This window comes from Acinetobacter sp. TYF_19, from assembly GCF_043105125.1.
In the GTDB taxonomy this organism is placed as follows: Bacteria; Pseudomonadota; Gammaproteobacteria; order Pseudomonadales; family Moraxellaceae; genus Acinetobacter; species Acinetobacter johnsonii.
Map to the genome: position 1 here is coordinate 57,672 of NZ_JBICLH010000088.1, position 57,671 is coordinate 115,342.

Consider the following 57,671-nt stretch of genomic DNA (forward strand, 5'->3'; position numbering starts at 1 on the left):
CCAGTTGACTTGATTCAGCTGCTGCGTTGCTCGCTCAAGTCGTTCTTGACTGCCATCCAAATTAATCAAATAAGTAACAACTTTCATGATGGACTCTTAAAAGCAATAGATTTAGGTAAATAGTCTTTAAATTTCAAATTCAAAGCTGATGATATTTTTTGAAATTGTTTCTCTTCAAATTGATCTAAACTTTGGATACAACCAAATTTAACATTAGAATTATTCAAATTTTTTAAAAATAATTCAATTGATGTTTCATTTTTCAAATATGCAATTTCGATATCATTAAAAAGCTCAGCTTGTTTGTACTTAATTTTTAAATGATTATTGAGCCCTACAGGTAAAAACTGTAAGGCACTACGAAAACGATAGGAAATTTGCTTTTCTAAAACAGATGGATGGGCTTCAAAGTATTTTTGAAATAATATTTTATCTAAAACATGTGGTCGATGATGAATCTCAAAATAGCGGCTCATCCCACACAACTCCGCACTCAACATCTGAGCAACCGTATATTTAGGCGCTAAGGGTTTAGCAAAATATTTATTCAACCCTTTACGTATATTAAATTTAGTTTTAACTAATAAATTATTAGACCAGTGCCCATAAATCTTAATATAATCATCGAGCAAGAAATCACTGATTTTAGATGGTGCATTAAAGAAAAAATCGTCATTTAAATAAATGAAATATTGCGATAAATTTGGAATATTCCAAAGCATCGTTTCAATTGTAAGTGAATTGAAAGTAGGTAAATACTGTTGGTAATTTCTAAATATTTCTTGATGATCAACCACTTGAATTTGACCAGAGCGACATAGCCCCTGCGCTTCAAACTCCCCAACAAAACTCGGCTGTTGGTGATCAGTTATAATGTAAATCGTTCCACAATACGGAACATATTTCAGAATTGAAGCAATCGAAAAATAGATTTCATCATTATGGGCAAATCGAGTGTCTTCCGCTGCACCTTTTACAACATTTTCAGGTTGAAATTGTTGACGTTTCAATCGATGATTTTCATCACTTCCATCAACCCAAGCAATAACAAAATCTAGTTTTTTCATAATTTTCTAATCAAAAGTAAACCAACATTGGGTTTTTAATGCCAAGCCTCTTTAATCCAATCTGATGGCAAGACGTAACGATACCACTTGCCACCACCACCATTTACTGCATCAGGTGGATTAATTTCCCCATGGAAAACAATAATTTTTGCACCTTCGGGTTTTACGGGTGCTTTAAAGTACGCCAAAGGTATTTTTTGCAAGCAATGATACTTATAACTTTTACACCAACTGTCAGGCCAGTAAGAGAGCTTTTTCTCTTGATCGACATACCAAGACAAATAAGCTTGCTCATTGCGGAACTTTTGACGAATTTCATCAAAATGCTCACGAAAATATGGCATCAATCCTGGAAAAGCACCCAACTTAAAACGGTAAACTGAACTATTCCCCGTAATACGCCAAGGACGCTTCCAGTCATGAATAATCAGAAAATCCCCAGAATGGGTAAAGAAACTATCGATGTTATCAACAATCACGACATCCAAGTCTAAAAAGAGCGCATTGCCTTTTAAACCATAAAGATCTGGCTCAAACGTAGACAATTTATTCCAGCCACGTTCAGGGCTTCCCTCTGGAAGTGCTAATGGAGGAATAGGAAAACACTGTACAGCAGGATCAATGCCATCGGTACGGTCAGTTAAACACACCATTTTAAAGTCAATAGTAGTGTGGCGTTTTACCATGTTATACAAGCGATTAACGTAGTCCGAACCATATTTGGTTCCCCACTTCATACACAGCACAATATTCTGATTTTGTTGCTCTGTCGTATTTAAAACGTCATCATTTTCATGTACAGACATGCTTGAAATTACCGATCTACATAGTACTTCGCATCATAACATAGTCTAGGTTTGATTGAAGATTAGAGCCATAAAATCCCCAGTAATTACACGGTAACTAAACTGAAATGTATTGTTCATTTACGTGACATCTTGCTCCTGCACCGTATTATAAAATAATTCAGAATCAACAGAATGAAAATTACAGTGGTCGGTTTAGGCTATGTTGGACTCTCTAATGCTTTGATCTTAGCGCAACAGCACTGTGTCACTGCATTTGATATCGATGAAAATCGTATTCATCAGTTAAATCAAAAAATCTCCCCAATTCAAGATAAAGACATCTCATTATTCCTAGAAAATGACAACATTCATTTTAAAGCAACATCAAATAAAATAGACAGTTACATCAATGCTGAGGTTATTCTCATTGCAACACCCACCAATTACGACCCCATCACCAATCAATTTGATACTTCAAGTGTGGAGCAAGTCATTCACGACATCCAACTCACTAACCCGCTTGCGACCATCATCATTAAATCAACAGTGCCTGTCGGCTTTACACAAAGAATGCGACAGCGATTTAACACAAACAATATTATTTTTTCACCTGAATTCTTACGTGAAGGCAAAGCACTTCAGGATAATCTTTATCCTTCTCGAATTATTATAGGAGAGCAATCGGAACGTGCTGAAACATTAGCACAACTCTTTCTTAATAGTGCTATTAAAAAAGACTGCCCTGTACTATTTACTCATTCGACTGAAGCAGAGGCTATCAAATTATTTGCCAATACTTATCTCGCCATGCGTGTTGCTTATTTCAATGAACTTGACACCTATGCTCAAGTTTTTGATTTAAATACTCGTCAAATTATTGATGGCGTGTGTCTTGATCCGCGTATTGGAAAGTTTTACAACAACCCTTCTTTTGGCTATGGCGGATATTGCCTTCCTAAAGACACTAAACAACTTTTAGCAAATTATGAGCAAGTCCCAAGTAACTTAATTCAAGCAGTTGTAGATGCAAATAGAACCCGCAAGGATTTCATTGCTGAAACGATTATTCATAAAAATCCCAAAGTGGTTGGCATCTACCGTTTGGTCATGAAATCAGGATCTGATAATTTCCGCTCATCCGCAATTTTAGGGATTATGCGCCGAATTAAGGCGCAAGGCATCAAGGTGATTATTTACGAGCCAAATATTTCAGAAAAAAAATTTGCTAATAGTAAAGTTATTCGCGATCTAAAAAAATTTAAGCAAGTAGCTGACTTAATTATTAGCAATCGTCAAACATCAGAACTAAATGACGTCCAAAATAAACTCTACACTCGAGATATTTTCGGTATCGATGACTAAACTGAAGACCAACAAAAAAGGGCTCCGAAGAGCCCTTTTCCACCTAATTACTTATTTTACATAAGTTAACCAGTGTGCGTATTTCGGGTCTTTACCCTTAACCGCATTAAAGAATGTGGTTTGAATTTGTTCAGTAATAGGACCACGCGTACCTGAACCGATTTCACGGTCATCATATTCACGAATAGGCGTCACTTCTGCAGCTGTACCTGTAAAGAATGCTTCATCTGCAATATAGAATTCATCGCGTGTAATACGACGCTCAACCACATCATAGCCCAAGTCTTTTGCGATGGTAATAATGGTTTGACGTGTAATACCATCAAGCGCACCACCCGCGATATCTGGCGTATGTAAAACACCATCTTTCACCAAGAAGACGTTTTCGCCAGAACCTTGGCATACATAACCTTGAGGATCGAGCAACATTGCTTCATCATAACCTGAATGCGCCACCTCTTGGTGAGCCAAAATCGACAAGGTATAGTTACCTGACGCTTTTGCTTTACACATCGTCACGTTTGGATGATGGTGAGTAAATGATGAGGTCTTCACACGAATACCTTTCGCCATTGCTTCGTCACCAAGGTACGCACCCCAGCTCCACGCAGCAACCACCGCATGAATCGTATTGTCTGTTGCAGCAATACCTAATTTTTCAGAACCAATAAAAATAATTGGACGCAAGTAGCAAGACGCTAATTTATTTTCACGAACCACATCAATTTGAGCTTGCTCTAGTGTTGCTTGATCAAATGGGACTTTCATTTGATAAATTTTTGCAGAGTTCAATAAACGCTTAGTGTGTTCTTTTAAACGGAAAATAGCCGTGCCATTCGGTGTTTCATAGGCACGGACACCTTCAAACACACCCATGCTGTAGTGCAAGGTATGTGTTAGTACGTGAGTTTTTGCCTCACGCCAGTCAACCAATTGTCCATCTTGCCAAATAAAACCATCACGATCAGCCAAATTCATGACACACACTCCAAATTTATATACACAGTCATGTTACCCAATGCTCACGATTGAGCTTGGATCAATTAATCTTTGCCATAATTTGCAAACGATCACTCGGGTATCGCGCCAGTCCGCAGCATTTACTTGCATGGATTGATTCGCAAGGGCTAAACGGTGGCTCTCGGCTCGTTCACTGAGATAAGCTTGAATCAATGCAGTCGCATCGTCACTGGATAAGCAACTGGCTTTTGCGGCATCTTCAAGGATTCGTACATTGTCGGAATAATGGGCAAGATCTGGATGAGATCCACTCCATGCCAACACAGCATACTGTGCCATAAATTCGATATCGACGATACCACCTGCGTCTTGTTTTAAATGAAAAATTCCATCTTTTTGTTGTTCTTTAGAAGAACCCAAATGGTCTTTCATTTTTTGACGCATCTTCAGCACTTCTGCGCGTACATTTTCTTCATCTCGTGGCTGCGTCAAAATCCGACAGCGCAATGCTTCAAACTTATCACGCAAACTTGGCTCACCCGCAATCGAACGAGCACGCACCAATGCTTGATGCTCCCAGACCCATGCATTTTTCAACTGATATTGCTCAAAGGCTTTTAAACTGGTGACCAACACCCCCGCTTCACCCGATGGGCGTAAGCGTGTATCGATTTCATAAACCCGACCATCGAGGGTCTGCGTGGTCATCAACGACATAAATTTCTGTGCAACACGCATTGCAAACTCGAATCCACTGATTGACTTCAACCCATCAGTATCGGCTTGCTCATCCATATAATGAATAAAGACCAGATCTAAGTCCGAGCCATAACCCAGCTCAATCCCACCAACTTTGCCATAACCTACAACAGCAAATGCCAAATGATCGATCGAACAGCGCTGTCCTTCAACATCGAGCGGATAACCATGCTTTTTTGCCGTCATTTGATAGGCTAAATTTAAAGTTGTACTGACCGAAACTTCTGCAATATCGGTCAAAGCATCGGATACTTTCATCAACGGACTTTCAGCCAAAACATCACTAGCCGCAACTGCCAAAACATTGGATTTTTTAAATAGGCGCAGCACACGCATCAAATCCTCAACGTCATCAAGCTCAATGCGAAGCAACTGTTGACGCAACGAATCTTCCAAATCTTGACGGCGCGGCAGTTCAAAGTCCATGGACAAAAATTCATCCAAGAGCACTGGATAATGGGTCAATTCTTCACAAATCCATGGACTTACGGTTGCCATTTTCACCAAGCGCTGTAACGCCCCTTTACTCTCAATCAACATGACCAAATATACGGTGCGCCGCATCACAGACTCGACCAAAGGCATGAGGCGAAGCAACGCGGCTTGCGGCTTATCTGACTGTAAAATCGCTTCAATCAAATGCGGCCAAAACATTTTTAAACGCTGCACCGCTTTTGCAGGCAGTTTTTTCAGCGCATGACCATTCCAAAATTCATGAATGAGGTTTTTTGCATTCGCATCCAACACCTCATTTAAACGCGCTTCTAACTGACTAAAGCTTTCTACGAAAGGGTCATGTTCTTTTTCTTTAATTAAATGCTCAAACTGGTAAATGACTTTGGCGCGCTTTTGGTTTAAGTGCTCAATAAATGCATCCCAACTGACAAAACCCAAGGTGTCAATCATCCTTTGTCTAAGTTCTGGTTCCGATGGCAAAGACTGGGTTTGTTGATCATTTAGAGCTTGAATTGCATGTTCTACACGGCGCAGAAATAAGTAGGCATCTTCCAGCTCACTGACTGCTTGCCCATCCAATAAACCCACTTCACCCAAATGATGTAAGCTGACTAAACATTGACGGTCTTGTAATTCTAACTTTGCCCCACCATAAATTAGCTGAAACACCTGTACAATAAATTCGACTTCACGGATACCGCCCGCACCTAACTTAATATCATCTTCGATATTACGGCGTAATACTTCACGCTCAATCATGGCTTTCATTTCGCGCATGGCTTCAAAAGCGGTGTAATCGACATACTTACGGAACACGAAAGGACGAGTCATGTCCAACAACTCATCCCCCTCTTTGCCCCCCGTCACAATCCGCGCCTTAATCCACGCATAGCGCTCCCACTCGCGCCCATGCTGGCTTAAATACTTCTCCAGCGCAGCATGACTAATGGCCAGTGCAGAACCATCGCCCCAAGGACGTAAGCGCATATCCACACGGAATACAAAACCATCAGCCGTGATATGGTCCAACAAGTAAATGAGTTTCTGACCCCACAAAATGCAAAACTGTTGTACGTCGATGCATTTACGACCATCAGTTTCACCTTGCTCATCAAAAGCAAAAATCAAGTCGATATCACTGGACAGGTTCAACTCTTGTGCGCCAAGCTTCCCCATCGCAACCACAATTAAATCTTGAATTTTATGGTTATAGCCCACAGGCTGACCATGTTTAGCCACCAATGGCGCTAAGGCAAACGCTTTTGCCACACAAATGGCTGCATCGGCAAAATCAGATAACTCACGCGTTAGCGTCATCACATCGATCAATTGATTGGCATCCTGCCAAATCCAGCGAAACATTAAACGCGCACGTAAAATTCGGATGGTGCTCATCCACGTGATTTCATCACTGATGTCTTTTAAGGTGTTTTGAACGACATCGAAAATTTGTTCGGTGGTCAATGGCTGAGAAAATTGATCAATTGCATAATCTTGTTCAAGATAAACCTGATGTATAGATAGGACTTGTTCCGCATATTGACTTGCGCGCAATGTCTTTTGCAATTGCTCAGCATTCATGATCGACTCTTTCGGATTGTTTTGGTTATTTATAACAGCAGATCATGAGATTAGGCGAATTATTTTATAAGAAAAGTATGATTATTCACTAAATTCTTGTTGGGATGCCTCGAGTGACAATGCTTGATGTGCGCTGTTCGAACGGGGCAGGCTGACGATAAAAGTTGAACCGACACCTTCTTTCGATGTGACTGAAATTTCACCTTTATTCAAATCAACAAAACGCTTACACAACACCAGACCTAGCCCCGTACCTTTCTCCCCAGCTGTCCCCTTAAAACTAACAGTTAGTTTCGGTTCAAACAAAGATTCGATTTGCCCCAAGGTCATACCTAGACCCGTATCTTGAATGTAGATATCGATAAAATCATCACGCTGTTTGGCATCAATCGTCACAACACCTTCGCCATGCATATGGGTAAATTTCAGCGCATTTGAGACCAAGTTTTGGATCACTGAGGTCACCATATTGATATCTGCAAAAATTTTTAAATCATCGGGGACACGGTCAATCAGTTGAATATTTTTATTGATAGCCAACGCATGCAACACATCAAAAACGATTTGAGAGGACTGCTTAAGCTTGTAATGGATGGGGTGATAAACAAAGCGCCCACCCTCTGCCATCGCCCAATTCAGTAGGCTCTCTAACAAGCTATAAGCCGATTGCGCGGTATCATGCAGATAATCTGCAATGCTTTGCACACCAGACTCATCCAAACTTTTGCGCTCTTCAGCCAACACTTCCGAGAAACCAATTAAGCCATGAAAAGGCGCCCTTAAGTCATGTGCAATAATTTGGAAAAATTTGGTTTTACTGACATTCATAGCCACTTGTTGTTCATACAACTCTTTGAGCTCGGCATTTTCCATACGCAAATGCAGCAGATTAAGAAACCCAGAGGCCAGTTCATAGACATTTTCTACAGCATCTTGCGTAAAAGCTTCCAACTGCTCATCAAAGAAAATCACTTGCCCTACAGATTTATCCGATGCCTTTAAATCCAATGCGATGATACGGCGATGCTCAAAGCCTAGAGCACTCACCTGCTGAGAAAGATGATGATAATGGCGATGTAAGGTATCAATCGTGCTATCCCCTTCAAAATGAGTAGCAAAATTGGCTGCAGCGGGTAACTGAAAAGCATTGAATGCGTGTTTGCCCGCATACCAACTATAAGGTTCATTGCTAAACGTTAAAATTGCGGCATGTGCACCTAAAATTTTTCGCGCAAATTTGAGAAAGCTCTTAATTTTATTGTCATTACTGTTCACGCCCAACAATAAAGATAAGTGACAAGCACTTAACTGTTCTGTATCAGACCCGATATCTAGCAATTGAATACCCATTTCTGCCTCATCTTTGTGATTTTCGGCACAAACCTATTATTTACTTGTATTTATTAGCAAATTTTCAACATTAAAACAATATAAAAATACAACAATACAAGCGTGGCATTTAACAAAAAAATTAATTATTTCAGAATTTTATCTTGTGACTACTTTCTCTTTTTGAAAACTCGTTATTTATCAGAAGGATTAAAACAAAATTTTGAGTTCATCATATGAAGACATAATTAAGCAAACCCACACCAAACATTCAATTGCTCTAAGCCATCTGTAATGTTTTATGGTGATTTGATTCAAATCTTAAATTTCAGGCAATAAAAAACCCAAGACTGAATATGCTTGGGTTTTTTAATATCTTGGTCCCGAGGGTCGGACTCGAACCGACACGTCATCTCTGACAGCGGATTTTGAGTCCGCCGCGTCTACCAATTTCACCACCTCGGGAAGGTGTTGATGCGTATATTAAACTTTTTGAAAAACTTGTCAACGTAAGTTGGTGATGACTGGCTATTTTTAAGTCATATTTGATTTTTTAGCTTTATATTTGTGCAATTTCAGCGTTTTTCTGCAAAAACGCATATACTAAGCGCAATTTTGACCTCCCTTATTTTGACGCTGCTTTCCCATCATGCAACTTTCTGATTTTAATTTCGACCTCCCTGATGAACTCATTGCCCGTTATCCTTTAGACACACGCAGTGCTTCTCGACTATTACACCTCGATGCTCAAGGTCAGCATCATGACTTTCAATTCACCGACATTTTAGATTTGCTCGATGCAGGTGATTTACTGGTCTTAAATGACACCAAAGTGATGAAAGCACGCCTCAAAGGCAAACGTGCCAGCGGTGGAGCTGTCGAGGTTCTGGTAGAACGCATGCAAGATGGATTTATTGCACACTGCCACATCAAAGCTAGTAACACACCCAAAGCAGGCGCTGAGCTCTTTATTGGCCCAGATGCCGTTAAAGTCACGGTACTAGGTCGTCATGAAAATTTATTTATTGTGGAGTTTTCCCAGCCAATTTTAACGGTGCTGGATTTATACGGACAACTTCCGATCCCTCCCTACTTCAACCGTGAAGCTGAAGCCATTGATACCGAGCGTTATCAAACAGTATTTAATGATCCAACCAAGTTAGCCAGTGTCGCTGCACCTACCGCAAGCTTACACTTCGACCAAAAGCTGTTGGATCAACTTGAAGCCAAAGGTATTCAGAAAACTTTTGTCACTTTACACGTGGGTGCTGGTACCTTTATGCCTGTACGTACCGATGACATTGCCAATCACATTATGCATAGTGAATGGTGTGATGTTCCTGAGCATTCAGTTGAGCTTATTCGTCAAACCAAAGCGCGTGGTAATAAAGTCATTTCTGTCGGAACGACAGCGACACGTGCGGTTGAAAGTGCAGCGCAGGCACATGATGGTGAACTGAAAGCTTGGACTGGAGACACCCAAATTTTTATCTACCCAGGTTATGAGTTCAAAGTGGTGGATCGTCTTATCACCAACTTCCATCTGCCTGAATCGACCCTCTTGATGTTGGTTTCAGCGCTGTCAAATCGTGATAATATTTTGGCAGCTTATCAACATGCGGTAGCCAACCAGTATCGCTTCTTTAGTTATGGCGATGCCATGTTAGTTGACCAACTTCAACCCAAATAAGAACCTCACATGCCTATCGATACGATCAAACATTCCATTCATATTCGACGTAAAAAGAATAAAATTGTGTTTGATAATATCGACAGGCTTTGGGACATCGGCCGAGGGGCAGATTCCGTACAAGATATTCTTGACCGACTGCACCCTTGGAACGCCCCGATTACTCTGAAATTTGAAAATGTGCTGCCTATTCTACTTGGAATAGTCGGCATTTTTTTTATTTTGCCAGTGTTCTTTGCCGGAGAGCACATTTGGACCTTATTCAGCTTTTTATTCGGCTTAGGCTGTCTGCTTTGGGCCTATTTAAGTTATGAGCAAGATGATCCGCTTGAAGAGATCACCGACTATCTCGAAAAACAAATTATTCATAAAAAATACCAGCTCAACGAGTTTAGCCCTCCGCAGCATATTGGCGTGGCCCTACAACCTGCATTTTTTATTGCCCATCTCAAACAGCTGTTTCCAATTTTTAATCAAGGCACCATCAGCAATGATATCCCTTATTACGCCAGTACCACTTGGCAGGATGAAGCAGGACAACAACATCAGGTTTTGCTGTTTCAATACCACTTTGTCGATGAAATTCGCGTGCGTGATAAAGATGGCAATGAGTTAAAAGTTAAAGAAGTGCATAAAGACTTATGGGGATGTTTTGTCTTTGAGGTACCCACGCAAGGACTCGCGATTACCGCATACAATAAAAAATTCTATTACCCTTATAGTTTTCCATGGCATAGCAGTGATATTCAGATTAACCAAAAACTCAAATTTTTTGGTACTGACCAAATGCAGATGGCCAAACTTCTCTCCCCTGCATTTGTACTGCGTACTGCCGATTTTTTCCGTTCACGTGAAGGCGATTTACTTTTTCATCCTGAAAAAAATATCTTGTGCTATATCAGCCCACAGAACCTGTTTGAAATATCCAGCAAAGCAAAAAAAATCAATGACATTTCGACATTACGTGGACACTTACGCACTTTTAAATTACCTTATCTAGAGCGCTTAGAATCTGATCTAACACAATTTTTAAAATAATGACATTTTGCCATTTGAGGAGTGTATGGGGCTATTGATTTTCTTCTTGATTATTATTGCAATCGTGTTTGGCGTGATCGTCATTCGCAATAATATTGTGCGACACCACAATGCAACCATTCGCGCATGGTCGGATGTAGCAACCTATGAGCGTCAAAAAATAAAAATTCTAGATGGTTTAGAGCCACTGGTCGAACAATACTCCAACTTTGAAAAAGGCACCTTGGAAAAAGTTACTGAGCTCCGTCAGAACATTCTCAACCTGAACTTAAACAATACAGATGTCAATCAGCTACAGCGTATCGAAGCATTAAACCAAGAGCTGATGCGTAGCCTCAATGTTGTGGTTGAAAACTACCCTGAACTCAAAGCCAATGATATTTATCTAAAGATGATGAATGAAATTGAAGAGCAAAACGAAAATGTCGGTGCTGCGATCAGCATCTTTAACCGCAATGTCGAACTGTTTAACAACCACATTCAAATCTTTCCCAACAACATTGTAAACACCATGACTGTCGGTAAAAAAGCTGTGCGTCCATTCCGTGACGCTGCTGCGCTGCAAAATTTTGATTACCGCCCCAATTTCAACTAAAAGATCGCTTTTACACAAATAACACATCTAAGGCACTCAAAATGAGTGTCTTTTTTAATATCTACATTTACTTCACTTCTGGCACCTATCGCTTGCTATGCCACGGCAATTCATCTCTCACTCTCCCCAACATACTCAAATCAAAACCGTTGTCACCGCACACAATTTCGTACAGAAGAGCTTTGCGTTAAAAGTGTTACAACACTGGTGTTTATTTGCATAATCAAGGAAAATAGCCTCCTTTTAGCGGCGAACTGTTTTTTCGCTCTTGCACTGCAAGCAGAGCAGTGCTTTGCTCTTGTTCAGGATATTTTATGAAGTTTGAAAAATTAGGTCAGTCGGGTCGCGCCCGTCGTGGTCGTTTAACTTTAGAGCACGGTGTGGTTGAAACCCCAGTGTTCATGCCTGTCGGTACTTATGGTACGGTTAAAGGCATGCTCCCGCGTGATATTGAAGACATCAAAGCGCAAATTATTTTAGGTAACACCTTCCATCTTTACCTACGCCCTGGCCTTGAAGTGATTAAAGAGCACGGCGGTCTGCATAAATTCATGAAGTGGGATAAGCCCATTCTGACCGATTCTGGCGGCTTCCAAGTCTTCAGTTTGGGCGCGATGCGTAAAATTAAAGAAGATGGCGTAACGTTCCGCTCTCCAATTGACGGTTCTAAAGTATTTTTGTCTCCTGAAATCTCAATGGAAATCCAACATACATTGAACTCAGACATCGTGATGATTTTTGACGAATGTACGCCTTATCCTGCAACGCATGAAGAAGCGCAAAAGTCGCTACAATTGTCATTGCGTTGGGCAAAGCGTTGTAAGACTCAGCATCATGATGTGCTTGAAAATAAAAATGCGCTATTCGGCATTATTCAAGGCGGTATGTATGAAGACTTACGTGATGAGTCTTTAAAAGGCTTGCTTGAAGTGGGTTTTGACGGTTATGCGATTGGTGGTCTGTCCGTCGGTGAACCGAAAGAAGAAATGATTAAAGTGCTGGATTACCTTCCAGAAAAAATGCCAGCAGACAAACCGCGCTACCTAATGGGCGTGGGTAAACCTGAAGACATCGTAGAAGGCATCCGCCGTGGCGTCGATATGTTTGACTGTGTCATGCCTACACGTAATGCCCGAAATGGACATTATTTTGTGACCGACGGTTTAGTGCGAATCCGTAACAGTAAATACCGTCATGATCAAAGTCCGCTTGATCCACACTGTGACTGTTATACCTGTACAAACTTTACTCGCGCGTACTTATTCCATTTGGAAAAATGTGGCGAGATGCTAGGTTCAATGCTCGGTACTATTCATAACTTACGTTACTACCAACGCTTTACTCAAGACATTCGTGATGCATTGGATAATGATCGCTTTGATGCCTTTGTTGAAGATTTTTATGCACGTCGTGGTTTAGAAGTTCCACCTTGCCCCCAAGATTAATTGTTGTGAGCATTTGCGCTTGGTAAAAAGACAAGGTAAATTGCAGAACAAGTCTATTTATGATCAATTCGTTGGTCACCGTTTTTTTAGTTTAGGAATTTGAAATGAGCCTTTTTATTTCTACAGCTCACGCAGCGGGTGAAGCTGCACAACAACCAAGTATGGTCGCAAACTTATTGATGATTGCTGTTTTTATTGCAATCTTCTATTTCTTAATTTGGCGCCCTCAAGCAAAACGTGCCAAAGAGCACCGCTCTTTGGTTGAAAGTCTTGGCGTAGGCAGCGAAGTGGTATTTGCTGGTGGCTTAATGGGTAAAATCACTAAACTCGAAGGTGACTTTGCAGTGGTTGAACTGAGCCGCGGTGTAGACGTAAAAATTCAACGCGCAAGTGTGATTTCAGTTCTTCCTGAAGGCACATTAAATAACCTTTAATCAAAAAAATTAGTCGTGCATCCGCACGACTTTTTTCATTTTAAGAAGAAAACAAATGCGTTACCCAGCATGGAAATATCTACTGATTCTCGTGGTTTTGACGATCAGTACATTATATGCCCTGCCTAGTTTGTATCCGGATGAGCCTGCGGTTCAAATTTCTGGTGCCAAAGCTGGTACCCAAATTGACCAAAGCATCGTACAAAAAGCAGAGCAGATTTTAAAATCTGAAAGTATCTCAAGCCATGACAACAGTTTTAGCAATAATGCTGCACTGTTACGTCTTGACTCTAGCGAAGCACAATTAAAAGCCAAAGAAGCGTTACGTCGTGGCCTTGGTGATGACTATGTTGTCGCGTTAAACTTGGCGCCAACCACGCCAGAGTGGCTACAAAAAATTGGTGCAAAACCAATGAAGCTCGGTCTGGACTTACGTGGTGGTGTTCACTTCTTATTAGAAGTGGATATGGATAAAGCGATTGCTCAGCGCATGGAAACCTCTGCGACTGATTTACGTCGTCAGTTCCGTGACAACAAAATTAAATTTAACAGCCTTGCATTAAACAACAACACCATTACCGTTCAGTTCGCCAACAACGATGATCGCACTGCGGCTCAAGACTACTTACGTAGCAATGGTAATGAGTTTAATCAGCAAGCGGTCGCAACTGCGACAGGTTCAACCTTACGTTTAACCTATACCGATGTTCGCCGCCAAGAAATTCAATCTTATGCAGTGAACCAAAACTTAACTACTTTACGTAACCGTATTAACGAGTTAGGTGTGGCAGAAGCCTTGGTACAAACACAAGGTAGTAACCGCATCGTGGTTGAGCTTCCAGGTGTTCAAGACACTGCTGAAGCAAAACGTGTCTTGGGTCGTACAGCAAACCTAGAGTTCCGTTTGGTCTCTGACCAAAATGACCAAGTGATTGACCCTTATACGGGCAAGAGCAATGGTCAACCGCTTCCACCAGGAACCGAACTTTTTGCATATCAGTCTTTAGACAGCGGACGTGAATTACTTTTAAACCGTAACCGTATTTTAACGGGTGAACGTGTTCAAAACGCATCAAGTGGCTTTAGCCAAGACACTGGCGGTGCTGAGGTAAACATTACCTTAGACACAGCAGGTGGCAAACTGATGGCCGATGCAACCCGTAATGCGGTGGGTAAGCGTATGGCTGTGTTGTTCATTGAAAATAAACAACGTATTAGCTATATCACCGATCCTGCGACTGGTGCGCAAACCGAAGTCCGTACACCCTATGCAGAGTCTGTCGTGATTAATGCTGCAACTATTCAAGCAGTCCTCGGCTCTCAATTCCGTATTACGGGTCTAGATTCACCTCAAGAAGCGTCTGAACTTGCACTAATGCTACGTGCTGGTGCACTTGCTGCGCCAATGTACTTTGTTGAAGAACGTGTAGTGGGGCCAAGCCTCGGTCAAGAAAACATTGATAAAGGTGTGCTATCAACTCAAATCGGCTTCTTACTAGTCGCGATCTGGATGGTGGTGTTCTTCCGTCTCTTTGGCTTAATTGCTAACTTTGCCTTGGTCTTCAACTTAGCCATGATTCTAACCGTCATGTCTTGGATTGGTGCTTCCCTCACCCTGCCGGGTATTGCGGGTATCGTGATTACCATTGGTATGGCGGTCGATGCCAACGTCTTGATCTGTGAGCGAATACGTGAAGAAATGAAGTGGGGAGCATCACCCAAACAAGCCATTGTGGCGGGTTATGACCGTGCTTATAACACCATTTTCGACTCAAACTTAACCACGTTCTTGGTTGCGTTTATCCTATTTGCTATCGGTACAGGCCCAATTAAAGGCTTCGCTGTGACCTTAATGATCGGTATTATCTGCTCTATGTTTACTGCTATTACAGTAACACGTGCGATTGTACAGCTCATTTATGGCAAAAAACGTAACTTGAAAAAGTTGAGCATATAAGGAGATCGATGATGACTGATGTGACTCAACAAGATTCAAAAAAATACGGCCGTCCAGATGATGAACGTGTGATTGATTTTATGAAGATTGCGCTGCCTGCAGCTATTCTTTCTATTGTCTTAACCATCGGCAGCCTATTCTTTATTTTCACCAAGGGTCTTAACTTAGGTTTGGACTTTACTGGTGGTATTTCTGCCGAATTGAACTATAGCAAACCCGTGAAGTCGGCCGATGTCTCTGCTGCACTGACCAAAGCTGGCTTTCATGACCCTGTGGTACAAACCATTGGTTCAGATCGTGATTTGATTGTGCGTATGCCTGTACAAGAAGACACAGCCGCAGAAGACTTAACCAAAAGCATTACCCAAGCTGTACAGCTACCGGGTAACTCTGCTTCAGTTAACAAAGTTGATGTGGTGGGTGGACAAGTCGGGAATGAACTCTACATTCGCTCAGCGGGTGCTGTGGCTTTAGCGTTACTGCTGATGTTGGTCTACGTAACGATTCGCTTTGAATTCAAACTGGCGATGGGTGCTGTACTGTCTTTGTTCCATGACGTGGTGGTCACCATCGGTATTTTTGCCATGATGCAGTGGCCATTTGACTTAACTGTATTGGCTGCAATTCTGGCTCTGATTGGTTTCTCATTGAATGACAACATTGTCGTTTCGGATCGTATTCGTGAAAACTTCCGTAAGATTCGTGGCGCTTCGCCTTTAGAGATCGTCAACATCGCTTTAACTGAGACCCTACGTCGTACCATTCACACCTCAATGACTTTATTGTTGGTGGTGATCTCGATGATGATCCTCGGTGGTGATGGCCTTAAATGGTTCTCCGTTGCAATGTTTGTGGGCGTCTTTGTGGGTACCTACTCTTCAATCTACATCGGTACAGCTTTTGCTTTATGGCGTGGCTTAAACCGTCAAGACTTCATTGTTCAAGTGAAGCCTGAGTTTGAAGAAGAAAATGAAATTCCATAAATGCACACCATAGTGTGAAAAAGAAAGCCTCTCAATCGAGAGGCTTTTTTATGTCGGTGAGAAGGTGTTGTACCAGCTCAATCTGAGGCAACGCATAGCCACGGCAGGACTGTTCTGCCCGCCAAGCCACGGTCAACATCACATCTCCCAACTCAAAATTTTGATAGGCAAAACTCCCAATCAGCGGATGACTACACATGCCGCCATTATGCGTTGGATGTGCTTGAGTGTTCAGTTCATTTAAGTTTAAACGAATGCCTAAACCCGAGGCTTTAAGCACCGCTTCTTTGGTGGTCCAGACCTTAAACCAGTATGCTTTGTCCTGATCAAACTCGTGCCACACGCGAAGTTCCTCTACGTGAAAAGCATGTTTAGCCAAAGCCTCAAAGCGTACTTTTCGGCTTAATTCTTCCACGTCCACGCCTAAATCTTGCATCCACTCACTGGTAGCTAAAGCATAGTAATCTTGGCTGTGACTATGATTAAAATGAAAGGAAGGCTGATCAAGCAAATAAGGTTTACCTGTCTCACTCAACGCAATGGAGTGATCATCCACAATCATCTGCCGTTGTTCGGATAAGCATTGATTGCGATATTGATAAATGGCTTGTTTTCGCTGTGCAATTTGCTCAACACGTGACAGGTTGTGATCCACCAGCACAATGTCCTCAATCTTTTTCAGCTCAACACGTATTGTCCTTGCCACTTTGCCTTCCTATCATAGTTTCATTCATCATAAAATAAAAAAGCCCAAAGATCACTTTGGGCTTTTCAGCATCAAAACCTTAATGCCTGATTAGCGTTTGAATTTCTTCTCAGCTTTCTTAAATTTCTGAACATAACGACGCTTACGCGCTGCTGTACGTTCATCCACCTGTGATTTACGTCCTTCAAATGGGTTTTCAGAGGTTTTAAACTCAATACGTACTGGCGTACCTTCAAGTTTGTACACTTTACGGAATACGTTTTCTAAATAACGACGATAATCCGCAGGCGTTTTATCAACTTTGTTACCATGCACCACAATCGTAGGTGGATTTTGTCCACCCATATGGGCATAACGCATTTTAATACGGCGACCACCGACCATTGGCGGTTGGTGCGCATCCGTAGCATCACTTAAAATTTGTGTGATTTTTGCAGGAGAAACTTTCAAATGTGACGAATCATAAGCACGGTGAATCGATGGATATAGATCCCCCACACCCGTACCATGCAATGCAGAAATCAAATGCACTTTCGCCCAAGGAATAAAGTCAAAGCGACGATCAACATCCAACTTACATTGTTTGCGATCATACTCAGACATATTGTCCCATTTGTTAATCGCGATCACCATCGCACGGCCCGCTTCAAGCGCGTAACCAATCAAATGTAGATCTTGCTCAACCACACCTTCACGTGCATCAAGAACAACCACAATGACATGGGCATCTTTAATCGCCTGTAGCGTTTTCACAATTGAGAACTTCTCAATCATTTCATCGACTTTACCTTTACGGCGCACACCCGCAGTATCGATTAAGGTGTACTGACGGCCATCACGTTCATACGGGATATAGATCGAGTCGCGGGTTGTCCCCGGTTGGTCAAATGCAACTACACGCTCTTCACCCAACAAACGGTTCACTAGCGTCGATTTACCAACGTTTGGACGACCAATAATCGCTAAACGTAAGCCAGTGTTTTTGTCGTGCTCATCTGCATCTTCATCTTCAGGCACACTTGAAAGCACATCTTCAAGCATTTGCTGTACACCACGACCATGGCTCGCAGCCACTTGCATAGGTTCGCCCATACCCAACTTGTAAAATTCAACAAGTGCAGCTTCGGCATGTACACCATCAACTTTATTCGCTACAAGGTAAACTTTCTTACCAAGTGTACGCAGCTCACGCGCAATTTGCTCATCCGATGCGAGCAGGCCTGCGCGTGCATCGACTACGAAGACAATAATATCGGCTTCATTAATGGCTGTTTTAGACTGTTCCGCCATGTAAGAGTCGATACCGCCTTCATTTTCGCCAATACCACCAGTATCAACCACAATGAAAGACTTATTTTGAAATACAGCATCACCATATTTACGGTCACGAGTCAGACCGGCAAAGTCAGCAACAAGCGCGTCTCGGCTTTTGGTGATCTGGTTAAATAGCGTTGATTTTCCGACGTTCGGACGACCAATGAGCGCAATTACGGGTTTCATAGATTAACCTTTATTCAAGATCAGCCAGTGAGACTGGTCTGAACATCAGAAACTGGAAGAAAATTAGGTGAAAAACCTGAATAAAAACTCGGGGTTTTGACTAAGCAAACACCCCGAGGAATTTAAAAAAATACGAATTTCGACTAGTTTAACATAAGTCGAACAGAATTAACGATTCTGCCAAATGCTTAATGCACCCTTTCGTGTCGCAACATAGAGCTGATCATCAATCACACGTAAAGTACGCACTTCTCCAGACGTCTTCGCACGACCGATCAACTCACCTGTCGCAGGGTTCAGCATATGCAATACACCATCTAGATCACCGACAATCAAGTCTTGGCCCAACATCACTGGATTACTCAATTGGCGGTTCAGCAAGCTGTCATTTTCCCAAAGCTTTTGACCCGTGCTAATTTCATAAGCCACTAACTTGCCGTCAGTTTGTGCCACGAATACACCATTACCCACCACTTCAGGGCGCTGCGTACTACTCGAATCTTCACTCCACACCACTTGCTGTGAAGCCAAATCTGTCATGGTCACTTGACCTTGATAGCTGGTCGTAATCAAGTACTGACCTGCCACTACAGGATCACCATCAACATCATTCAAACGTTGAATATCCGAACGACCATCCGACACAGCCACACGGCGCTGCATACGTGGTACGCCAGTGAGCACATCTAAAGCATAGACATAGGCATTAGCTGAAGAAATTAGCACTGTACGCGCATCGACAGGAACAGGCGCTGCATTACCACGTAAGCTAAGTTGTACATTCGGTAAATTATAGGTCCACACTTGCTGACCTGTTGCCAAATCATGCGCAAAAACAGTGCCATCATTACTGACAGAAATGACACGACCAGCTTGAATCAATGATGGTGCAAGAAGTGCACCTGTTAATTGTGCAGTCCATTTTTGCTCACCAGTTGCCTGATCTAAAGCAAACAATTGACCTTTGGCGTTACCTACAATGACATGACCATCGGCAGCTTCAACGCCTGAACTCAAACCGGCTTTAGATACTTCTTTCTGCCATAGTTTTTGTTTGCCTTGATACGCCGTTACGACACCTTTAGGGTCAAGTGCAAAAACTACACCGTTGTCTGCATCTAGGCGTAAACGTAAAGGATCAGCAGTCGAAGTTGAAGACACACTTTGAGAAAATACAGGAGTCAGAGTTTTCGCCTGCGTCAGTTTTGGAAGTGGATTCGGCTTAACTTCTTCTACTTTTCCGCTACTTGCACAACCCGCAAGCGCTAAAGTTAATACGGTTAATGCGCACGAAATTTTGTATTTTCTATTCATTCAGTTTCTTCCGCTGCTGTTTCTATAAGTGGACGTTCGATTTCAGGATCATCAACTAAAATACCAACACTTTCGAGTTTAATTTGTAAAATTTGACGTTCTTGTTTACGTTCAACCAACTGATCCCATGCACTTTGGTAGGCTTTTTTCGCATTATCGATGTCGTTTTTAGCCACATAGACATCACCCAAAGCTTCATCGGCTGTCGCTTTAAAAGCAGGATCTTTTACCAATGCAAGGTTTTTAATCGCATCATCAAACTTCTTTTGTGCCAATTGTGCATACGCTAAACGCAATTTCACAATTTGCACTAAGCCGTCGTCATCCACTTTCGAGTTTTCAACTTTCTTCAACGCTTTTTCAGCACTAGCATAATCCGCTTTGTCATAGGCCAACTTTGCCATCAACAATTGCGTTTGAATGGCCTGCGCCGAATCTGGGGCTTCTTTCACAATTTTGTCCGCAGTTGCAGACAAGGCTGTAAATGCATCGCCTTGCGTTGCACGTGCTTCATCCATCAATTGCTGAACTTTAGCCGTGTTCATTTGGTTCTCGGCCAAAGTTTTCTTCTGCCAGTATTGCCATCCAAAAAAGGCAATCAGCGCAATTAAAATCCCACTAATAATGGCTGAACCATATTTCTTAGTGAAAGACTTTAAACTATCAAGTTGTTCTTCATCACTTAATGCGCTCATGTGACTACCCTTTCCTTATATTTTGGCTTATTTTGAAGAAAATTTTTCAATCATAAATGGCACGATGTCATCCACCGCAACCAAAGTTTGTTCAGCTGTCGCCAACTCTTTTACGGCAAACTGCGCAGCTTCCACCTCGCGCTCACCCAAAATGAGGGCAAACAATGCGCCAGACTGATCCGCTTTTTTCATTTGCGACTTCATTGAACCATGTGATCCAACTTTCAAACGAAGCGTGCTTGATGCAGCATCTAACTGGTTACGAATTTGTTCTGCAAGAACCAAAGCTTTGCCTTGAGAAGCGGGATCTGCCAACAAAAACATTTCACAGTCACGTACAGGTGTAGCGTCTTCCACTTGTTCAAGCAACAACAGACGTTCCATGCCCATCGCAAAACCAACTGCAGGTACAGACTGATCGGCCTTGCCTTTAAACTGACCCACTAAGCCATCGTAACGACCGCCCGCACACACTGTGCCTTGTGAACCTAAATGCGTGGTGGTCCACTCAAATACAGTTTTATTGTAATAATCTAAGCCACGCACCAGTTTTTGGTTAATCACGAAGCTCACACCTGAATCAGTTAAATATTGCTGCAAAGTTGCAAAGTGCTGTAGTGTCTCCTCCCCCATAAAGTCATGCAACTTCGGCGCATTTTCTAAAATGGCTTGAGTTTTGGCATCTTTAGAGTCAAGGATACGTAGTGGGTTGGTGGTTAAACGACGCTGTGAATCTTCATCTAAATCATTTTTATGTGATTCTAAGAACTCCACCAATGCCGCACGATAAGCTGCACGCTCATCAGACTCACCCAAAGTATTCAACTCAAGTTTAACTTTATCTGCTACACCCATGCGTTTCCACAGACGTGCTGTCATCAAAATCAGCTCAGCATCCATATCTGGGGTTGCCACACCAAAGGTTTCCACGCCAAATTGGTGGAACTGGCGGTAACGACCCTTTTGCGGCTTTTCATAACGGAACATTGGCCCGATATACCAGACACGAGGCGTCGCACCGCGAAGCAAGTTATGCTCAAGCATGGCACGTACACAGCCTGCGGTTCCTTCAGGACGCAAAGTCAAAGACTCAGGCGGATTACCTTTGTCCAAGAAGGTGTACATTTCTTTTTCAACGATATCCGTTGCATCACCAATCGAACGTTTGAACAAATTGGTTTGCTCAACAATAGGCAAACGAATTTGCTGGTAGCCATACGCATCCATCAATGATGCGAGATGCTGTTCAAGACGTCTCCACGCTGGTGTTTGCGTAGGAAGAATGTCATTAAAACCTTTGATTGCGACAATTGAACTCATGATGAACTACGGATGATCTCTTTAGATTTAGCTTCTTCAAGCTCTGAAACACGCTGACGAACCATCGTTTCGATTTCGTCAACCAACTGATTTGTGTCAATTAAATGGCTCTTTTCACCATTACGATACACCAGTGAACGTGGACTTGCACCAACTACACCAATATCGGCTTCTTTGGCTTCACCCGGACCATTCACTTTACACCCAATCACCGACACATCCATTGGGGTACGAATATCTTCTAAACGCTCTTCTAAGGCTTGCATCACTGAAATCACGTTAAACTCTTGACGTGAACAACTTGGACAAGCAATGAAGTTAATGCCATTTGAACGAAGACTGAGTGATTTTAAAATATCAAAACCAATCTTAATCTCTTCTTCAGGTTCCGCTGCCAAGGAAATACGCATGGTGTCACCAATGCCATCCAACAACAAACCGCCCAAGGCAATCGCAGACTTCACTGAACCTGTACGGTAAATCCCAGCTTCTGTCACACCCAGATGTAAAGGATTATCAATTTGCTGTGAAAGTAGACGGTAAGCGTCCATGGTTAAAAACACATTGGATGCTTTCACTGAGACTTTGAATTCGTGGAAATCTAAACGGTCTAGAATATCAATATGACGCATCGCCGACTCAAGCAATGCCTGACCGGTTGGCTCACCGTATTTCTTTTGAATATCTTTTTCCAGTGAACCTGCATTCACCCCAATACGCATAGAAATATCGTTATGACGCGCTGCAGCCACCACTTCACGGATTTTAGCTTCAGAGCCAATATTCCCGGGGTTAATCCGTAAACAGTCCGCACCCAAGTCTGCAACACGCAGTGCAATCTTGTAGTCAAAATGAATATCTGCAACCAACGGTACCGATGAACGCTTACGAATTTCACCAAAAGCCTCTGCAGCTTCCATCGTCGGTACAGAAACACGCATGATGTCCGCACCCACATCTGCACAGCGCTGAATTTGCGCCAGCGTTGCTTCCACATCACAAGTTTCAGTATTGGTCATACTTTGAATGCTGATGGGTGCATCGCCACCGACATAGACTGAACCTACACGAATCTTACGAGTAGGCTTGCGTTTAATTGGATTTACAATCATTGCTTTTCCTTGATCCCATTAACGTGACAAGCGGAAATCTGCTTTTCCACCGACGGTATATGGTGACAATGAAATACTTTCATTATTTAAGCTGAGTGACACAGCAGCGGCATCATCGATACGAATTTGAAAAGGTGTCTCACCCGCAAGCTCAAGTGTAGAGGCTTGACGCCCTGTTGCCAGTACTTTCCCAGTTGAATCGACAATATGTACAGACGTAGGACGATTGAACTCAAGCTTCAACTGATCCCCTGTGGTTGCAGCAGCCCCATTCATATTGATGATTTGTACATCAGATTCCGTCTGCGGAGTCGTAGTCTCATCTGTACTGCCTGACCAATTCTGAATCATACCGAACAACGCTGCCAAAATCGCAATTACAACAATTGCAATCAGCCCACGTTTCAACCATTTACGGTTACGGTCACGGTTAGAACCGGGTAATTTACCCATGATTTTAATCGGTGAATTATTCAATGCGTGATTTGGCAATAGCCCCGTATCATTGGCATAGATGTCATCAAAACGCTGAATAATCGTAGTAGCATCCACTTTTAGGAACTTCGCATAAGTACGATAGTAACCCTTAATGAAGGTTGCTTCTGGAAGCGCTGTATATTCGTCCTGCTCAAGCGCAGTTAAGGTCTTGAGTGGAATATTCAACTCTTTGGCAACGTCGCTTAATTCACGTTTTTGTGTAATACGAATTTGACGAAGATAATCACCCGGACGTTGGATATTTCCTAAAGCATTGCTAGAACCATTCGATTGTGGTGAATTAGGATTTACTTCCATACGGCCTCAGTAGTGTACTGTAATTGCAAATAACGTTTGTATTCTTGACTGTCTGGATACAATGCACGTAGCTGGTTGACCAGTACTTGCGAACCCATCGTGTCATGACTTGCTCGCGCAATTCGGATCCCAATCCAAAGCGCACGTGCATCTAAGTTTTTCTCGCCAACCGCTCGCACAAACTGTACATAGTACTGCGTAGCTTCAGCATTTTGCTGACGTAAATATGAAATTTCCGCCATTTCGATCATGGCAAGATAGGCACCTGAGTTTACCTGTAGGGCTTGTTTAAAAGCAGCTTCTGCTTCCGCCACTCGACCTACTTGTAGATACGCACGACCTAAATTTTCCAATGCTCGATAACGTTGATCATACCCTAAAGTTGAACCTGCAACTCGAAGTTGATCAATCGCGTCATTATAACGCCCAATTTGATATAAATACGTACCGTAGTTGTTACGAGCCTGTGCATTTTTTGGCTCAGCCGCAATTGCATGCTTAAAATAACGCTCTGCCTTTTCCACATTTTGTGGACTGCCTTCACGCTGTAACAACACGCCCATCATCATATTTGCAGATGCATCACGAGAGTCGATGTCTAATGCCTGATCCAATGTACGTTTCGCAGCATCATAATCATTCGACTTAATATATTCAGCCGCCAACTGCGTTCTAACTTGTACTGCTTTACTTGGATCACCTTTCGTATTCACGGTTTGGCAACCCACCAAGTACCACACTGACACACCCAGTGTCAGCGCAAGGCAAAGTTTAGAAACGGGTTTTTTCAATTGGCATCCCCTTATATTATCCTTGTGAACGTAGAATCTCGTTTTTCTCTGCTACTTTCTTTTTCCACTGCTCAGCACGACGTGTTCGATCAGCCACTTGACCGACCAATTGTCCGCAGGCAGCATCAATATCATCACCACGCGTTTGACGAATCGTACACACAAATCCAGCATCAGACAAAGTTTTTTGGAAAGAAATAATGCGGTTGCGACTTGAACGACCATAAGGCGCATGTGGAAATGGATTAAACGGAATTAAATTAATTTTACTTGGTAAGTTCTTCAACAGTTTAATCATCTGCTGCGCATGCTCAGGATGATCATTCACCCCATCCAACATCACATATTCAATCGTGACATGCTTACGTGCACTTTCATTCCCGTCTTTAGCGATATAACGCTGACATGCTGCAATCAATTGTGCCAATGGATATTTTTTATTGATTGGAACCAACTCATTCCGTAGTTCATCATTTGGCGCGTGTAGGGAGATTGCCAATGCAACATCAATATCTTGTGCCAATTGATCAATTTTCGGCACCACACCTGAAGTCGATAAGGTCACACGGCGCTTAGACATACCATAAGCAAAATCGTCTAGCATAATACGCATTGAGCTCAATACGGCATCATAGTTCAGTAATGGCTCGCCCATCCCCATCATTACGACATTAGTCACCGAGCGCTCACGCTCAGCTACAGGCACATCTTCCATATAAGAATAGTTCGCAACCCATAACTGACCAATAATTTCATCTGGGTTTAAGTCGCGCTGAAAGCCTTGTTTACCGGTTGAACAAAATGAACAATCCAGTGCACAGCCCACTTGAGATGAAATACATAAAGTACGGCGCAAACCACTGCGATGCTCAGCAGGAATCAATACAGTTTCAACCAAAGAGCCTTCGCCCTCACCGACACGAAACACCCACTTACGCGTACCATCTTTAGAATAATTTTTATGCACCACTTCTGGCGCTTTAATTTCACAAAGTTTTTCAAGTTTTTCACGTAACTTGCCTGAGATATTGGTCATCTCTGCAAAATCAGTCACAAAAAACTGGTGAATCCATTTCATCACCTGTCCTGCGCGAAACTTTTTTTCTCCCATATCTTCGAAGAATTTTTCAAGCTGCGGACGTGACATGCCAAGTAAGTTCACTTTCGCAACAGAATTTTGCTGTGCAGGAGCGGATGGAGATTGTTGCTGTTCAGCCGAAACTGTAGAGACAGCGACCACTTCAGTACTCATGTGTATTACCTAAACCATGTCTAACGATGAAAGGAGAAGCTCAATAAACGAGCAGAAATTTATTCAGGGAATAAAAAAACCAGATAAGTATAATAACACTTATCTGGTTTGAATACTTCGAATTAACGAGTACGTGGAGCAATCTCAGTTTGAGCGAAGAAGTAGTTAACTTCACGATCAGCAGATGCTACAGAGTCAGAACCGTGAGCAGCATTTTCGTCGATGCTTACAGCGAAGTCAGCGCGGATAGTGCCTGGAGCAGCTTCTTTAGGGTTAGTTGCGCCAAGAATTTCGCGGTGAGCAAGAACTGCGTTTTCGCCTTCAAGAACAGAAACAACAACTGGACCAGAAGTCATGAACGCAACTAGGTCAGCAAAGAAACCACGTTCTTTGTGCTCTGCGTAGAAACCTTCAGCTTCAGTTTGAGTCAAGTGTTTCATTTTAGTTGCAACGATTTGAAGACCAGCTTTTTCAAAACGAGCAAAAATGTCACCGATGTGGTTTTTAGCAACTGCGTCTGGTTTTACGATAGATAAAGTACGTTCAATAGCCATGATTGGCTCCTTAAGTCAATGTAGACATGAAAATTTTGGCGCATTATACCGACATAATGCACAATTTTCTGCTTTTACTCTGTAAAAAGTTGCTTTTTTCGATGCAAGGATTATCGTGCTTCGTCAATCCATGCCATTTGAATTGCTTCAAGCAAACCTTCAGTCGACTTGGTCGGATCATCACTAAAGTCTGGTAAGGCACACACCCAAGCATGTAAGTCCGTAAAGCGAATCCACTGCGGATCGACATCTGGATGAGCTTCATACAACTCAATAGCAATATCAATAGTGTCTGACCAACGTAAGCCCATGGTGGAGTCTCATCACAATGTAGAAGATACTGTACTGTAGCAAACTCTGAAATTTAAGCGCTAGTTTGTTTGAGATAAAATTGGGCTTTTTACAACGCGATATTTAAAAATGGTGCACTACAAATTAAAGTAACAGCTACCACCGCACCTATAGCCGCTCCCACCAACACATCACTTGGATAATGTAGCCCTAAAATCATGCGTGACGCGGCAACCAAAACAGTAAAAGGCAACATGAGCACCAATAAAATGGGCTGTACAAAGCCCAATAAAGTACTGACCATCACCGCATGTAAAGTATGACCTGAAGGAAAACTAAAATGGTCAAGCGGTCGCTCACCCATTCGAATCACCTGATGTACTTGATAGGGTCTTGGGCGAATAGTTTTGATTTTTAAAACTTTATAAATTAAAGTCCCGCACAATGAACCAAGCACCAAATACACGATTTGTAAACTGTAGACCAATCCTTGCAACAACCAAGTTAAAGCCAACATCGTGTACCAAAAGATGCCATCTCCCAATCGACTGATCCGCTTAAAAAAATTGGCTACAGCATGCGAATGGGAGAAATGATTGAGATAGACACAACCCTTTAAATCTAAATCTAATATTCTTATTTTTGCAGTTTTAAGATTCATACCACTTCTCCTTAACAACAATGTTGAAAGTTCAGCTGGAAAATCATTGTTATATGACGATTTAATGCATCAAAATCGCTTCTCGTTAAGCTCATATTAAAGGGTGTTTTTGACAGTTTGATGATTTAAGTTAAAACTCATCAAAATTACCCAACTCATCTTTATCACTGACGCTTTTAAAACAGCTATTGGCTAAGGTGCTGCCTTAATATTTGCCGCATGATATAAGGCTTGCTCAAACTGTTTTACAGGATACTGCCAGCCCACACTTTCAATGTCCTGACGCGCTTGAGTTCCCATACATCTAAGTACCTTTTGCTCTGGCAGTTGAATAATAGTCTGCATAAAATGTGCCACTTGTCCAAAAGGACTTAACCACCCTGTTATACCTTGCTTGATATAACGCTGCGGACTGGCATAGTTATAGGCCACCACGGGCAAGCCACTGGACATGGCTTCGAGTATTACATTACCAAAAGTCTCTATTTGACTGGCAAAAACAAAAACATCTGCACTGGCATAGGCTTGAGCAAGTGACTTACCTGTTAAGCTTCCCGTAAAAATCACATCTGAGCCATTTGCCATTTCAGTTAAACGCTTACGATCTGGCCCATCGCCCACAATCACCATTTTCAACTTGCGCGATTGCTGCTTCTTGATATTCAAATAGCTTTCAATGAGCACATCGACTTCTTTTTCTGGAGATAAACGTCCCACATATAGCAACACAGAAGTATTTGCATCTGCTTGCCAGCACTGACGCAATTGTTCTGAGCGATGCTCTGGATGGAAGCGAGTTGTATCCACCCCTCGCCCAACCTCAACCAAGGGGCAAATCACACCAAAGGCCTTAAGTTGATTTAACGTCGTTTGACTCGGCACACAGGTGAGTACCGTATGGTTATGAAACCAGCGAAGATAACTTTCAATCGGTTTGACCAGCAAAGCCAAATCAAAGAAGCGACTAAAGTCATGAAAAGTTGAATGAAAGCCACTAGACACTGGAATTTGATGTGCTTGAGCAGCATACAGTGCCGTCAACCCCAACGGTCCTTCCGTCACAATATGGACCACATCTGGTGCGAAGCATTCAATCGCTTTGCTGACTTTGACATACTGTGGCATACCAAATTGCATATCGGCATATTTAGGAATGCTTTTCGCCCAAACCAAACACTCCTGCTCTGCCTTAAAGTCGGTACATATGGTTTTTTGTATTGGGCGAATGAGCTGAATACGATGCCCCAGTTTCTGCAAACCTTTACACAGTTGTAATAAAGAGTTCGCCACACCATTGATTTCTGGTGACCATGTTTCCGTCACGATGGTTATTTTTAACTTTGGCTTAAGTGTTTCTTGAAGGATAGAGAGTTCTTGCTGAATATTATGCTGATGTTGTTGTTTGAGGTAAAACCGCTGAGTTTCTGGAAAATTGTGCTGTTTGAATAATTTTGTTGTTATTGAACCGATCATGTTATTCCAAACTTTTCTTATTTTCGCTCAAGTTTAGTTAAACTATTTGACAGTTTGATGATAATGAATGCAATCAAATAAAAAGACACCTATGATTAGTAGGTATCTTTTTACATATTAATAGTTTAAAGGCCTAAAATTTAAAACATCAAATTAATATACAAGCTATCCTTATACACACCTGCTGGGGTTAAGGCAGTTGGGCGTTCCATCAATTGCACCAAGACTACAAACTTATTTTGCTCAGTTGCTGGTTGAGCAATAGGGCTATTCCAACGTGATGCACTTGCTCCTGAAATATTCATTTGAGTTCTCAATTTATAGTTTTTCTCATTGACTAAATAACTACTCCCTGTTGCATTAGTTAAATTACGCGAATTGAATTTAATCGCGTAATTACTATCACAAGCAACTGAGAAAGAAGTTGCAGCTTGACTAAGATATGATGAACTTAGGTTCAACTGGCTTGAAGTTAAACGCTCAATTTGACACTGTTTTGCATAAGCTATTGGGGTGGCCGCTACACAAAACAGCAGTATAATAATGTTCAGTTTCATGGCTCTACTCCATTTATTTACACTGAAGATCCAGTATTGATGAGTTGTCATCATTCTTAGTATCTGTAATTGTAAGTTCTGACGAACAACTGCGTGCTTCTTTAGTTTTAATTTGTATCTTATATGTTCCCGGAATTAAACCATAAAGCGTTACGCTACCATCGGTAGAAATCGGATAAACCTCTCCTTCACCATTATTATCAATATAAAGCTCTGAACCAGCAGCAAAAGACCGATTGTTACTGTCTACTGGCTTAACAGTAACTTGTTTTGCATGGAATACTGGGAAATTGATGATATAACCGCGTTGATTTAAAGCCGTTAATTGTTTGCTTGAATACTGTATTTTATCTTCGATAGGTAGTTGATTTTGATCAAATGCAATGTCGTATTTAACATAAGGAATAACATCATGAATAAAGGCATATCCCTTTTTATTGGTTTTATCAACATAGGTCAGCGATCTTAAAATATCAATATCTTGATAATCCCCTACTTTGACTAAAGTAAATGCATTATCAACCATTTTAGTAAAACTTATTTTATTACCCAACCAAACAACTGCTCCTCGATAATTTAACTGTGATTCACGATCTTCACGACCTTGCACATGATAGAAATCTAAATCTCCTACATCTGTTTTAACAACACCATTAAAGTTAAACATCGTGTCTTCACTACGACGGTTTACTCCAAGAGAATAATCGAAACCGACTTGATTGGAATCATATTTCACCAACTGGAGATTTGTATTTTGGTCAGCTGATTGACTAAAGTAAACGGACTTATTATCAAAACTGTAGCTAAGTGAAAGAATGCCGCCTGAGTCTTTCCTGTCACCAAAAGAGTTGAAATAGCTTAAACCAAATGAAATTCGACGACCAAAATTCCGATTAAACCCAACATTTATTACCTTTTGGTTACTATTAGGAAAATCAGGATTTTCATAATATTTTTGTTCTGCATAGTTAATATTTAGATTATGCAAATAGGGCACATTACTCATACCAAAATATGCAAGATTTTCAAATTTCGGATAGTTAGAATTGGCACCTAACTCATCTCCTAAAAATTTAAAATCTTTTTCTGTATATTTTGAACTCGCGCCCATTGAAAATCGACCAAAGTCTTTACTTGCGGATAACCCATAGGAATAATTAAATTGGTTTTCATCATCATGAGAAGCAAGAACAACACTATCGAGAACAAAAATATTACTAATCGCTTGTGTCCACATGAACCCTATATTTTGTATATCTTTACTGTAAGATAAATTGCTTCCTAACGTTGTTGAGTTTGACATACCTCTGCGAAAATAAGTATTCACAAAGAAGTCCCTATAATCGCTACTATCCACATTATAGTTATAACGAAGTTTACCTGCTGCAACACTATATTCATTCAAACCAGATCGTAATAGTCTATTGGTCACCATAATAGGAAAGCTTTGTACACTTCGATTCCCGAGTACATCCTCAACTACAATTTGCGCATTACCAGCTTGTTGGATTTGTGCCCCCATTAGTAAGTTATAATCACCAGGGCTGACCTTCTGATTATAAATATTTACGCCATTTATATATAAATCAACAGTAGAAGGAACGCGCGCACTCCCTTGTAAACTTGGCATATTCCAGTACACAAAATTCGGTCTTTCAGTGTAATTCGTCCCCCAATTTAAACCTGCAAAACGTAAAGAATTAATCAAAGGGTTATATGTAGTTGTAGTATCCCCTACCGTTAAGCGGGTCATATGTTTAGAAAATTCAAAATCGACACTACTACTTAAGCGAACCACTCGCTCATCTGTGGGGGTATTCTGATACAACATCGAGTTTTTCATGATCCAATAATCTTTGAAAACCCCTAACTCCATCAGTCCACTATAAGAGTTATTAGAATTACTAGTTGCATAAAGAAAATCATAATTTATGAAACCGCCAAAACTGGCCTTTTCAGGAATGATGCTATTGTTTAATGCATTAAAGTCCGTTTCAAAAAGTTCTGTTGGAATCGTGAGCTTAATGGATTGCGATGAATCATCAAAAGTTGACTGAACACTACTTGATGACACCAAGCAGAATTCTGGTCGCGAAGCTAAGGTTTTTAATTGCGCAGTTGAAATTTGACGTTCTGCCAGTACCTGACATTCAAGATAATATTGATCTCCCTGCTTTAATAAGGCGACATCTGTATGATGATCTAGATCATTAATCCAAAGATTCGCAATATTTTCTTCCAGCATACCCTCACTGGCATTCACATTTAGTGCAAAAAAAATATGAATAGCGATAAGTATTCTTATTTTCGTATTCATCGTAAACTCCCCACCTCAAACTAATCCGAGAATTTGAGCTCCACCATTTTATCGTTCTTATCAGTAAACAATTGAACATAATAATTTTTAGGATTTGATATTCGTATTTTGTTTAAATCATAGGACGCGCTTTTATTTGCAAGCAAATAATTCATGGTTTCCGTTTTAAAGACTTCTTTTTTATTTGCATCTACAATTTTCAAATTTGCGATTTGAATATGCGATTTTGCATTATTTTTAACAATCAGCTTATTATTTTCAACGTTGAAATTTAGTTTAATATCTTCCTGCTTACCAACAAAGAGGGGTAAATTAAAGCTAACCAGAAAATTTACTGAAGATTCTTTTACAGCCTGTGGAATTTCATCAACAATCACACGCCATGTACCTTCTTGCTGTCCACTTAAAATAGACTCAATGGGACGGTTAAAGCCCACACGAATAGTCTGTTTACCATTCGGCTGCAAAATAAAGTTTTTAGGATTAATAATTAAGGAGTTATCAGGCTCCAGTACGTTTTCGCCATTTTCTTTTTGCGTCCACTTAAATGCTTTTACTTCAAAAATTCTCTTTTCTGTCTCATCTTTAGATTCTAGGGTTAATGTTGTTGTTCTTTGCTTTGCGGGATTTTGAATATACATTTGAACTGGGTCAACTGAAACACCAGCATGTGTTCCCGACATATACAGCATCGAAGACACCAAAATTGATATTATTCTTTTCATATTACACCCCTTATTATAATTTTAAAAAACCTAACCTGATACTGTAATCAAGTTAGGCTTAGTTTAAATAAATTAGTAGTAAACTTTAATTTTATAAGTATCGTTGTATGTACCCGCACGTTGGAAGGCACTGACTGCAGAGTTATTCACTGTCACTGTGTAGATATCATCCGCTAATCCTGCATGGTTTGAATTACCCCAACCAACACTGCCGCCGCCTGCTTTAGCCGTAGTAATTGTTGTTGGAACTTTAACGTTAGCATCATCTTCGTGCTTCACAAAAGTAGTATTTGAAGTTCCAGCATTCGCTGTTTGAATGTTAAGCGTATAGTGGGTATTACTACGCACAGTATAGCTTGAAGTTTTTGGACCACCATCTTTACTTAACGTAATGGCACTACCGCCAAGCACTTCACATTTTTTAGGGATTTCTAATTTAATAGGAATATCTTTTTCACAACCTAGAGAAGTACAGTTCCCCCAGTTATAACTAGGGCGTGATGCTGAATCATCCTCTGCATAAAGGGCTGTAGAACCTGCACCTAATAGTGTTGCAACTAGTGATGCTTGAAGTATTTTATTCATAGCTACTCTCCGAGATTTTTCTTTTAAAACCTGATTAATTGTTATGGTTACCCTTAATTAAACTGGACCTTGTTTGGCTACCAAGCTTTTCTTAAGCGTGTTTTTATTCTAGTTATTCTGTATAAAAAATCATCTATGCAGCCTTTTTCACTCAAATAGAGACCCAACTTTAAAACCTCAACAAAGTAAAATTAATATATTGTTTTTATTGTTATTTTATTTATTAATTAATTTAATAAACCCCTGAAAATAGTTACACCACTTTCAGTGATGCACAATTTTAGTGCTTTTTTATATTTTAAGTAGATCTCTGTTTTATCTTAGAAATTTTTAACATTTCAAATTTACATTTAATTACATATTTGGGTGAATAATTTCTTAACCCGCTAAAAAATTCATTTTTCATCTTTTTTTTACTTTACATTTCCATCAATTTTTCAATTCAGGTCGATCATCTTGCTAAAATCCAAAGTTTATTCACATGCTATTTACCCAATTTCAGTGATTGAACAACATGACTAAAATCAAATAATCAAGCCTTAAATTTACATGACCTACTATTTTAGAAATCAAAAACTCACACTAAAAACCCAAACGTAATGATAGGTACACTTTTTTGAGAGTTTCATTTATTGCAATAAAGCCCATGGATACGTTATTAATCCAATAGTTTTTGGACCATATATGCTACCCATATATCTAGCACTGAAATGAAATAAACGTGGACTCCATATAACGATTTTGAACACTGGTAAGATCAACTTATAGCTGTGTACCGATAGCCATATCATGGCCCTATTTATACTCACATCTTTTTAATTAATAGCTTTGCCCCACATAAAACATGATAGTAGATCAATAAAAAAACCCTGACGAGACAGGGTTTTACCACTTAAAATCAGCTAGATCAGAAACTTAGTTGTTTTCTTTATCTACAATCTTGTTCGCTTGAATCTAAGGTACAAAAAAAATGGAAAAGCATTGCTTTCCCATTTTTAAAGGCACGTAACGTAACCTTAGTTCTTTTCTTTATCTACAATCTTGTTTGCTTGAATCCAAAGTACGAAAAAGATGAAAGCACTGCTTTCATCTTTTTGAGGCACGTAACAATAAAAATAGAAAAAACCCACTCAAATAGAGTGGGTTTTCGCATTCAAATCAATTGATTCGAGAAATTAATTCTTCTCTTTATCAACGATTTTGTTCGCTTGAATCCACGGCATCATTGCACGAAGTTTATTACCTGTTACTTCAATACCATGTGCTGCGTTTTGACGACGACGAGCAGTCATTGATGGGTAGTTCAACGCACCTTCGTTAATAAACATCTTCGCGTATTCACCAGATTGGATACGTTTAAGTGCATTACGCATCGCTTCACGAGACTGTTCGTTGATCACTTCAACACCAGTTACGTATTCACCATATTCAGCATTGTTCGATACTGAATAGTTCATATCTGCAATACCACCTTCGAACATCAAGTCAACGATTAACTTAAGTTCGTGTAAGCATTCAAAGTAAGCCATTTCAGGTGCATAACCTGCTTCTACCAAAGTTTCGAATCCCATTTTCACAAGTTCTACAGCACCACCACAAAGAACTGCTTGCTCACCAAATAAGTCAGTTTCAGTTTCTTCACGGAATGAAGTTTCGATGATACCTGTACGACCACCACCTACACCAGAAGCATAAGAAAGTGCTAGGTTACGTGCATTACCAGACGCATCTTGATGAATCGCGATTAAGTCAGGAACACCCGAACCACGTTGGTATTCAGAACGTACTGTATGACCTGGTGCTTTTGGTGCAACCATGATTACGTCAAGATCAGCACGTGGAACAACTTGGTTATAAAGAACAGAGAAACCATGAGCAAATGCTAATGTTGCACCTTCTTTGATGTTTGGCTCAATCACGTCACGATAAAGTTGTGATTGGAACTCATCTGGAGTCAAGATCATGACTACGTCAGCTTGAGCAACTGCAGCAGGAACTTCAGCAACTTTAAGACCTGAATTTTCAGCTTTTTTCCAAGAAGTAGAACCAGCGCGTAAACCTACAGTTACGTCTACACCAGAATCTTTAAGGTTAAGCGCGTGTGCGTGACCTTGTGAACCGTAACCAATGATCGCTACTTTCTTAGATTGGATGATAGATAAGTCGCAGTCTTTATCGTAAAAAATTTGCATTGCTGTCTCCGCTAAAATGCTTGGTATTCTGTAATTCCATCAAGGGGTTTATTGTTTGATGAAATCCTCCTCTTTCTCAAAAGGAGGTTGAATCGTGTTAATTAATTAAATGGTTAAAACTTTTTCGCCACGCGCGATGCCTGAAACACCTGAGCGTACAACTTCTAGGATGGTGTTTTCTGCTAACGCATCAATAAAACCATCAATTTTTTCAGTCGTACCCGCGATTTGAATGGTGTAAGTCGTTGGGGTGACATCAACAATTTGCGCACGGAAAATGTCCGCAGTTCGTTTAATTTCAGCACGTGCCGAGCCAAGTGATTTGACTTTAATCAACATCAACTCACGCTCAATGTGCGCACCTTCAGACAGGTCAACCACTTTCACCACTTCAACCAATTTGTTGAGCTGTTTGGTGATTTGTTCAATTTTATGGTCATCGCCATAAGTCGTTAATGTCAAACGAGATAAGGTCGGATCTTCGGTTGGTGCAACATTTAAAGTCTCAATGTTATAACCACGTTGAGAAAACAAACCCACCAAACGAGAAAGCGCACCAGCTTCGTTTTCTACAAGTACAGAGATAATGTGTCTCATGACGTGCGCTCCCCTTTACCTAACCACATATCTTGCATTGACTGACCTGCAATAAGCATTGGATAAACATGCTCTGTACGGTCAACCATCACATTAATAAATACGCATTTATCGTTGATCGCCATTGCTTCAGCAAGCTTCGACTCTAGCTCATCCGCATGGTCAATTTGAATACCAACATGACCATAGGCTTCCATCAATTTCGGGAAGTCAGGCAATGAATCAATATAAGAACTTGAGTGACGTCCTTCATAGTTCATATCTTGCCACTGCTTCACCATTCCTAGAGCTTGGTTATTCAAGCAGAGGATTTTTACGTTCAGGCCATATTGCTTACACGTCGAAAGCTCTTGAATGCACATTTGAATCGATGCTTCACCTGTGATACACACCACTTGTTGGTCAGGGAAAGCCAATTTCGCCGCCATCGCATAGGGTAAACCAACACCCATGGTGCCTAGGCCACCTGAGTTAATCCATTGGCGTGGACGTTTATACTTATAATAGTTCGCACCAAACATTTGATGCTGACCTACGTCAGAAGTAATGATCGCATCACCATTGGTGATTTTATCCAACGCTTCCACCACTTGTTGTGGTTTCATTACGCCGTTTGCACCAGACTCATAACGCATGCCATGAACTTTACGCCATTCATTGATTTGCGCCCACCAAGCAGCGATATCTTCAGGATTTGGTTTAGACACATTCATTTGTTTCAACTGTGTCAACATTTCTTGAAGGACAGGTTCTACCGCACCCACGATCGGGATATGCGCCATGATGGTTTTTGAAATCGTCGCAGGGTCGATATCAATATGAATCACTTTGGCATTTGGACAGAATTTTGCTGGATTATTGGTCACACGGTCATCGAAACGCGCACCGACACACAAAATCACATCAGCATTGTGCATGGTCATATTGGCTTCATAGGTACCATGCATACCCAACATGCCAATAAACTGTTGATCATTGCCAGGAAATGCACCAAGCCCCATCAAGGTATTGGTGACTGGGAAGCCCAAAATATGCGCCAGTTCAGTTAACTGTGTAGAAGCATTCCCTTGAACCACGCCACCGCCTGAATAAATCACAGGACGTTTAGCGTGAATCAGCTCTTCAATCGCTTTACGAATTTGACCTGAATGACCACGATGCGGCGGTTGATACGAACGCATCTTCACTTTTTCTGGGTATTCGTAAGCAAATTTCTCAGCAGGATTGGTTGCATCCTTTGGAATATCGACCACAACTGGACCTGGACGACCAGAAGCTGCAATATAAAATGCCTTCTTAATAATCGAAGGAATTTCGCTGGCATGGCGCACTTGGAAACTATGTTTTACGATTGGACGAGAAATACCGACCATATCTGTTTCTTGGAATGCATCTTCACCAATTAAATGTGACGCAACCTGACCTGACAAAATCACCATTGGGATTGAGTCCATATAAGCCGTTGCAATTGGAGTCACAGTATTGGTTGCACCCGGACCTGAAGTCACGAGGACCACACCCGTCTTACCTGTTACGCGTGAGTAAGCATCCGCCATATGACCAGCAGCTTGTTCATGGCGCACGAGGTAATGATTGATTTTGTCTTGTTGAAAGAACGCGTCGTAGATATGTAAAACTGCGCCGCCTGGGTATCCAAATACATGTTCAACGCCTTCGTCCGCCAATGCGCGAACGAGCATTTCACCACCAGATAAAAGTTCCAACGTGATTCACCCTAATCTTTATCACTGCAATGGTGGAAGGCACCAGCAGTGTTTCATTCATTGATTGTCTGCACTGTTATAGCACACATATTTCTTAGTTTTCATAGCAATAGGAAAAAATTCTGATCTGTATGCTGTTTGAGCAATATGAGATCTAAAACGTGTTGGGATAAACACATTTTTTTACTTTGTTCACGGTCTCGGCTAGAAAGCGTGTCCATTGCATGAAATGACACTTTATCGAAGGGTGATCGAGTAAAGGCATATAAAACTAAAGACAGCATTTTTAGGAGTTTCGTGACTAAAGTCAAGTTTAAAAATTAGCTTTTTTTTGTTTATTTACAGAGCGTTTATTTTTTATTCATCACGGACAAACAAAACTGAGCTGCTTTTTCTTGGTTTTTTAGTGCAAAAACAAATAGATTTCTATTTCACTGAATTTATTAATAAAAAAACATAATAAAACCCATAAATAAGTTTAATAAGATATTCACCCAAATTTAAATCCAACATCTATCTCAGGTTTTTTCATTTTTAAGTGTAGATCAGCATTTGTACATCAGGTTTTAGCACAACCTTCTTATTTTCATACTGTGTCATAACGCATATTTCACACTTTGAACTGAGGATTTGACCTGCAAAATATTTCAAAAAACTCAGATGAAAAACGCATCAAACACTGCTTATTGCTCTAAAATTGGCATAAAATAACGACAACGATAAACCCGATAAAATCCAATGACTACGGATATAAAAAGGACAATGGTAGATGAGTATTCAGTTTGCAAGAATGGCAGCATGTTTGGTGGGGATGGGGCTTGCAATGGGCAGTACACAAAGCTTTGCCAAGACGTATTATAAGTGGGTTGATAGCCAAGGCTCGACACATTACACCACAACACCTCCACCCAAAACAGCAAAGAAAAAGGGTAAAGTCGATACCTATGGTTGGAAAAATTCGCCACAAGCTGCTTCACCGGAAGCACCCCCACCTGCCAATATGCCAAATACCGTACCAGCTCCCCCCAATGCTGTACCAAGCGCAGCCCCAGCACCAGCGCTTGATTTAGAAAATCAACGACGTGAAGCGAATGAAGCACTTCAACAAGGCCAACAAGTCCGCCCTGCGGTTTAATCATTCCGTACGGTTCCAGATTTATTTTCAGCTTGTTTAATTTCCTGCACAAAACATAGCGCAAAATTCACTTTTAGGTGCATTTTGCGCTATGCTGTGCAACAAACTTTTTAACCATTGTTCTACATACGTATATGACTACTCACATTGACCCTGAATATCAAGCGAGCGCGATTGAACCTACCGTCCAACAAGACTGGGAAGCTCGTAAAGCCTTTAAAGTTGCCGACTCTGTAGAAGGTCCACGTCGTTATATCCTCTCGATGTTCCCTTATCCAAGTGGCAAACTGCATATGGGTCATGTGCGTAACTACACTATTGGTGATGTCATCAGCCGTTTCCACCGTCTCAAAGGGGAAACTGTCCTGCAACCTATGGGTTGGGATGCTTTTGGTTTACCTGCTGAAAATGCTGCAATTGCACACCAAGTTGCACCTGCAAAATGGACCTTTGAAAACATCGCATATATGCGTGACCAATTAAAAAAATTAGGTCTATCAGTCGATTGGGATCGTGAATTTGCAACGTGTACCCCTGAATACTACCGCTGGGAACAGTGGTTATTTGTACAACTTTATAAAAAAGGCCTCATTTACCGTAAACTTTCAACAGTAAACTGGGATCCTGTGGATCAGACGGTACTGGCCAATGAACAAGTTGAAAATGGTCGTGGCTGGCGTTCAGGTGCGTTGGTTGAAAAACGTGATATTCCAATGTATTACTTCCGCATCACCGACTATGCACAAGAATTATTAGACGATTTAGATACCTTAAAAGATGGTTGGCCACAACAAGTCTTGACCATGCAACGCAACTGGATTGGTCGCTCACAAGGGATGGATATCACCTTCCCTTCAGCGAATCCTGAAATTTACGCAGACGGCCTTACTGTATTCACCACACGTGCTGACACCTTAATGGGTGTGACTTATGTTGCAGTTGCAGCAGAACATCCAATGGCGCTGAAAGCCGCTGAAAGCAATGATGCTTTAAAAGCATTTATTGAAGAATGCCGTATGGGTTCAGTCGCAGAAGCTGACTTAGCTACCGCTGAAAAGAAAGGTATGGCAACAGGTCTGTCTGTGAAGCATCCTGTCACTGGTGAAGACATTCCTGTTTGGATTGCCAACTACGTGTTGATGTCTTATGGCTCTGGCGCTGTGATGGCTGTACCTGCACACGACGAACGTGATTTTGAATTTGCCAATAAATACGGCTTAACCATTAAACAAGTGATTGATGCTCAAGGTGCAGACGATGCAGACTTTGATGCTGCACAATGGCAAGAATGGTACGGCTCTAAAGAAGGTAAATTGGTCAATTCAGCAGAATTTGACGGTTTAGACTTTCAAGCTGCTTATGATGCGTTCCTTGCAAAATTAGAACCAACAACTCTTGCAAGCACCAAAGTTCAGTTCCGTTTACGTGACTGGGGTGTATCGCGTCAGCGTTATTGGGGTTGTCCAATTCCAATGATCAACTGTGAAAAATGTGGTCAGGTTCCTGTACCTGAAGAGCAACTTCCAGTGGTCTTACCGACTGATGTCGTACCTGATGGCTCGGGGAACCCATTGAACAAGATGCCTGAGTTTTATCAAACCTCTTGCCCAAGCTGTGGTGGTGATGCGCGTCGTGAAACTGATACTTTAGATACCTTTGTAGAGTCATCTTGGTACTATGCACGTTATGCATCTCCTGATTTTACTGATGGTTTAGTTAAACCTGAAGCTGCTCAAACATGGCTTCCAGTAAATCAATACATCGGTGGTGTTGAACACGCGATTCTGCACTTACTTTATGCACGCTTCTTCCACAAATTGATGCGTGATGAAGGTGTAGTACAAGGTAATGAACCATTTACCAATCTGTTAACTCAAGGTATGGTTTTGGCAGACACTTATTACCGTGAAGCTGAATCAGGCAAGAAAACTTGGTTTAACCCTGCAGATATCGACCTCGAACGTGATGAAAAAGGGCGTATTCTGTCTGCGAAATACCAAGGTGATGGTCAGGACGTGATTGTTGGCGGCCAAGAGAAAATGTCGAAGTCGAAAAATAACGGTATCGACCCGCAAGCCATTATTGATCAGTACGGTGCAGATACAGCACGTGTATTTATGATGTTTGCAGCGCCACCAGATCAATCACTCGAATGGTCTGATGCAGGTGTAGAAGGCGCAAACCGTTTCTTGAAACGTGTATGGCGTTTGGTTGCAAGTTTCCTTGAAAAAGGCAATGCAGCATCTGCAATTGATACTGCTCAACTGTCTACAGAAGCACAAGACTTACGTCGTAAAACGCATGAAACCATTCAAAAAGTGGGTGATGACATCGAACGCCGCCATGCCTTTAACACGGCTATTGCAGCAATGATGGAACTATTAAATGCGAACAATAAGTTTGAAGCGAAAAATGATAATGATGTTGCGGTTGCTCGTGAATCGATTACAACACTTTTAACTTTACTTGCACCATTTGCACCACATTTAAGCCAGACTTTATTGGCTGAATTCGGACTGGACTTAACCAGCGTGTTGTTCCCGACTGTAGACGAATCTGCACTCACACGTAATACGCAAACGATTGTGGTTCAAGTGAATGGTAAACTGCGTGGCAAATTAGAAGTGCCTGTCGATACATCGAAAGATGAATTGCTTGCATTGGCTAAAGCCTTGCCAGAAGTTCAACAATTCTTGACAGGTCCAACCAAGAAAGAAATTGTGGTGCCAAATAAATTAGTGAATTTGGTGGTTTAATTCAATCTCCCCTAACCCCTCTTCATTAAAGAGGGGAACTCCTCCCTTTTCAAAGGGAGGTCGGGAGGGATTTCTAAACAAAACCCAAACAAAGCCCGTTGCCAGTCAACGGGCTTTGCACATACAATCACGACATATTATTTTTCTTTTATCAAAAAGAGCAAACAGAGGACAACACATGCATTTAGGCAAACGTTTGGCAGCTATTGTTTTAACTTGTGGCCTAAGTGCTGGCTTGGTCGGGTGTGGCTTTCATTTAAAAGGCACCAATCCAAGCGCAACACCGATTGCTTATTCAAAAATGAATTTGGTGCTTCCGAAGAACACCGATGAACTGCATGAAAAATTGGCCATTTATTTAGGTGCGTCGGGTGTACAGCTGAGCACTGGATCAGATGCCTATGTGCTTCGCGTGCTAGATTATAAACCGCAGCGTTTAGAGTTGAACGGTAAACTGATTGAAGTATTATTACGCCTCAATGTCACCTTCCGTATTGAAGATGCACAAGGCCGTCCAATCACTGAACCACGGACCGTAGTTGCAACGCGTAGTTATCAATACAACGTTGAAACCGTCAATACCGATGACCAAGAGAAAAACTATTTGAATCAAGTCATCGTGGATGATGTCGCTCAACAAATTGTGCGTCAGATTTCTTCGAACCGCCTACCACCAGCACAGCAGTAAGGTTTAACAATGAAACTTGACTATTTGCAGGCCCTAAAACGTGTCGATGAAGCTCGCGGCGCGTGGATTATGCAAGGTCAAGAACCATTGCTTGAGCAAAATTTACTGGATGCATTTCGAGCAAGTTGGCAAAAGCAAGAGATTGAACGACAACGGCATGACATCAACAATGTCAATGACTGGAAAAATGTCTTTAATGCACTCAACAGCTTGTCCTTATTTTCAAGTCAGCTTGCCATTGAAGTTCATGGCAATATTAAGCCCGATGCTAACGCTTTAAAGTTGCTAAAAAGCTATATCCAAAGCAATGAACAGAACTTGCTTTTGGTGGTGATGCCAAAACAGGACAGCGCCAGCCTAAAAACGGGCTTTTTCCAAACGGTTGAAGCCAATGGAGTGCATGTTGCCCTGACCGCGAATTATCCGCGTGACCGTCAGCAGATTTTAAGCATTGAAGCAGATAAGCTTGGGGTTAAACTGAGTCAGGATGCATGGCAGTGGCTAGAACAACACCATGAACACAACTTACTTGCAGCTAAAAATAGCTTAATGCGTGTCAGCGACACTTTTGCCGAGGTTGAGCTGATTCAGATTGATCATTTACATGCCTGCTTACAAGACCAGTCCCGCTATAGTACTTTCGATTTGAGTGACGCTCTGCTCGAAGGCAATCTGGCGCAATCGATTAAAATTTACCAATACCTGATTGCCTCAGGTGAACCCCTTAGTCTGATTTTGTGGAGCATCAGCAAAGAAATGCGTTTACTCATGCAACTGTTTGAGCAACCGCAAAATGCACTGCAACTGGGGATTTGGAAGAATAAAGTCAGCGTCTATCAACACGCCTTACGTCGACTGAACCCGCAGTGCTTTTTAACGTGGCCCAGTCTCCTGCTTCGCATTGATGCTTCGATCAAAGGTTTGGGGCATGAAAATGCTGAACATGTCGTGATGCAAGCCATTGCAACGCTGTGTGGAAAGTCACTCTTTCCCGCTTAAATTACCGCAACGAGTCTTTTTAAAATAATAATCATTTCTATTTGTTCAAAAAATTCACGATTTATCCGTATTTCGCTTTTATACTATCTGCAATTCTGTTTACTCCCTGATTCCAATGCAAAAAATAAAAGCTGTCAAAATGGTTATCACGGTACTGTGTGTTGCCGTACTTGCTTATGTCGCGTGGACATATTTCAAACCAAAACAAGAACAACCACAGTATATTAGCGAATCTGTCACTCGTGGTGATCTTGAAAATACGGTATTGGCGACAGGTACTTTAGATGCAACTAAACTGGTGAGTGTCGGCGCACAGGTCTCAGGTCAAGTACAGAAAATGTATGTGCAACTTGGCGATGAAGTTAAACAAGGTCAATTGATTGCTCAGATTGATTCAACCACCCAAGAAAACAGCTTCAAAACAGCAGAAGCCAATATTAAAAATTTGCAAGCGCAGCGTCTACAACAAGAAGCCAGTCTTAATGAGGCGCAACTGGCATATAAGCGTCAACAACAAATGTATGCGCAAGATGCCACATCAAAAGCAGAATTAGAATCGGCTGAGGCCAGCTATAAAACAGCGCAAGCACAGATTAAAGCGATTGATGCACAGATTGAATCTGCAAAAGTAACCAAGTCGACTGCACAAACCAATATAGGTTATACCCGCATTGTGGCACCTACTGATGGTACCGTGGTGGCGATCGTGACTGAGGAAGGTCAAACTGTAAACGCCAATCAAAGTGCGCCGACTATTGTTAAAATTGCAAAATTGCAAAACATGACCATTAAGGCGCAGGTCAGTGAAGCGGACATCATGAAAGTTGAAAAAGGCCAACAGGTGTATTTCACCACTTTAGGTGATGACAGCAAGCGTTATGCTAGCCTACGTCAAGTTGAGCCTGCACCAGATTCGATTACCGATGAAAGTACCACCAGCACATCAACCAGCACCGCAATTTACTACAATGCTCTATTTGATGTACCCAACCATGATGGCAAGTTACGTATTGATATGACTGCACAAGTCTACATCGTGCTCGATTCTGCAAAAAATGCGTTATTAGTCCCTTCTTCTGCAATTTCAACTCGTCCTGCAAATGCAAAGCGTAACAGCAGCTCAAATACGCAAGCTGCGTCATCGACACAAAGTAAATCAGACTCAGACCGACCTCAAGGTCCACGTCTTGAACGTCTGAATTTAAATGCAGCACAACAACAATTGCTTAAAGAAGGCAAAGCTACACTGAGCGTAGTTCGTGTCTTACAAGCGGACGGCTCAGCTCAACCCAAACAAATTTTGGTGGGGATTAATAACCGCGTCAATGCACAAGTGCTTGCAGGCTTAAAAGAAGGTGATCAAGTGGTGATTGCAGACAGTTCGGAGAATACTGCCGCTTCTGCCAATAGCAGCAACCGCCGTCGCAACAGTCCACCAATGGGAATGTAAGCATGACCAAAAAAGCCTTGCTTGAAGTCAGCAATTTGGTGCGAGAGTTTCCTGCTGGCGAAAGTACTGTCCAAATTCTCAAAGGCATTGATCTGACCATTTACGAAGGTGAGTTAGTTGCTATTGTCGGCCAGTCAGGTTCAGGTAAATCGACCCTGATGAATATTTTGGGCTGTCTCGACCGCCCGACCTCAGGAAGTTATCAGGTCAATGGTCGCGAAACGGGTAAACTCGAACCAGATCAGTTGGCCGAACTACGTCGTGAGTATTTTGGTTTCATTTTCCAGCGTTACCACCTTTTAGGCGACTTAACCGCAGAAGGTAATGTTGAAGTCCCTGCAGTTTATGCAGGGGCAACACCATATGCGCGTAAACAACGTGCCACTGCTTTACTGACAGAATTGGGACTGGGCAATAAAACTCAAAACCGACCAAGTCAACTTTCTGGGGGGCAGCAACAACGTGTCTCGATTGCACGAGCATTGATGAATGGCGGTGATGTCATTCTCGCTGACGAACCGACAGGTGCCCTAGACTCGCATAGTGGCGTGGAAGTGATGCGGATTTTGCGTGAGTTAAATGCCGCGGGTCATACCATTATTTTGGTCACCCACGATATGCAAGTGGCGAAAAATGCTTCGCGGATTATCGAGATCAGTGATGGGCAAATCATTGCAGACCGAGTCAATCAACCTGAGCACGACACTGAACTACACAGCGACCCTGATGCAGAAACTGCGATTTCTGCCCAACAAGAAAAAAATAAAAGTGTCTCTGCATGGAGTTCCCTACTCGACCGTTTAGGTGAAGCCTTTCGTATGGCACTTTTGTCCATGAATGCACACCGCATGCGAACCTTTTTGACCATGCTCGGCATTATTATCGGGATTGCCTCGGTTGTAACGGTGGTGGCTTTAGGAAATGGGTCGCAACAGCAGATTTTAAGTAACATCAGTAGTTTAGGAACCAACACCATTACGGTGTTCCAAGGTCGTGGTTTTGGTGACAACTCCAAAACGGCCAACTTTAAAACCCTTGTTCCTGCCGATGCTGAAGCGCTCGCCACCCAACCGTATGTGAGTGCGGTCAGTCCCATGGTGAGTTCATCCAAAACCATTCGCTATCAACAAAGTGAAGCCAATGCCACCATTAATGGTGTCGGTGGCGATTATTTCACAGTGAAAGGCCTGACCTTCAAAAATGGACAAACCTTTGACCAGCGGAGCGTCCGTGACCGCACCCAAGACTTGGTCATTGACACCAATACACAAAAACAGTTTTTTAGTGATGGTAGCAGTCCGATTGGGCAAGTTGTACTTTTGGGCAGTGTTCCTGCACGCATTATTGGTGTAGTCGAACCACAAACCAGCGCTATGGGTTCCGATGATACGTTGAATGTATATATGCCCTACACCACGGTCATGAGTCGTATGCTCGGTCAAAGTAATGTGCGCAATATCGTGGTGCAAATCAATGATAAGTACTCCACTAGCGCGGCTGAAAACGCAATTGTGAACTTACTCACCTTGCGCCATGGTCAACAAGATGTGTTCACCATGAACAGCGATAGTATTCGCCAAACCATTGAAAAGACCACCAGTACCATGACCCTATTGGTTTCTGCAATTGCCGTGATTTCTTTGGTGGTGGGCGGTATTGGTGTAATGAATATTATGTTGGTTTCAGTGACCGAACGGACGCAAGAAATTGGGGTTCGGATGGCGGTGGGTGCACGTCAAAGTGATATTTTGCAGCAGTTCCTGATTGAAGCTATTTTAGTCTGCCTGATTGGTGGGGTGTTAGGCGTGTTGCTCTCGCTGGGTCTAGGACAAATCATTCAAAAATTTGCTGGGGACAATTTCGGGGTTGCCTACTCAACCACGTCGATTATCGCCGCATTTGTATGCTCGACTTTGATTGGTGTGGTGTTTGGTTTCTTGCCTGCAAAAAATGCAGCCAAACTCGACCCTGTTGCAGCACTTGCCAGAGAATAAGGAAAAAAATATGCCTTTTTTATTAACGCGCCTTTGTACCGCGATGCTGCTTGGTAGCACGTTGGTTGGCTGTGCAGCTGTGGTTAAAACACCTTATCAAGCACCCGCGGTACAAACGCCTGCCCAGTTTCAATATGATCGTGCAACTGTTCAACAACGCCAACAAGCCATTTATGCCGATCAATGGTGGATGTTATTTGGCGATGCACAGCTTAATCAACTGGTCGATGCCGTGCTAGCAAAAAATGCCGATTTGGCCGTTGCAGGGATGACTTTAAAGCAAGCGCGTTTACAAGCAGAACTGGCTGAGAATCAGCAAAAGCCACGGGTGAGTTCAAGTACAGGTTTATCTACTGGACATAGTTTTAATTTAAATGATGGAAATGATACATCAAGCGGATTATCTGCTAAAACAGGACTCAGTTATGAAGTCGATTTATTTGGTAAATTGGCCCGCCAAACTGAAGCAAAGCGATGGGAAGCACTGGCGACTGAGCAAGATTTGCAAGCCACTGCTCAAAGCTTAATTGGCACCACGGCGAAGCTATATTGGCAATTGGCCTATTATAATGAAAGTCGTACAACGGCTGAGCAAAGCCTTGCAACCTCACAAAAACTCTATGATTTGGTGAAAGTTCAGTATCAAGCTGGTGCTGTATCAGGACTGGACTTAACTCAAGCTGAACAGTCAGTACAAAGTCAAAAAACCAGTCTGAGTCAAATTCAGCAAAGTCTGGTCGAGACCCGTACCGCAATTGCCGTGTTACTGCATATGCCTGTACAGCAGTTGAATATTGATGAACCAAAGCGTTTACCACGCTTAGCTTTGCCAAGTATCGCAGCGGGCTTACCAGCCGACATTTTGTCGCGCCGTCCAGACTTAAAAGCGGCTGAGCTACGTTTACGAGAGAGTTTAGCCACCAAAGATGCCACCATGGCGAGCTATTATCCTTCGATCAGTTTGACTGGGAATCTTGGTTCAAGCAGTACCTCGCTAACGCAATTACTCAAAAACCCTGCCCTAACCTTAGGTGCGAGTTTAAGTCTACCGTTCTTGCAATATAACGACATGAAACGGGACCTTGAGGTTAGTCAATTGGACTATGAAAAAGCCATCGTGCAATATCGTCAGACTTTGTACCAAGCCTTTGCCGATGTAGAAAATGCCCTGTCTGCACGAACTGAGTTGAGTCAACAAGTGCAATTGCAACAGCGGAATTTAGAACTTGCGGAGAAAGTGGAACGTTTGACCCAAGTCCGCTATCGCTATGGTGCTGTTGCTTTAAAAACCTTGTTGGATCAACAAGAAACCACGCGCACTGCGCGCTTAACCTTGGTCAATACCAAACAAAGCCAATACAACGCTTATGTGACCTTGATGCAAGCACTCGGCGGTAGCCCGATTCAACAGCTTCCTCAATAAAAAGCAGAATAAAAAACGGCACATGATGTGCCGTTTTTTTACATTTTAACTAAGCGATTAGTCATCGAGCATCAAGTCTGGGCTCATGCCTACAGTATTGAAACCTGCATCGACATACATGATTTCACCCGTAATACCATTTGCCCAAGGTGAGCAAAGAAATAATGCAGCATTACCGACATCTTCAATGGTCACATTACGTTTAAGTGGGGAAATTTTTTCGTTTACGTCTAACATTTTACGGAACGATTTAATACCTGATGCCGCCAAAGTACGGATTGGGCCTGCTGAAATCGCATTCACACGAATCCCTTCTGCACCTAAACTTGACGCCAAATAACGTACGCCTGCTTCTAATGATGCCTTTGCCATACCCATTACATTGTAGTTTGGCATCACACGCTCAGAACCTTGGTAGGTCAAGGTCAACAAGCAACCTTGACGAACTAAAAGTAATGGCTTCGCAGCACGCGCCATAGCAATAAAGCTATATGCACTGATGTCATGTGCTACTTTAAAGCCATCACGATCCGTAACATCGGTAAAGTCACCATCTAAAGTATGCGCAGGCGCAAAACCAATCGAATGTACTACACCGTCTAAACCATCCCAGTGTTTTGCCAACTCAACAAAAGTCTGTTCAATTTCAGCATCGACAGCCACATCACATGGTAGAACAATCGTTGAACCAAATTGTGCTGCAAATTCATCTACACGTTTTTTCAGTTTTTCATTTGGATAGGTAAACGCAAGTTCCGCGCCTTCACGGTGAAGTGCTTGAGCAATACCAAATGCGATTGATAATTTACTTGCAATACCCGCTACTAAAAAACGCTTTCCAGCCAATAGTCCTTGTGCCATGTGACTCTCACTCAAAATAATTTATCTGCATAATGCCAAGTTTAAGTTGAAACCGAAATTGCATAATGCGCCTTTTTTCAATTCATCAACGTTCAATAACAAATACGCCCCGATGAAGGGGCGTATTTGTTAAAACCGTGGAACTTAGTCGTCACCACGCAGCATGCTGAGTAGACGCAGGAATGAATAATACATCCACACCAGAGTCGCTAGTAGTGCAATACCACACAGCCACTCCATCGCTTTAGGAGCGTGTTGTGCCGCAGCACTTTCAATCAAATCAAAATCTAGAATTAAGTTCAGTGATGCAATCACTGCAACAAAAGCGGCAAAACCTAGACCTAATAAGTTATTTTCAAATAAAAATGGAATGCTTGAACCAAAAGCCAAACGCATAACCATCTGCACCACAAACACAATCGCGATGGCAATCGATGCCGACATCACTACCGATTTGAATTTTTCAGTGGCACGAATAATTTGGAAACGATACAAACCAAACATCACTAAAGTGGTGACAAAAGTTGCCAACAGCGCTTGTAAAGGGACACCCGGATATTTCAATTGAAAAATAACCGACACCCCACCTAAAAAAGCACCTTCAAACAAGGCATACGGAATAGCAAGGGTACGTGCGGTATTTGGTTTAAAAGTTGCAATTAGGCCTAAAATTAGACCACCAATCGCACCGACTAAGGTTGCAGCATACGCTAGCGAAATATTTAAGGTCATGAAACAGTATAAAAACAGTGCCATACCGACCACAGCTGCAATGACTGTAAGTAATACAGACTTCTGAATAGCACCTTGAACAGTCATCGGTTGACTATAGTCCGCATGTGTTTCCACGCGGTTCAAAATAGGGTTATTACTTTGCATAACTCAACTCTTTGTTATAATTTAATTAATTTACTTTATCATAAAGCTTGTTTTAAACTTGTATAGCAAAAAAGTGTTTCTTTTTTCTACACAAACACCCTCAGCTCTATTCTATTCGATTTCAATAAAAAAGAGGCTAGCGCCTCTTTCTTTACTACTTATTTATTCATAATAAAAAAGTATTCACGATAATACTTCAGTTCCGCAATCGAATCACGAATGTCATCCATCGCTAAGTGTGAAGCATTCTTTTTCAAGCCACTCATAATTTCTGGACGCCAGCGTTTAGCCAACTCTTTTACCGAAGACACGTCTAAATTACGATAATGGAAATATTGTTCCATTTCAGGCATTAAACGGTGTAAAAAACGGCGGTCTTGGCAGATTGAATTGCCACACATTGGTGAGCTTTTTGGATTGACCCATTTCTTTAGAAATTCTAAAGTTTGCTGCTCAGCATCTTGCGCAGTCAATTTACTGCGACGTACACGTTCAATTAAGCCTGATTGACCATGTTGGCGGGTGTTCCACTCATCCATTGCATTCAGCACACGGTCTGGCTGATGTACAGCAAGCACAGGCCCTTCAGCTAAAATATTTAAGTTATCATCCGTCACAATTGTAGCAACTTCAATAATTTGGTCATTATCAGTATCGAGACCTGTCATTTCAAGGTCAATCCAAATCAAACGCGTATCAGCGGTGCTGCTCATAAATGTGCAATCTTATTCGGCTTAAAAACGATGATAGTAGCAAATTAATTGCTTCGATGCTGTAACTGATACCCTGCTTCGTGCTATTTTTGCCATCTTGAATTCATGGTTTTTTAGGATATGAATGGCTTTAATTCGTAAACGTCGTTTAACTGAACAGCAACAACGTCGCATTCAGAAACAACAGCAAACACGTCAAGAAGATATCGACACTTCAAATGACTTAGAAGGCTTGGTGGTACAACACTATGGCCGTCAGCTTGAAGTGCAAGCCCTTACGACTCCGGATCCACATCCCATCAAACCGACAGTACAAGCAGGCGAACCTGAACCGTTTTGGAAACCGATTGAACTCGGCAGCATTTGGCGCTGTCATACACGCACCAACCTCGAACTACTGGTCACAGGTGATCGTGTCAAATGGCAAGCCGACCCAAATACAGGGCTCGGGATCATCAATGCCATACAGCCACGTCAGTCACTACTGACTCGTCCAGACCGTTATCATAAAGTAAAACCTGTCGCTGCCAATATCAGTCTGATTGTGATTGTATTTGCGCCACTGCCTGAGCCAGCACCAGGTCTGATTGACCGTTATTTGGTGGCCTGTGCCGATGCCAACATTCCAGCACTTTTAGTGCTGAACAAAACCGATTTGCTCAAAGACAATGACCCGATTTTAGCGTTGATTGCAGAATATCAAGCCTTAGGCTATGAAGTGATGCAAACACAAGCCGATGGTGACTTAACAGCACTGACTCAGCGTTTAAAAAATGAAACTGTGGCTTTTGTTGGCCAATCTGGCGTTGGTAAAAGCACCCTGATTAATGCCATCGTGCCTGACGCTGCACAAAAAACCAATGTGATTTCTGAAAACTCAGCCTTAGGTCAGCACACCACGACCTCTACCCGTTTGATTGGTTTTGGCGAAGGCGCCTCGCTGATTGACTCACCAGGAATTCGTGAGTTTGGATTATGGCACTTAGATGCGGACAAAGTGCAACGCGGTTTTCCTGAAATTGAAAACTTGCTGGGCTACTGTCAGTTCCGTAACTGCACCCATAAACATGAAAAACAATGCGCTTTACGCTTAGCTGCGGCAAATGGTGAAATTTTAACGCGCCGTTTAGACAGCTATTTACGTCTGATTGATGAAATTGCTGAAGCTCAGCAAAAAAATTAATTTTTATTCAACCTTAGCCCTTGAAGCGGTGATTTTGATCACCATATTTTATGAGCTATACTCTCTAGCAATTTTTGAATTGTAATTTAGGTGACTTGTGGAACGTTGGTTCGAGTTTATGGGGAATCACCCCTTCTTATTTGGAACACTTGCGGTATTGGTTGTTTTGTTTTTCGTACTTGAAGGACAACGCAATGGTCGCAAAATTTCACCACAATCTTTAGGTATTTTAGTGAAAGCTAAAAATGCCATGTTGATTGACTTACGTGATGCCAAAGATTTCCGTGAAGGTCATATCAGTGGAAGTCGCAACATTCCCTACAGCCAAATTACAAAACATGCTGAAGAGTTAAAAGCTGCAGATCGTCCACTCGTGTTCATCTGTAACTTAGGCCAAGTGGCAGGTACCGCTTTACAACAAGTTGCACATACTGACAGCTATCGTTTAGATGGCGGGATTAGCAACTGGAAGGCTCAAGGCTTACCACTGGTTAAAGCTAAATAATTCGCACAAGGAGAAACTCATGGCTCAAGTCACTATTTACTCAACGACTGTATGTCCATATTGCGTTCGCGCAAAGCAGCTCCTTGAGCGTAAAGGCGTTGAATATAAAGAAATTAATTTATCTAAAGAAGCGCCAGAAGTCCGCATTGAATTGATGCAACGCACCAATCACCGTACGGTTCCACAAATTTTTATTGATGACCAATTTATTGGTGGTTTTGATCAGCTTTATGCTTTAGAGCGTGAAGGCAAACTCGACCAACTATTGGCATAATTAGCTCAGCATATTAAGGATTAGAAAATGAGTGAAGCTCAACCACAACTTGCTTTAGAACGTATTTATACAAAAGATATTTCTTTTGAAGTCCCTGGGGCGCAAGTTTTTACCAAAGAGTGGCAACCAGAGTTGAACATCAACTTGTCATCTTCTGCTGAAAAAGTTGATCCAACTCACTACGAAGTTTCACTTAAAGTGGTTGTACAAGCAAACAATGCAGGCGACACGGCGTTTATTGTCGATGTTACTCAAGCGGGTATTTTTCTTGTAGATGGTGTTGAAGAAGAACGTCTTCCGTACATCTTAGGTGCATATTGCCCGAACATCTTGTTCCCGTTCCTTCGTGAAGCGGTGAATGATATGGTAACTAAAGGCAGTTTCCCGCAATTGTTACTTACACCAATTAACTTTGATGCTGAGTTCGAAGCAAATATGCAGCGTGCTCAAGCAGCTGCTGTTGAAGGTCAAGCTTAAAACTTTAAGCCCTTCAAACATAAAGAAGACCGCTTTTGCGGTCTTTTTTATTGTACTGAATTATTTAAATGCTTTATGGCCTTGCTGCTTAATAGCCTCAAACTTAGCTGAACTTTGTTTGGCTTCCGCAAGTTTCCCAGCATGTACCAAATGTTGAGCATGTTCAATTTCTTGGGTTAATGCATCAAACTTTTGTTCATATTGTTTCACTTTAACACTGTCTTTCGGTTGTTTCACCAAACTGTCAGGCTTGTTTTGTTTGGCAGTTGCCGCGGCTTTTTGCATTTCAGTTAATGCGGTATTCGCCTCTGTGGCAGTCTTGGCTTGAGTAAAAGCTTTTGAGTTTTTCGCCAAAGATTTCATCGCACCTTCTAGCACTTCCGACGCTTGTGCAAGTCCTGCCAAACATAAACCACTGCTCAACAGCACAACCTTTAATAATGTTTTCATTCTTATTCCTATGAGTTTGCAAAAAAATGCAGCCTAAGGCTGCATTGAATATCGCAAAAATGAAGACCGATGTAAATTAAAAATCATCATCACTTTCAGGTTCTCGATGTAAAGCATCGTGAATCGCTTCAACCAACTGTAAAGCAATTTCTTGTTTCGACGCTTTTTCCAAATCGCGCTTTTCCATTTTATAGCTTTCTGCAAAAAAGACCGTCATCGCATTTTCATCAGAAGCAAAACCAATATCAGGACGTGACACATCATTACAGGCAATCATATCGAGCTTTTTCGCCACCAATTTACCTGCGGCATATTCCTCGACATTGCGTGTTTCTGCTGCAAAACCCACCATGAATGGGCGTTTATCTTGCTGTGCAATGGTCGCCACAATATCAGGGTTTTTGATTAAAGAAACATTGAGCTCGTCCCCTGCTTTCTTAATCTTATGCTCTGCGACTTCTGCAACACGATAGTCCGCAACAGCAGCCGTAGCGATAAACACATCACAGCCTTCATCTAACATTTGCATGCTGGTATCCAGCATTTTCATGGCAGATGAAACATTGATTCGGCGTACACCGTTCGGTGTGTCTAAGCTGACGGGACCTGCAATTAAAGTCACTTTGGCTCCTGCCGCATAACAGGCAGCAGCAATAGCAAAGCCCATTTTTCCGGTACTGTGGTTGGAAATATAACGCACAGGATCAATTGCTTCACGCGTTGGCCCAGCAGTAATGGTGACTTTTTTACCCGCCAACATCCCAAATTTTTCAGCCATGGCACGCTGCGCTTTATGGAAGTATTCTGTCACTTGATGTGCCAAATCCTCAGGCTCAGGCATACGGCCTAACCCGACATCACCACAAGCTTGTGCACCTGCATCTGGCATGATCACATGCACGCCATCCTCCACCAAAGTCGCTAAATTACGCTGCGTCGCTTTTGCTGCCCACATTTGTTGGTTCATGGCTGGTGCGACCCATACAGGGGCTTTGGTGGCTAAATATAAAGTAGAAAGCAAGTCATCGGCTAAACCCGCAGCAAACTTTGCAATGGTGTTGCAACTGGCAGGCGCAACCAAGAGCAAGTCTGCCCAACGTGCCAGCTCAATATGCCCCATGCCCGCTTCAGCTTCAGGGTCGAGAAGTTCTGTATGGACGGGGTTGCCCGACAAAGCTTGAAAAGTTAGCGGCGTAATAAAAGCCTGCGCACCTTCGGTCATCACCACACGGACTTGAAAACCCGCATCTTTTAAACGGCGAACCAAAATGGCACTTTTATAGGCAGCAATACCGCCCGTAACAGCTAAAAGGATATTTTTATTTGGAATTACACTGAGATCAAAGCTCACGAACAGGCTACCTTTCTGTTGCAGTGGCGCTCACAATAGCATTAAATAGTCTCGTACCCAATCATCGATTGGGCCCTGTTTCTCAGATTAAGAATAAAAAAGTATTAAATAATGCACTTATCCATAAAAAAATGGCCCGAACAAGAGCGGCCACGTGAACGCTTATTACAACAAGGACCAACCAGCCTCTCCGATGCAGAACTGCTGGCTATTTTCATCCGTTCGGGTTCAACGCAACATTCTGCGGTCGAATTGGCACGTCTTTTGTTGCAACATTTTGGTAGTCTGAATGCGGTTTTTGATGCTGAACTGCCCGAGCTCAGCCAATTTCACGGCATTGGCCCGACCAAGTATTCACAATTAATGGCCGTCAAAGAATTGGGGCGACGCTACAGTAGCCAGCAGCTCAAGCAACACAAGTTGGAACTCAATCATTCAGCTCAACTGCTCAAATTTTTACAGTATGAGTTTTCAGGCGAAAACCAAGAAGTCTTTGCGGTGCTCTGCTTGGATGCACATTTAAGAAAAATAAACTTTAAAAAATTGTTTTTTGGGGCAGTGAATTCCTGTGAAATATCGATCAATCAATTGCTACGTTACTGTATAGCTCAACACGCTACCTTTATCGTGATTGCACATAATCATCCGCTTGGAAAAGCTCACCCCTCCACGGCGGACATCGAACTGACCGAGCGCATTCTTCAAGCCAGTCAGCTCGTGGATATTCAACTGATTGATCATTTCATTTTATCGCCCGAAGGTGCTTTTTCTTTTGCTGAACACAGCCTGATCCAATCCGTTTAAATATGCAGACAAATGATTGACAAATACGACGACAAATATGAAGATCAAGCAAAATTTTAAAAGAATTCTAATCACATGATTGTGCGTGATCAGCCCAGTATTTTTAAAGTGCTTTTTTCATGGCGTGGCACCATTCTTCCCAAAGTTTTACCGCCTTTGGGCGTGGTCATGTTGGTCTCTGCCATTATTGGCATTTTGTCCTATGTCGGCTATTTCCACTTCCCTGAACTGCCTTTGGTCGGCTTCACCCTCATTGGGGTCGTGCTTTCCATTTTCCTCGGCTTTAAAAATAGTGCCTGCTATGACCGTTGGTGGGAAGCACGGAAGTTATGGGGCATTTTAATTGCCAACTCACGTCACTTTGACCGTGACTGTCGTATCTTGACCCAAGGTCGTCGTGAACGTGTAATTCAACATGTGATTGTCTTTGCCAATGTCTTACGCGACCGTTTACGCCATCAAACGGCCAATCCAACGGAACTGGTGCAAACCAGTGGCTTAAGTCAAAATGCGCTGACTCAGCTATATCAACAAGCCAATGCCCCACAGTATACGCTCAATCTGATTCAGTGGGAGTTGATGCAGGCATTAAAAGAAGGTGAAATTAGTGACATTGTCTATGCGCAGCTAAATCAGCACGTTGCTGACTTGAGTGTGGTGCAAACCGGTTGTGACCGTATTGCGACAACGCCGCTACCTTTTGCCTACTCGGTATTACTCAATCGTACGGTGTATTTTTTCTGCCTCATTTTACCGTTTAGCTTGGGTTCAACTTTGGGTATTTTCACCCCACTATTGGTTGGTGTGTTGGCCTATACTTTCTTAGGACTCGATGCTTTGAGTTCGGAAATTGAAGAACCTTTCGGAACGCAAAGTAATGACTTGCCGCTGGACTCGATGGTACGTACCATCGAAATTGAACTGCTTGGGACTTTAGGTAAACCGACTCCACCCCCCATTCAAGCACAAGACAATAACTTACTCTAATCGAGCTCATGCTTACCTTCTCTTAGGCTACATAACTCATGGAGAAGGTGGGAATGACCTGTACTCCTTAGATAAAACTTTCCCAAATCCCCACTTGTCCGTCTTTGACTCTGGGAATATTGCCCAACTTAATCCACGGCATATTGTCACCATGAAAGTCACTCCCGACCGATACTTTTAAACCATGCTCGGCAATCATCCGGTCCACCATTTGACGGGTAGATGTCGGTTCGGCATTGGGCGGCAATTCAACCGCATCCCCACCAAACTGCGCAAATATTTCAATCAGATAACGAATGTTAGTAGCAGATAAGTCATAACGTGTCGGATGCGCCAATACGGCAAAACCACCACTGGCATGAATCACTTGAATGGTCTCTTCTAAACCCAGCCCATCAAATTTCACGTAGGCTTTCTTACCTTCCTTAATATATTTATCAAACGCTTGTTGCACACGACTCACATATTTTTTTTCAACCAAGGTCTTAGCAATATGGGTTCGAGTCACACGGTCAGGCATCTGTTCAACTTTCGCCAAAACATCGAGATAAATATCTTCACCAATCAGTGGAATCAACAAATCACAGATTTGCTTAGCTCGTCGCGCACGGATTTGTTTTTGCTGTTCAAGGCATTTTTGCAGTGTTTCTAAGTCTTGTATATTCAATGCAACCACATGCACACCATAGTTTTTCTGGGTTGAGGGTCTCGACCACTGACTCGAAATTTCTACACCCGAAATAATACGCATCGCATGTGACTTTGCAGCCAACTCTGCCAACGCAAGACCATCCATGGTGTCATGGTCTGTCAAAGCCAAGGTGTGGATGCCTTTTTCCGCGGCAGCATCAACCAATTGCTTCGGTGTGAAAGTACCATCAGAAATATTGCTGTGAGTATGTAAATCTACGCCTTCCATCACTTATACTAGCTATTTATTTGAACAGATTTAGATACTCTAACATGAAAGCACTTTTAGACTTTGTGCCGCTGATAATTTTCTTTTATTTATATAAAACTGTAGATCCTAAAAATACTGATCACCCATTGCTCCAATTGATTGGTTCTGCTGGGGGTGTCGATAATAATAATATTCTTGTAGCGACCACAGGTTTGATTATTTCGATGCTAGTAGTT

Annotated in this window: 54 protein-coding genes and 1 tRNA gene (2 of these 55 cut by a window edge); 22 read left to right on the top strand and 33 right to left on the bottom strand. The window is 42.0% G+C overall.

The annotated features are described in order from the left end of the window. The 3 genes in view from ACF8FD_RS15710 to ACF8FD_RS15720 are tightly spaced (at most 35 nt apart) and all read right to left on the bottom strand, a layout consistent with a single transcriptional unit that may run on beyond the window. Positions 1-87, bottom strand: the beginning of a protein-coding gene (locus ACF8FD_RS15710) for a glycosyltransferase family 25 protein (protein ID WP_078425684.1). The gene continues 672 nt to the left of window position 1, outside the view; the window shows 87 of its 759 coding nt (coding positions 1-87); the start codon lies at positions 85-87; the stop codon falls past the left edge of the window. After that, positions 84-1,067, bottom strand: a complete 984-nt coding sequence (locus ACF8FD_RS15715; protein WP_058870288.1) for a Stealth CR1 domain-containing protein — start codon at positions 1,065-1,067, stop codon at positions 84-86. Before ACF8FD_RS15715 ends, ACF8FD_RS15710 begins: the two co-directional genes overlap by 4 nt. 35 nt (positions 1,068-1,102) lie before the next feature. After that, on the bottom strand, positions 1,103-1,873 hold the full coding sequence (locus ACF8FD_RS15720) for a glycosyltransferase (protein ID WP_279678798.1): 771 nt from the start codon (positions 1,871-1,873) through the stop codon (positions 1,103-1,105). 174 nt (positions 1,874-2,047) lie between these two features. Here ACF8FD_RS15720 and ACF8FD_RS15725 point away from each other — a divergent pair, with 174 nt between their 5' ends. Further along, positions 2,048-3,217: a nucleotide sugar dehydrogenase gene (locus ACF8FD_RS15725; protein ID WP_279678800.1), complete on the top strand. Its 1,170-nt coding sequence runs from the start codon at positions 2,048-2,050 to the stop codon at positions 3,215-3,217. A 51-nt stretch (positions 3,218-3,268) separates the two neighbouring features. Here ACF8FD_RS15725 and ACF8FD_RS15730 read toward each other — a convergent pair whose 3' ends face one another. The 4 genes from ACF8FD_RS15730 to ACF8FD_RS15745 all read right to left on the bottom strand — a co-directional run bounded on the left by ACF8FD_RS15730 (position 3,269) and on the right by ACF8FD_RS15745 (position 8,767). Further along, positions 3,269-4,195: a branched-chain amino acid transaminase gene (locus tag ACF8FD_RS15730; protein ID WP_004983545.1), complete on the bottom strand. Its 927-nt coding sequence runs from the start codon at positions 4,193-4,195 to the stop codon at positions 3,269-3,271. A gap of 33 nt (positions 4,196-4,228) precedes the next feature. Then, entirely contained in the window at positions 4,229-6,973 is a 2,745-nt protein-coding gene (gene glnE, locus ACF8FD_RS15735; protein ID WP_392453566.1) for a bifunctional [glutamate--ammonia ligase]-adenylyl-L-tyrosine phosphorylase/[glutamate--ammonia-ligase] adenylyltransferase, read from the bottom strand. A gap of 81 nt (positions 6,974-7,054) precedes the next feature. Continuing rightward, positions 7,055-8,323 carry a sensor histidine kinase gene (locus ACF8FD_RS15740; RefSeq protein WP_392453567.1) on the bottom strand — a complete coding sequence of 423 codons (1,269 nt, stop codon included), beginning with the start codon at positions 8,321-8,323 and terminating at the stop codon, positions 7,055-7,057. Positions 8,324-8,680: 357 nt separating this feature from the next. Continuing rightward, a tRNA-Leu gene (locus ACF8FD_RS15745) sits at positions 8,681-8,767 on the bottom strand. 184 nt (positions 8,768-8,951) lie between these two features. Here ACF8FD_RS15745 and queA point away from each other — a divergent pair. The 7 genes from queA (at position 8,952) to secF (ending at position 16,444) form a co-directional block, all read left to right on the top strand. Further along, complete coding sequence (gene queA, locus ACF8FD_RS15750; protein ID WP_234304495.1) at positions 8,952-9,992, top strand: tRNA preQ1(34) S-adenosylmethionine ribosyltransferase-isomerase QueA; 1,041 nt, start codon at positions 8,952-8,954, stop codon at positions 9,990-9,992. Between the two features lie 9 nt (positions 9,993-10,001). Further along, a complete protein-coding gene (locus ACF8FD_RS15755; protein WP_234304494.1) occupies positions 10,002-11,030 on the top strand; it encodes a hypothetical protein in 1,029 nt (342 codons plus the stop codon). A gap of 25 nt (positions 11,031-11,055) precedes the next feature. Beyond that, positions 11,056-11,625 carry a LemA family protein gene (locus ACF8FD_RS15760; protein ID WP_234304493.1) on the top strand — a complete coding sequence of 190 codons (570 nt, stop codon included), beginning with the start codon at positions 11,056-11,058 and terminating at the stop codon, positions 11,623-11,625. A 314-nt stretch (positions 11,626-11,939) separates the two neighbouring features. Further along, complete coding sequence (gene tgt / locus ACF8FD_RS15765) at positions 11,940-13,070, top strand: tRNA guanosine(34) transglycosylase Tgt (RefSeq protein WP_234304492.1); 1,131 nt, start codon at positions 11,940-11,942, stop codon at positions 13,068-13,070. A 104-nt stretch (positions 13,071-13,174) separates the two neighbouring features. Beyond that, positions 13,175-13,504, top strand: coding sequence for a preprotein translocase subunit YajC (gene yajC / locus ACF8FD_RS15770; protein ID WP_004697692.1), 330 nt, complete (start codon positions 13,175-13,177; stop codon positions 13,502-13,504). A gap of 55 nt (positions 13,505-13,559) precedes the next feature. Next, positions 13,560-15,461: a protein translocase subunit SecD gene (secD, locus tag ACF8FD_RS15775; protein ID WP_058870295.1), complete on the top strand. Its 1,902-nt coding sequence runs from the start codon at positions 13,560-13,562 to the stop codon at positions 15,459-15,461. 8 nt (positions 15,462-15,469) lie between these two features. Next, positions 15,470-16,444, top strand: coding sequence for a protein translocase subunit SecF (gene secF / locus ACF8FD_RS15780; protein WP_234304491.1), 975 nt, complete (start codon positions 15,470-15,472; stop codon positions 16,442-16,444). Between the two features lie 31 nt (positions 16,445-16,475). On the opposite strand, the gene ACF8FD_RS15785 is transcribed toward secF, so the two are convergent. From ACF8FD_RS15785 to ACF8FD_RS15880, 20 genes are all read right to left on the bottom strand, one after another. After that, entirely contained in the window at positions 16,476-17,150 is a 675-nt protein-coding gene (locus ACF8FD_RS15785; protein ID WP_171519361.1) for a 4'-phosphopantetheinyl transferase superfamily protein, read from the bottom strand. A gap of 90 nt (positions 17,151-17,240) precedes the next feature. Continuing rightward, the gene (gene der, locus ACF8FD_RS15790; RefSeq protein ID WP_004697684.1) at positions 17,241-18,650 is read right to left on the bottom strand and encodes a ribosome biogenesis GTPase Der; all 1,410 of its coding nucleotides are present in this window, start codon (positions 18,648-18,650) and stop codon (positions 17,241-17,243) included. Between the two features lie 168 nt (positions 18,651-18,818). Beyond that, positions 18,819-19,964, bottom strand: coding sequence for an outer membrane protein assembly factor BamB (bamB, locus tag ACF8FD_RS15795; RefSeq protein WP_058870298.1), 1,146 nt, complete (start codon positions 19,962-19,964; stop codon positions 18,819-18,821). Then, complete coding sequence (locus ACF8FD_RS15800) at positions 19,961-20,659, bottom strand: tetratricopeptide repeat protein (RefSeq protein WP_234304490.1); 699 nt, start codon at positions 20,657-20,659, stop codon at positions 19,961-19,963. The genes bamB and ACF8FD_RS15800 overlap by 4 nt, the downstream gene beginning before the upstream one ends. A gap of 27 nt (positions 20,660-20,686) precedes the next feature. Then, the gene (gene hisS, locus ACF8FD_RS15805) at positions 20,687-21,979 is read right to left on the bottom strand and encodes a histidine--tRNA ligase (RefSeq protein ID WP_279678807.1); all 1,293 of its coding nucleotides are present in this window, start codon (positions 21,977-21,979) and stop codon (positions 20,687-20,689) included. Next, entirely contained in the window at positions 21,976-23,091 is a 1,116-nt protein-coding gene (gene ispG, locus ACF8FD_RS15810) for a flavodoxin-dependent (E)-4-hydroxy-3-methylbut-2-enyl-diphosphate synthase (protein WP_004697677.1), read from the bottom strand. The genes hisS and ispG overlap by 4 nt, the downstream gene beginning before the upstream one ends. Positions 23,092-23,109: 18 nt before the next feature. Beyond that, the gene (locus ACF8FD_RS15815; RefSeq protein ID WP_151836404.1) at positions 23,110-23,886 is read right to left on the bottom strand and encodes a helix-turn-helix domain-containing protein; all 777 of its coding nucleotides are present in this window, start codon (positions 23,884-23,886) and stop codon (positions 23,110-23,112) included. Then, positions 23,877-24,677 carry a type IV pilus biogenesis/stability protein PilW gene (gene pilW / locus ACF8FD_RS15820; protein WP_234304488.1) on the bottom strand — a complete coding sequence of 267 codons (801 nt, stop codon included), beginning with the start codon at positions 24,675-24,677 and terminating at the stop codon, positions 23,877-23,879. The genes ACF8FD_RS15815 and pilW overlap by 10 nt, the downstream gene beginning before the upstream one ends. Positions 24,678-24,693: 16 nt before the next feature. Further along, entirely contained in the window at positions 24,694-25,929 is a 1,236-nt protein-coding gene (rlmN, locus tag ACF8FD_RS15825) for a 23S rRNA (adenine(2503)-C(2))-methyltransferase RlmN (RefSeq protein WP_004697671.1), read from the bottom strand. Positions 25,930-26,051: 122 nt separating this feature from the next. Next, positions 26,052-26,483, bottom strand: coding sequence for a nucleoside-diphosphate kinase (gene ndk / locus ACF8FD_RS15830; protein ID WP_004983508.1), 432 nt, complete (start codon positions 26,481-26,483; stop codon positions 26,052-26,054). Between the two features lie 110 nt (positions 26,484-26,593). Beyond that, positions 26,594-26,794 (bottom strand): Fe-S cluster assembly protein IscX, encoded by a 201-nt coding sequence (iscX, locus tag ACF8FD_RS15835; protein WP_004697668.1) that lies wholly within the window; start codon positions 26,792-26,794, stop codon positions 26,594-26,596. Between the two features lie 89 nt (positions 26,795-26,883). After that, a complete protein-coding gene (locus tag ACF8FD_RS15840; protein ID WP_058870303.1) occupies positions 26,884-27,435 on the bottom strand; it encodes a phosphatase PAP2 family protein in 552 nt (183 codons plus the stop codon). Positions 27,436-27,627: 192 nt separating this feature from the next. Beyond that, positions 27,628-28,908 (bottom strand): glycosyltransferase family 1 protein, encoded by a 1,281-nt coding sequence (locus ACF8FD_RS15845; RefSeq protein WP_205667599.1) that lies wholly within the window; start codon positions 28,906-28,908, stop codon positions 27,628-27,630. Between the two features lie 140 nt (positions 28,909-29,048). Then, positions 29,049-29,465, bottom strand: coding sequence for a hypothetical protein (locus ACF8FD_RS15850; protein ID WP_004983505.1), 417 nt, complete (start codon positions 29,463-29,465; stop codon positions 29,049-29,051). 13 nt (positions 29,466-29,478) lie between these two features. Further along, entirely contained in the window at positions 29,479-31,782 is a 2,304-nt protein-coding gene (locus ACF8FD_RS15855; protein WP_234304487.1) for a fimbria/pilus outer membrane usher protein, read from the bottom strand. Between the two features lie 20 nt (positions 31,783-31,802). After that, positions 31,803-32,507 (bottom strand): molecular chaperone, encoded by a 705-nt coding sequence (locus ACF8FD_RS15860; RefSeq protein WP_029575114.1) that lies wholly within the window; start codon positions 32,505-32,507, stop codon positions 31,803-31,805. Between the two features lie 72 nt (positions 32,508-32,579). Next, positions 32,580-33,092 carry a hypothetical protein gene (locus tag ACF8FD_RS15865; RefSeq protein ID WP_058870306.1) on the bottom strand — a complete coding sequence of 171 codons (513 nt, stop codon included), beginning with the start codon at positions 33,090-33,092 and terminating at the stop codon, positions 32,580-32,582. Between the two features lie 1,175 nt (positions 33,093-34,267). Next, on the bottom strand, positions 34,268-35,284 hold the full coding sequence (ilvC, locus tag ACF8FD_RS15870) for a ketol-acid reductoisomerase (protein ID WP_078425667.1): 1,017 nt from the start codon (positions 35,282-35,284) through the stop codon (positions 34,268-34,270). A 105-nt stretch (positions 35,285-35,389) separates the two neighbouring features. Next, entirely contained in the window at positions 35,390-35,881 is a 492-nt protein-coding gene (gene ilvN / locus ACF8FD_RS15875; protein ID WP_004697653.1) for an acetolactate synthase small subunit, read from the bottom strand. Further along, entirely contained in the window at positions 35,878-37,605 is a 1,728-nt protein-coding gene (locus ACF8FD_RS15880; protein WP_234304486.1) for an acetolactate synthase 3 large subunit, read from the bottom strand. Before ACF8FD_RS15880 ends, ilvN begins: the two co-directional genes overlap by 4 nt. 790 nt (positions 37,606-38,395) lie before the next feature. On the opposite strand from ACF8FD_RS15880, the gene ACF8FD_RS15885 reads away from it, so the two are divergent. The 7 genes from ACF8FD_RS15885 to ACF8FD_RS15915 all read left to right on the top strand — a co-directional run bounded on the left by ACF8FD_RS15885 (position 38,396) and on the right by ACF8FD_RS15915 (position 48,050). Beyond that, positions 38,396-38,740, top strand: coding sequence for a DUF4124 domain-containing protein (locus tag ACF8FD_RS15885; protein ID WP_392453570.1), 345 nt, complete (start codon positions 38,396-38,398; stop codon positions 38,738-38,740). 134 nt (positions 38,741-38,874) lie between these two features. Then, entirely contained in the window at positions 38,875-41,496 is a 2,622-nt protein-coding gene (gene leuS, locus ACF8FD_RS15890) for a leucine--tRNA ligase (protein ID WP_010327540.1), read from the top strand. Between the two features lie 178 nt (positions 41,497-41,674). Then, positions 41,675-42,184, top strand: coding sequence for an LPS assembly lipoprotein LptE (gene lptE, locus ACF8FD_RS15895; protein WP_234304483.1), 510 nt, complete (start codon positions 41,675-41,677; stop codon positions 42,182-42,184). 9 nt (positions 42,185-42,193) lie between these two features. Further along, positions 42,194-43,183 carry a DNA polymerase III subunit delta gene (holA, locus tag ACF8FD_RS15900; RefSeq protein ID WP_004983481.1) on the top strand — a complete coding sequence of 330 codons (990 nt, stop codon included), beginning with the start codon at positions 42,194-42,196 and terminating at the stop codon, positions 43,181-43,183. A 115-nt stretch (positions 43,184-43,298) separates the two neighbouring features. After that, the gene (locus tag ACF8FD_RS15905; RefSeq protein ID WP_234304482.1) at positions 43,299-44,633 is read left to right on the top strand and encodes a MacA family efflux pump subunit; all 1,335 of its coding nucleotides are present in this window, start codon (positions 43,299-43,301) and stop codon (positions 44,631-44,633) included. A gap of 2 nt (positions 44,634-44,635) precedes the next feature. Then, complete coding sequence (locus ACF8FD_RS15910; RefSeq protein ID WP_279678811.1) at positions 44,636-46,627, top strand: MacB family efflux pump subunit; 1,992 nt, start codon at positions 44,636-44,638, stop codon at positions 46,625-46,627. Between the two features lie 10 nt (positions 46,628-46,637). Then, the gene (locus ACF8FD_RS15915; RefSeq protein WP_279678812.1) at positions 46,638-48,050 is read left to right on the top strand and encodes an efflux transporter outer membrane subunit; all 1,413 of its coding nucleotides are present in this window, start codon (positions 46,638-46,640) and stop codon (positions 48,048-48,050) included. 57 nt (positions 48,051-48,107) lie between these two features. Here ACF8FD_RS15915 and ACF8FD_RS15920 read toward each other — a convergent pair whose 3' ends face one another. The 3 genes from ACF8FD_RS15920 to orn all read right to left on the bottom strand — a co-directional run bounded on the left by ACF8FD_RS15920 (position 48,108) and on the right by orn (position 50,503). Beyond that, positions 48,108-48,911, bottom strand: a complete 804-nt coding sequence (locus ACF8FD_RS15920) for an enoyl-ACP reductase (protein ID WP_004697637.1) — start codon at positions 48,909-48,911, stop codon at positions 48,108-48,110. A gap of 144 nt (positions 48,912-49,055) precedes the next feature. Beyond that, positions 49,056-49,790 carry a Bax inhibitor-1/YccA family protein gene (locus ACF8FD_RS15925; protein WP_004697636.1) on the bottom strand — a complete coding sequence of 245 codons (735 nt, stop codon included), beginning with the start codon at positions 49,788-49,790 and terminating at the stop codon, positions 49,056-49,058. Positions 49,791-49,948: 158 nt separating this feature from the next. Continuing rightward, on the bottom strand, positions 49,949-50,503 hold the full coding sequence (gene orn, locus ACF8FD_RS15930) for an oligoribonuclease (RefSeq protein ID WP_004697635.1): 555 nt from the start codon (positions 50,501-50,503) through the stop codon (positions 49,949-49,951). Between the two features lie 124 nt (positions 50,504-50,627). Here orn and rsgA point away from each other — a divergent pair, with 124 nt between their 5' ends. The 4 genes from rsgA (at position 50,628) to secB (ending at position 52,942) form a co-directional block, all read left to right on the top strand. Next, positions 50,628-51,686: a ribosome small subunit-dependent GTPase A gene (rsgA, locus tag ACF8FD_RS15935; protein ID WP_004983468.1), complete on the top strand. Its 1,059-nt coding sequence runs from the start codon at positions 50,628-50,630 to the stop codon at positions 51,684-51,686. 97 nt (positions 51,687-51,783) lie between these two features. Then, positions 51,784-52,191, top strand: coding sequence for a rhodanese-like domain-containing protein (locus tag ACF8FD_RS15940; RefSeq protein WP_004697633.1), 408 nt, complete (start codon positions 51,784-51,786; stop codon positions 52,189-52,191). Positions 52,192-52,210: 19 nt separating this feature from the next. Beyond that, positions 52,211-52,465 carry a glutaredoxin 3 gene (gene grxC / locus ACF8FD_RS15945; RefSeq protein WP_004697632.1) on the top strand — a complete coding sequence of 85 codons (255 nt, stop codon included), beginning with the start codon at positions 52,211-52,213 and terminating at the stop codon, positions 52,463-52,465. 27 nt (positions 52,466-52,492) lie between these two features. Then, entirely contained in the window at positions 52,493-52,942 is a 450-nt protein-coding gene (gene secB, locus ACF8FD_RS15950; RefSeq protein ID WP_004697631.1) for a protein-export chaperone SecB, read from the top strand. Positions 52,943-53,002: 60 nt separating this feature from the next. Here secB and ACF8FD_RS15955 read toward each other — a convergent pair whose 3' ends face one another. Continuing rightward, entirely contained in the window at positions 53,003-53,392 is a 390-nt protein-coding gene (locus tag ACF8FD_RS15955; protein WP_234304480.1) for a cytochrome b562, read from the bottom strand. Between the two features lie 76 nt (positions 53,393-53,468). Continuing rightward, a complete protein-coding gene (gene coaBC, locus ACF8FD_RS15960) occupies positions 53,469-54,743 on the bottom strand; it encodes a bifunctional phosphopantothenoylcysteine decarboxylase/phosphopantothenate--cysteine ligase CoaBC (RefSeq protein WP_062031246.1) in 1,275 nt (424 codons plus the stop codon). Between the two features lie 111 nt (positions 54,744-54,854). Between coaBC and radC the strand changes: the two genes are divergently transcribed. Further along, on the top strand, positions 54,855-55,547 hold the full coding sequence (gene radC, locus ACF8FD_RS15965; protein WP_062031250.1) for a DNA repair protein RadC: 693 nt from the start codon (positions 54,855-54,857) through the stop codon (positions 55,545-55,547). 75 nt (positions 55,548-55,622) lie between these two features. After that, entirely contained in the window at positions 55,623-56,534 is a 912-nt protein-coding gene (locus ACF8FD_RS15970; protein WP_279678813.1) for a bestrophin family protein, read from the top strand. Between the two features lie 67 nt (positions 56,535-56,601). Here ACF8FD_RS15970 and ACF8FD_RS15975 read toward each other — a convergent pair whose 3' ends face one another. Next, positions 56,602-57,453, bottom strand: coding sequence for a PHP domain-containing protein (locus ACF8FD_RS15975; protein WP_279678815.1), 852 nt, complete (start codon positions 57,451-57,453; stop codon positions 56,602-56,604). Positions 57,454-57,497: 44 nt separating this feature from the next. Here ACF8FD_RS15975 and ACF8FD_RS15980 point away from each other — a divergent pair, with 44 nt between their 5' ends. Further along, positions 57,498-57,671, top strand: partial view of a septation protein IspZ gene (locus ACF8FD_RS15980; protein WP_078390224.1) — the 5' end (the start) only. The gene runs 441 nt beyond the window's last position; only the first 174 of its 615 coding nucleotides appear in the window; the start codon lies at positions 57,498-57,500; its stop codon lies beyond the right edge, outside the window.

What these genes read in the sequence shown, in the direction of transcription:
- ilvC (WP_078425667.1), bottom strand. Translation starts at nt 35,284, where the DNA reads ATGCAAATTTTTTACGATAAAGACTGCGACTTATCTATCATCCAATCT.
- ACF8FD_RS15975 (WP_279678815.1), bottom strand. Translation starts at nt 57,453, where the DNA reads ATGGAAGGCGTAGATTTACATACTCACAGCAATATTTCTGATGGTACT.
- lptE (WP_234304483.1), top strand. Translation starts at nt 41,675, where the DNA reads ATGCATTTAGGCAAACGTTTGGCAGCTATTGTTTTAACTTGTGGCCTA.
- ACF8FD_RS15845 (WP_205667599.1), bottom strand. Translation starts at nt 28,908, where the DNA reads ATGATCGGTTCAATAACAACAAAATTATTCAAACAGCACAATTTTCCA.
- ACF8FD_RS15970 (WP_279678813.1), top strand. Translation starts at nt 55,623, where the DNA reads ATGATTGTGCGTGATCAGCCCAGTATTTTTAAAGTGCTTTTTTCATGG.
- ACF8FD_RS15730 (WP_004983545.1), bottom strand. Translation starts at nt 4,195, where the DNA reads ATGAATTTGGCTGATCGTGATGGTTTTATTTGGCAAGATGGACAATTG.
- ispG (WP_004697677.1), bottom strand. Translation starts at nt 23,091, where the DNA reads ATGATTGTAAATCCAATTAAACGCAAGCCTACTCGTAAGATTCGTGTA.
- radC (WP_062031250.1), top strand. Translation starts at nt 54,855, where the DNA reads ATGCACTTATCCATAAAAAAATGGCCCGAACAAGAGCGGCCACGTGAA.
- ACF8FD_RS15910 (WP_279678811.1), top strand. Translation starts at nt 44,636, where the DNA reads ATGACCAAAAAAGCCTTGCTTGAAGTCAGCAATTTGGTGCGAGAGTTT.
- ACF8FD_RS15715 (WP_058870288.1), bottom strand. Translation starts at nt 1,067, where the DNA reads ATGAAAAAACTAGATTTTGTTATTGCTTGGGTTGATGGAAGTGATGAA.
- ACF8FD_RS15725 (WP_279678800.1), top strand. Translation starts at nt 2,048, where the DNA reads ATGAAAATTACAGTGGTCGGTTTAGGCTATGTTGGACTCTCTAATGCT.
- grxC (WP_004697632.1), top strand. Translation starts at nt 52,211, where the DNA reads ATGGCTCAAGTCACTATTTACTCAACGACTGTATGTCCATATTGCGTT.
- ACF8FD_RS15740 (WP_392453567.1), bottom strand. Translation starts at nt 8,323, where the DNA reads ATGGGTATTCAATTGCTAGATATCGGGTCTGATACAGAACAGTTAAGT.
- leuS (WP_010327540.1), top strand. Translation starts at nt 38,875, where the DNA reads ATGACTACTCACATTGACCCTGAATATCAAGCGAGCGCGATTGAACCT.
- ACF8FD_RS15925 (WP_004697636.1), bottom strand. Translation starts at nt 49,790, where the DNA reads ATGCAAAGTAATAACCCTATTTTGAACCGCGTGGAAACACATGCGGAC.
- ACF8FD_RS15720 (WP_279678798.1), bottom strand. Translation starts at nt 1,873, where the DNA reads ATGTCTGTACATGAAAATGATGACGTTTTAAATACGACAGAGCAACAA.
- ACF8FD_RS15905 (WP_234304482.1), top strand. Translation starts at nt 43,299, where the DNA reads ATGCAAAAAATAAAAGCTGTCAAAATGGTTATCACGGTACTGTGTGTT.
- ACF8FD_RS15840 (WP_058870303.1), bottom strand. Translation starts at nt 27,435, where the DNA reads ATGAATCTTAAAACTGCAAAAATAAGAATATTAGATTTAGATTTAAAG.
- holA (WP_004983481.1), top strand. Translation starts at nt 42,194, where the DNA reads ATGAAACTTGACTATTTGCAGGCCCTAAAACGTGTCGATGAAGCTCGC.
- orn (WP_004697635.1), bottom strand. Translation starts at nt 50,503, where the DNA reads ATGAGCAGCACCGCTGATACGCGTTTGATTTGGATTGACCTTGAAATG.
- der (WP_004697684.1), bottom strand. Translation starts at nt 18,650, where the DNA reads ATGAAACCCGTAATTGCGCTCATTGGTCGTCCGAACGTCGGAAAATCA.
- ACF8FD_RS15855 (WP_234304487.1), bottom strand. Translation starts at nt 31,782, where the DNA reads ATGAATACGAAAATAAGAATACTTATCGCTATTCATATTTTTTTTGCA.
- glnE (WP_392453566.1), bottom strand. Translation starts at nt 6,973, where the DNA reads ATGAATGCTGAGCAATTGCAAAAGACATTGCGCGCAAGTCAATATGCG.
- bamB (WP_058870298.1), bottom strand. Translation starts at nt 19,964, where the DNA reads ATGAATAGAAAATACAAAATTTCGTGCGCATTAACCGTATTAACTTTA.
- yajC (WP_004697692.1), top strand. Translation starts at nt 13,175, where the DNA reads ATGAGCCTTTTTATTTCTACAGCTCACGCAGCGGGTGAAGCTGCACAA.
- ACF8FD_RS15760 (WP_234304493.1), top strand. Translation starts at nt 11,056, where the DNA reads ATGGGGCTATTGATTTTCTTCTTGATTATTATTGCAATCGTGTTTGGC.
- secD (WP_058870295.1), top strand. Translation starts at nt 13,560, where the DNA reads ATGCGTTACCCAGCATGGAAATATCTACTGATTCTCGTGGTTTTGACG.
- ACF8FD_RS15860 (WP_029575114.1), bottom strand. Translation starts at nt 32,507, where the DNA reads ATGAAAAGAATAATATCAATTTTGGTGTCTTCGATGCTGTATATGTCG.
- ACF8FD_RS15850 (WP_004983505.1), bottom strand. Translation starts at nt 29,465, where the DNA reads ATGAAACTGAACATTATTATACTGCTGTTTTGTGTAGCGGCCACCCCA.
- tgt (WP_234304492.1), top strand. Translation starts at nt 11,940, where the DNA reads ATGAAGTTTGAAAAATTAGGTCAGTCGGGTCGCGCCCGTCGTGGTCGT.
- ACF8FD_RS15755 (WP_234304494.1), top strand. Translation starts at nt 10,002, where the DNA reads ATGCCTATCGATACGATCAAACATTCCATTCATATTCGACGTAAAAAG.
- secF (WP_234304491.1), top strand. Translation starts at nt 15,470, where the DNA reads ATGATGACTGATGTGACTCAACAAGATTCAAAAAAATACGGCCGTCCA.
- ACF8FD_RS15920 (WP_004697637.1), bottom strand. Translation starts at nt 48,911, where the DNA reads ATGGCACAAGGACTATTGGCTGGAAAGCGTTTTTTAGTAGCGGGTATT.
- iscX (WP_004697668.1), bottom strand. Translation starts at nt 26,794, where the DNA reads ATGGGCTTACGTTGGTCAGACACTATTGATATTGCTATTGAGTTGTAT.
- hisS (WP_279678807.1), bottom strand. Translation starts at nt 21,979, where the DNA reads ATGAGTTCAATTGTCGCAATCAAAGGTTTTAATGACATTCTTCCTACG.
- ACF8FD_RS15955 (WP_234304480.1), bottom strand. Translation starts at nt 53,392, where the DNA reads ATGAAAACATTATTAAAGGTTGTGCTGTTGAGCAGTGGTTTATGTTTG.
- ACF8FD_RS15865 (WP_058870306.1), bottom strand. Translation starts at nt 33,092, where the DNA reads ATGAATAAAATACTTCAAGCATCACTAGTTGCAACACTATTAGGTGCA.
- ilvN (WP_004697653.1), bottom strand. Translation starts at nt 35,881, where the DNA reads ATGAGACACATTATCTCTGTACTTGTAGAAAACGAAGCTGGTGCGCTT.
- ACF8FD_RS15800 (WP_234304490.1), bottom strand. Translation starts at nt 20,659, where the DNA reads ATGAGCGCATTAAGTGATGAAGAACAACTTGATAGTTTAAAGTCTTTC.
- rsgA (WP_004983468.1), top strand. Translation starts at nt 50,628, where the DNA reads ATGGCTTTAATTCGTAAACGTCGTTTAACTGAACAGCAACAACGTCGC.
- queA (WP_234304495.1), top strand. Translation starts at nt 8,952, where the DNA reads ATGCAACTTTCTGATTTTAATTTCGACCTCCCTGATGAACTCATTGCC.
- secB (WP_004697631.1), top strand. Translation starts at nt 52,493, where the DNA reads ATGAGTGAAGCTCAACCACAACTTGCTTTAGAACGTATTTATACAAAA.
- ACF8FD_RS15885 (WP_392453570.1), top strand. Translation starts at nt 38,396, where the DNA reads ATGGCAGCATGTTTGGTGGGGATGGGGCTTGCAATGGGCAGTACACAA.
- ACF8FD_RS15915 (WP_279678812.1), top strand. Translation starts at nt 46,638, where the DNA reads ATGCCTTTTTTATTAACGCGCCTTTGTACCGCGATGCTGCTTGGTAGC.
- ndk (WP_004983508.1), bottom strand. Translation starts at nt 26,483, where the DNA reads ATGGCTATTGAACGTACTTTATCTATCGTAAAACCAGACGCAGTTGCT.
- ACF8FD_RS15815 (WP_151836404.1), bottom strand. Translation starts at nt 23,886, where the DNA reads ATGGAAGTAAATCCTAATTCACCACAATCGAATGGTTCTAGCAATGCT.
- rlmN (WP_004697671.1), bottom strand. Translation starts at nt 25,929, where the DNA reads ATGAGTACTGAAGTGGTCGCTGTCTCTACAGTTTCGGCTGAACAGCAA.